38 protein-coding genes and 3 pseudogenes (1 of these 41 running past the window's edge) are annotated in these 57,671 nt (G+C 68.8%); 26 read left to right on the forward strand and 15 right to left on the reverse strand.

What is annotated here, in order from left to right:
- Nucleotides 1-101, reverse strand: a pseudogene (locus tag ACIQGQ_RS32500) (IS5/IS1182 family transposase); the annotation flags it as partial.
- A gap of 139 nt (nucleotides 102-240) precedes the next feature.
- Here ACIQGQ_RS32500 and ACIQGQ_RS32505 point away from each other — a divergent pair.
- Nucleotides 241-1,040 (forward strand): IS5 family transposase gene (locus ACIQGQ_RS32505; protein ID WP_402402783.1). Its coding sequence is split into 2 segments (ribosomal slippage): nucleotides 241-583 and nucleotides 583-1,040, totalling 801 coding nucleotides; the frame shifts between segments, so codons are not numbered across the junction.
- On the opposite strand, the gene ACIQGQ_RS32510 is transcribed toward ACIQGQ_RS32505, so the two are convergent.
- From ACIQGQ_RS32510 to ACIQGQ_RS32520, 3 genes and pseudogenes are all read right to left on the reverse strand, one after another.
- Nucleotides 1,041-1,961: an IS3 family transposase gene (locus ACIQGQ_RS32510; RefSeq protein WP_402402786.1), complete on the reverse strand. Its 921-nt coding sequence runs from the start codon at nucleotides 1,959-1,961 to the stop codon at nucleotides 1,041-1,043.
- On the reverse strand, nucleotides 1,958-2,266 hold the full coding sequence (locus ACIQGQ_RS32515; protein WP_402402789.1) for a transposase: 309 nt from the start codon (nucleotides 2,264-2,266) through the stop codon (nucleotides 1,958-1,960). The genes ACIQGQ_RS32510 and ACIQGQ_RS32515 overlap by 4 nt, the downstream gene beginning before the upstream one ends.
- Nucleotides 2,267-2,328: 62 nt before the next feature.
- Nucleotides 2,329-3,144: pseudogene (locus tag ACIQGQ_RS32520) on the reverse strand (IS630 family transposase); the annotation flags it as partial.
- 733 nt (nucleotides 3,145-3,877) lie between these two features.
- Here ACIQGQ_RS32520 and ACIQGQ_RS32525 point away from each other — a divergent pair.
- The 7 genes from ACIQGQ_RS32525 to ACIQGQ_RS32555 all read left to right on the forward strand — a co-directional run bounded on the left by ACIQGQ_RS32525 (nucleotide 3,878) and on the right by ACIQGQ_RS32555 (nucleotide 15,643).
- On the forward strand, nucleotides 3,878-4,531 hold the full coding sequence (locus ACIQGQ_RS32525) for a VWA domain-containing protein (protein WP_402402928.1): 654 nt from the start codon (nucleotides 3,878-3,880) through the stop codon (nucleotides 4,529-4,531).
- Nucleotides 4,532-4,565: 34 nt separating this feature from the next.
- The gene (locus ACIQGQ_RS32530) at nucleotides 4,566-5,993 is read left to right on the forward strand and encodes a lipopolysaccharide kinase InaA family protein (protein ID WP_402402792.1); all 1,428 of its coding nucleotides are present in this window, start codon (nucleotides 4,566-4,568) and stop codon (nucleotides 5,991-5,993) included.
- 632 nt (nucleotides 5,994-6,625) lie between these two features.
- Nucleotides 6,626-9,400: a DEAD/DEAH box helicase gene (locus ACIQGQ_RS32535; protein WP_402402795.1), complete on the forward strand. Its 2,775-nt coding sequence runs from the start codon at nucleotides 6,626-6,628 to the stop codon at nucleotides 9,398-9,400.
- A 211-nt stretch (nucleotides 9,401-9,611) separates the two neighbouring features.
- Entirely contained in the window at nucleotides 9,612-10,826 is a 1,215-nt protein-coding gene (locus ACIQGQ_RS32540) for a hypothetical protein (RefSeq protein ID WP_402402798.1), read from the forward strand.
- A gap of 9 nt (nucleotides 10,827-10,835) precedes the next feature.
- The gene (locus ACIQGQ_RS32545; protein WP_402402801.1) at nucleotides 10,836-13,199 is read left to right on the forward strand and encodes a hypothetical protein; all 2,364 of its coding nucleotides are present in this window, start codon (nucleotides 10,836-10,838) and stop codon (nucleotides 13,197-13,199) included.
- Nucleotides 13,196-15,118, forward strand: a complete 1,923-nt coding sequence (locus tag ACIQGQ_RS32550; RefSeq protein ID WP_402402804.1) for a DUF2357 domain-containing protein — start codon at nucleotides 13,196-13,198, stop codon at nucleotides 15,116-15,118. The genes ACIQGQ_RS32545 and ACIQGQ_RS32550 overlap by 4 nt, the downstream gene beginning before the upstream one ends.
- A gap of 258 nt (nucleotides 15,119-15,376) precedes the next feature.
- Nucleotides 15,377-15,643: a hypothetical protein gene (locus ACIQGQ_RS32555; RefSeq protein ID WP_402402942.1), complete on the forward strand. Its 267-nt coding sequence runs from the start codon at nucleotides 15,377-15,379 to the stop codon at nucleotides 15,641-15,643.
- Nucleotides 15,644-16,269: 626 nt separating this feature from the next.
- On the opposite strand, the gene ACIQGQ_RS32560 is transcribed toward ACIQGQ_RS32555, so the two are convergent.
- Together ACIQGQ_RS32560 and ACIQGQ_RS32565 are read right to left on the reverse strand one after the other, a co-directional pair.
- Nucleotides 16,270-19,257: a CARDB domain-containing protein gene (locus ACIQGQ_RS32560; RefSeq protein WP_402402806.1), complete on the reverse strand. Its 2,988-nt coding sequence runs from the start codon at nucleotides 19,255-19,257 to the stop codon at nucleotides 16,270-16,272.
- A 36-nt stretch (nucleotides 19,258-19,293) separates the two neighbouring features.
- Nucleotides 19,294-21,513, reverse strand: a complete 2,220-nt coding sequence (locus tag ACIQGQ_RS32565; RefSeq protein WP_402402809.1) for a discoidin domain-containing protein — start codon at nucleotides 21,511-21,513, stop codon at nucleotides 19,294-19,296.
- A 331-nt stretch (nucleotides 21,514-21,844) separates the two neighbouring features.
- Between ACIQGQ_RS32565 and ACIQGQ_RS32570 the strand changes: the two genes are divergently transcribed.
- From ACIQGQ_RS32570 to ACIQGQ_RS32590, 5 genes are all read left to right on the forward strand, one after another.
- Nucleotides 21,845-23,176: an extracellular solute-binding protein gene (locus ACIQGQ_RS32570; RefSeq protein WP_402402811.1), complete on the forward strand. Its 1,332-nt coding sequence runs from the start codon at nucleotides 21,845-21,847 to the stop codon at nucleotides 23,174-23,176.
- A gap of 84 nt (nucleotides 23,177-23,260) precedes the next feature.
- Entirely contained in the window at nucleotides 23,261-24,211 is a 951-nt protein-coding gene (locus ACIQGQ_RS32575; protein WP_402402814.1) for a carbohydrate ABC transporter permease, read from the forward strand.
- Between the two features lie 75 nt (nucleotides 24,212-24,286).
- Nucleotides 24,287-25,204 (forward strand): carbohydrate ABC transporter permease, encoded by a 918-nt coding sequence (locus tag ACIQGQ_RS32580; protein ID WP_402402930.1) that lies wholly within the window; start codon nucleotides 24,287-24,289, stop codon nucleotides 25,202-25,204.
- Between the two features lie 108 nt (nucleotides 25,205-25,312).
- On the forward strand, nucleotides 25,313-26,932 hold the full coding sequence (locus ACIQGQ_RS32585; RefSeq protein WP_402402817.1) for a glycoside hydrolase family 13 protein: 1,620 nt from the start codon (nucleotides 25,313-25,315) through the stop codon (nucleotides 26,930-26,932).
- 43 nt (nucleotides 26,933-26,975) lie between these two features.
- The gene (locus ACIQGQ_RS32590; RefSeq protein WP_402402820.1) at nucleotides 26,976-27,989 is read left to right on the forward strand and encodes a LacI family DNA-binding transcriptional regulator; all 1,014 of its coding nucleotides are present in this window, start codon (nucleotides 26,976-26,978) and stop codon (nucleotides 27,987-27,989) included.
- 274 nt (nucleotides 27,990-28,263) lie between these two features.
- Here ACIQGQ_RS32590 and ACIQGQ_RS32595 read toward each other — a convergent pair whose 3' ends face one another.
- The 4 genes from ACIQGQ_RS32595 to ACIQGQ_RS32610 are packed head-to-tail and all read right to left on the reverse strand — an operon-like array spanning nucleotide 28,264 to nucleotide 33,822.
- On the reverse strand, nucleotides 28,264-30,738 hold the full coding sequence (locus ACIQGQ_RS32595; RefSeq protein WP_402402822.1) for a glycoside hydrolase family 3 N-terminal domain-containing protein: 2,475 nt from the start codon (nucleotides 30,736-30,738) through the stop codon (nucleotides 28,264-28,266).
- On the reverse strand, nucleotides 30,735-31,556 hold the full coding sequence (locus ACIQGQ_RS32600; protein ID WP_402402825.1) for a carbohydrate ABC transporter permease: 822 nt from the start codon (nucleotides 31,554-31,556) through the stop codon (nucleotides 30,735-30,737). The genes ACIQGQ_RS32595 and ACIQGQ_RS32600 overlap by 4 nt, the downstream gene beginning before the upstream one ends.
- Nucleotides 31,553-32,488: a carbohydrate ABC transporter permease gene (locus tag ACIQGQ_RS32605; RefSeq protein ID WP_402402828.1), complete on the reverse strand. Its 936-nt coding sequence runs from the start codon at nucleotides 32,486-32,488 to the stop codon at nucleotides 31,553-31,555. Before ACIQGQ_RS32605 ends, ACIQGQ_RS32600 begins: the two co-directional genes overlap by 4 nt.
- A 32-nt stretch (nucleotides 32,489-32,520) precedes the next feature.
- Nucleotides 32,521-33,822, reverse strand: coding sequence for an ABC transporter substrate-binding protein (locus tag ACIQGQ_RS32610; RefSeq protein WP_402402831.1), 1,302 nt, complete (start codon nucleotides 33,820-33,822; stop codon nucleotides 32,521-32,523).
- 141 nt (nucleotides 33,823-33,963) lie between these two features.
- On the opposite strand from ACIQGQ_RS32610, the gene ACIQGQ_RS32615 reads away from it, so the two are divergent.
- Nucleotides 33,964-34,995, forward strand: a complete 1,032-nt coding sequence (locus tag ACIQGQ_RS32615) for a LacI family DNA-binding transcriptional regulator (protein ID WP_402402833.1) — start codon at nucleotides 33,964-33,966, stop codon at nucleotides 34,993-34,995.
- A 166-nt stretch (nucleotides 34,996-35,161) separates the two neighbouring features.
- Here the strand turns inward: ACIQGQ_RS32615 and ACIQGQ_RS32620 are convergent, their stop codons facing one another.
- Entirely contained in the window at nucleotides 35,162-36,277 is a 1,116-nt protein-coding gene (locus tag ACIQGQ_RS32620) for a glycoside hydrolase family 5 protein (protein ID WP_402402836.1), read from the reverse strand.
- Between the two features lie 47 nt (nucleotides 36,278-36,324).
- Nucleotides 36,325-38,901: a glycoside hydrolase family 9 protein gene (locus ACIQGQ_RS32625; protein ID WP_402402838.1), complete on the reverse strand. Its 2,577-nt coding sequence runs from the start codon at nucleotides 38,899-38,901 to the stop codon at nucleotides 36,325-36,327.
- 829 nt (nucleotides 38,902-39,730) lie between these two features.
- Between ACIQGQ_RS32625 and ACIQGQ_RS32630 the strand changes: the two genes are divergently transcribed.
- The 10 genes from ACIQGQ_RS32630 to ACIQGQ_RS32675 all read left to right on the forward strand — a co-directional run bounded on the left by ACIQGQ_RS32630 (nucleotide 39,731) and on the right by ACIQGQ_RS32675 (nucleotide 54,668).
- Complete coding sequence (locus tag ACIQGQ_RS32630) at nucleotides 39,731-40,807, forward strand: lytic polysaccharide monooxygenase (protein WP_402402840.1); 1,077 nt, start codon at nucleotides 39,731-39,733, stop codon at nucleotides 40,805-40,807.
- 1,003 nt (nucleotides 40,808-41,810) lie between these two features.
- On the forward strand, nucleotides 41,811-43,241 hold the full coding sequence (locus ACIQGQ_RS32635) for an endo-1,4-beta-xylanase (RefSeq protein WP_402402843.1): 1,431 nt from the start codon (nucleotides 41,811-41,813) through the stop codon (nucleotides 43,239-43,241).
- Between the two features lie 596 nt (nucleotides 43,242-43,837).
- A complete protein-coding gene (locus tag ACIQGQ_RS32640; RefSeq protein ID WP_402402845.1) occupies nucleotides 43,838-44,662 on the forward strand; it encodes a serine/threonine protein kinase in 825 nt (274 codons plus the stop codon).
- Between the two features lie 38 nt (nucleotides 44,663-44,700).
- The gene (locus tag ACIQGQ_RS32645) at nucleotides 44,701-46,107 is read left to right on the forward strand and encodes a serine/threonine-protein kinase (protein WP_402402933.1); all 1,407 of its coding nucleotides are present in this window, start codon (nucleotides 44,701-44,703) and stop codon (nucleotides 46,105-46,107) included.
- 114 nt (nucleotides 46,108-46,221) lie between these two features.
- Nucleotides 46,222-46,701: an RICIN domain-containing protein gene (locus ACIQGQ_RS32650; protein WP_402402848.1), complete on the forward strand. Its 480-nt coding sequence runs from the start codon at nucleotides 46,222-46,224 to the stop codon at nucleotides 46,699-46,701.
- A gap of 167 nt (nucleotides 46,702-46,868) precedes the next feature.
- On the forward strand, nucleotides 46,869-47,798 hold the full coding sequence (locus tag ACIQGQ_RS32655) for an LGFP repeat-containing protein (RefSeq protein WP_402402851.1): 930 nt from the start codon (nucleotides 46,869-46,871) through the stop codon (nucleotides 47,796-47,798).
- A gap of 37 nt (nucleotides 47,799-47,835) precedes the next feature.
- Complete coding sequence (locus tag ACIQGQ_RS32660) at nucleotides 47,836-48,825, forward strand: alpha/beta hydrolase (protein WP_402402854.1); 990 nt, start codon at nucleotides 47,836-47,838, stop codon at nucleotides 48,823-48,825.
- A 758-nt stretch (nucleotides 48,826-49,583) separates the two neighbouring features.
- Complete coding sequence (locus ACIQGQ_RS32665; RefSeq protein WP_402402936.1) at nucleotides 49,584-51,446, forward strand: ABC transporter ATP-binding protein; 1,863 nt, start codon at nucleotides 49,584-49,586, stop codon at nucleotides 51,444-51,446.
- A 1,348-nt stretch (nucleotides 51,447-52,794) separates the two neighbouring features.
- Nucleotides 52,795-53,217, forward strand: coding sequence for an endonuclease VII domain-containing protein (locus tag ACIQGQ_RS32670; protein ID WP_402402857.1), 423 nt, complete (start codon nucleotides 52,795-52,797; stop codon nucleotides 53,215-53,217).
- Between the two features lie 470 nt (nucleotides 53,218-53,687).
- Complete coding sequence (locus ACIQGQ_RS32675; RefSeq protein WP_402402938.1) at nucleotides 53,688-54,668, forward strand: phosphotransferase family protein; 981 nt, start codon at nucleotides 53,688-53,690, stop codon at nucleotides 54,666-54,668.
- A 129-nt stretch (nucleotides 54,669-54,797) separates the two neighbouring features.
- Here the strand turns inward: ACIQGQ_RS32675 and ACIQGQ_RS32680 are convergent, their stop codons facing one another.
- Nucleotides 54,798-55,283, reverse strand: coding sequence for a hypothetical protein (locus ACIQGQ_RS32680; protein ID WP_402402860.1), 486 nt, complete (start codon nucleotides 55,281-55,283; stop codon nucleotides 54,798-54,800).
- Between the two features lie 198 nt (nucleotides 55,284-55,481).
- Between ACIQGQ_RS32680 and ACIQGQ_RS32685 the strand changes: the two genes are divergently transcribed.
- Together ACIQGQ_RS32685 and ACIQGQ_RS32690 are read left to right on the forward strand one after the other, a co-directional pair.
- Nucleotides 55,482-56,030 (forward strand): hypothetical protein, encoded by a 549-nt coding sequence (locus tag ACIQGQ_RS32685; RefSeq protein WP_402402863.1) that lies wholly within the window; start codon nucleotides 55,482-55,484, stop codon nucleotides 56,028-56,030.
- 57 nt (nucleotides 56,031-56,087) lie between these two features.
- Nucleotides 56,088-56,938, forward strand: a pseudogene (locus ACIQGQ_RS32690) (IS982 family transposase).
- Between the two features lie 140 nt (nucleotides 56,939-57,078).
- On the opposite strand, the gene ACIQGQ_RS32695 reads toward ACIQGQ_RS32690, so the two are convergent.
- Nucleotides 57,079-57,507 carry a septal ring lytic transglycosylase RlpA family protein gene (locus ACIQGQ_RS32695; protein ID WP_402402865.1) on the reverse strand — a complete coding sequence of 143 codons (429 nt, stop codon included), beginning with the start codon at nucleotides 57,505-57,507 and terminating at the stop codon, nucleotides 57,079-57,081.
- Between the two features lie 44 nt (nucleotides 57,508-57,551).
- Nucleotides 57,552-57,671, reverse strand: partial view of a glycoside hydrolase family protein gene (locus tag ACIQGQ_RS32700; RefSeq protein ID WP_402402868.1) — the 3' end only. Its footprint extends 753 nt past the window's final position; 120 of the gene's 873 nt are visible here — the last part of the coding sequence; the start codon falls outside the window, past its right edge — the gene reads right to left on this strand; it ends in the stop codon at nucleotides 57,552-57,554.

The raw sequence follows: 57,671 nt of genomic DNA on the forward strand, positions 1-57,671 counted from the left end.
GCCGGCAGTCGGCCCGGATACCGCCGACGCCTCGGCGGTCGAGTAGGAAGCAGCGGGGCGACACGCTCCCACAGATCATCAGGCACAAGATCATCCGACACTCGCAAAACTCTGCCGCCCGCCAACCTAACTGCCAAGACCCTGAGCCGAACTCATTCTGAAATGATCAGTTAGAACTCCTAACGAAATGATCTCCAAGGTGGTTGGATCATTCCGGGACCGGTGATCTGGGGGTGCGGGGTGGCTCGGCCGAAGCCGTGGGAAGTCGATGACGCGTTGTGGGCGGTGGTCGAGCCACTGCTGCCCAAGGTCGAGCGTCGGACCCGGCATCCGGGACGCAAGCGGCATCCGGACCGGCTGGTGTTCCAGGGCATCCTGTTCGTCCTGCACACAGGGATTGCCTGGGAACACCTGCCGCAGGAACTCGGCTTCGGCTCAGGCATGACCTGCTGGCGTCGTCTGGCCGAGTGGACCGAGGCCGGGGTGTGGCCCCGGCTGCACGAGGTCCTTCTGGCCAAACTTCGCGGCGCGAACGCTCTGGACTTCTCCCGTGCGGCGGTCGACAGCTCCCACATCCGCGCGTTAAAGGGGGATCCAAGACCGGACGAAGCCCCGTGGACCGGGGCAGGACGGGCAGCAAGCATCACGTGATCACCGACGCCACCGGCATCCCGCTCGCCGCCACCCTGACCGGCGGCAACCGCAACGACGTCACCCAGCTGATCCCGGTTCTCCAGGCCGTGCCGCCCGTGCGCGGCAAGCGCGGCCGGCCTCGACACCGCCCTGACGTGGTGCTGGGCGACCGCGGCTACGACCACGACAAGTACCGCCGCCTGGTCCGGGACCTGGGCGTGAAGCCGCTGATCGCTCGCCGCGGCACCGAGCACGGCTCCGGCCTGGGCACCCAGCGTTGGGTCGTGGAGCGCGCGTTCGCCCATCTGCACTGGTTTCGCCGGCTGCGAATCCGCTGGGAGATACGCGACGACATCCACGAAGCATTCCTCACCCTTGAGGTTCCCCCGCTGTGCGGGAGTGGCTGACTAGTTGGTCAGGGCGGGTTGACGTGGTTTCAGGTTCACCGGTTCGGCCGCTGCCTGGCCGGCGTAGTGCTTCTCTTCGAACTCGATCGGGCTGAGGTAGCCGAGGCGCTTTTGGATGCGTCGGCTGTTGTAGAAGCCGTCGATGTACTCGAAGAGCGCCAGGTTGGCCTCGGCCCTGGTCGCGAAGACACGGCCGCGGATGCACTCGGTCTTGATGATCATCCACAGGTTCTCCGCCAGGGCGTTGTCGAACGAGTCCCCGACGGACCCCATGGACGCTTGGATACCTGCTCTGACCAGGCGCGTTGTCAGCTTGATACTCGTATATTGACAGCCGTGGTCGGCGTGGTGCACTAGCTCGCCGGGGGCGACCTCCCGGCTTGCCAGGGCGTACTCGAGCGAGGACAGGACGAGGTCGGCGTCCGCGCGGGCGGAGGTCTCCCAGGCCACGACGCGTCGGGAGAACGCGTCGCGGATCGCCGACACCCACAAGGGCCCCTCCTGGGTGGAGACCATGGTGAGGTCGGTGACCCACAATCGGTTCGGCGCGTTCGCGGTGAAGTCGCGTTGCACCAGGTCAGGGGCAAGGTCGGCGTCCGGATCGCGGCGGGTGAAGTCCTTGCCCCGGCGGGGGCTGATGCCGGCGATACCGGCCTCCCGCATGAGCCGCTCGACCCGCTTGCGGCCGACGTGGACCCCGTTGCGCTTGAGGACGGCATGGACGCGGGGCGAGCCGTAGATCCCGCCGGAATCCTCATGAACCTGCCGGATCCGCCCCGTCAACTCCGCGTCCTGACGGCGCCGTTCGCAAGGCTCCTTCTCGGCCTGGCGCCAGCGGTAGTAGGTGGAGGTGGGGATGTTCAGCTCCCGGAGTACGGGCTCGACCCCCAGGTGCGGATGCTCGTCGACGAGCGCCGTCACCTGGGCCGGGCCGGGTCGAGCTGAGCGGCGAAAAAAGCCGAGGCCGTCCGCAGGACCTCGTTCGCCCGCCGCAGCTCGCGCACCTCGCGCCGCAGCTGGGCAAGCTCTTCCTTCTCCTCGGTGGTGAGCAGGTCGCCGCGCTCGCCGGCATCGGCCTCGGCCTGGCGGATCCCGCCGCGCAGGGCCTCATGATGCACGCCGAGTTCCTCGGCCATGCGGCGGATCACGGGCTTCGGCCCGGAAGCGCGGTACATCCGCACCGCACGCTCACGCAACTCCAGCGGGTATTTCCTCGGGGCAGGCATCGTCAGGACTCCTCTCATGAGCCCCATCTGACCTGCTGTCACCTCTCCCCGCATCTCGGGGGAACCTCAGGTGTCTTGTGGGTCGCGTAGTTGTCCAGGATCAGGTGAATCTGGAGGTCGGCCGGGACCTCCTTGTCGAGTTTGGCCAGGAACTTCTTGAACTCCGCCGCCCGGTGGCGGCGGTGGAGGGAGCCGATGACCTTGCCGGTGGCGACTTCGAGGGCGGCGAAGAGGGTGGTGGTGCCAGCCCGGACGTAGTAGTGGCTGCGCCGTTCGGGAACACCGGGCATCATCGGCAGGACCGGCTGGGACCGGTCCAGGGCCTGGATCTGCGACTTCTCGTCCACGCACAGGACGAGTGCCTTCTCCGGCGGGTCGAGGTAGAGGCCGACGACGTCGCGGACCTTGTCGATGAACAGCGGGTCGGTCGACAGCTTGAACGTCTGGGCCCGGTGCGGTGCCAGGGCGAACGCCCGCCAGATCCGCGAGACGGTCGACTGCGACATCCCCGTCGCCGCTGCCATCGACCTCGTCGACCAGTGGGTCGCGTTCTTCGGCCTCTCCTCGAGCGTCTTGACGACGACCCGTTCGACATCGGCATCGGTGATCTTCCGCGGGACACCGGGCCTCGGGTCGTCGCACAGGCCGTCCAGGCCGCGTTCGATGAACCGGCGCCGCCAGGTGCGGACCGTGTCCGGGGCGATCCGCAGCCGACGGGACACCTCCATGATCGAGTGGCCTTCGGCGCACTCCAGCACGATCCGCGACCTCTGGGCCAGGGCCTGGGCCGTCGTCCGGCGCCGCACCCAGCCCTCCAGCACCACCCGCTGGGCATCAGTGACCGACAACGGCGGAATCTTCGGACCTGGACGGCTCATGCCCGACTAACGACAAATCTCTGACTCAGGTCACTAGTAGGGCTGCGGGAAGCGGTCGGGGACCGTGAGGGAGCCGAAACCCTCGCCTTCAGAGCAGCTGGCGCCGGAAACGTCTTCGCGCTGCCTCGCCTGGGGTTGCAGCGGGAGCGATCTGGGAACCATGAGGGCGCGGATGCCTTCGCTCGTAAAGTGTCCGCCGCCGGGTACACCATGCTCTTGGCCAGCCTGGCCCAGATGCGAACACAGGCTGGGGACCGCGAAAGCGCCGAAATCCTCGCCCACGAAGCGGCCAGCGCCAGAAACCCAGACGCTCTGGTCCTCCTTGGGGAACTATGCGAGGAAGCGGGTAACCACGAGCGAGCTGAGGCCCTCTTCCGAGCAGCCGCAAACACGAGGGAAGCCAAGTCGCTCAGAGCCTTCGCAAGGTGGCCGCACGGCCTGGAACCGGACGGTTCACCGACGCCGCCCCGGTTTAGGGATCTCCGAGCCGGGCCTCTCGAATGCCGCACACCTCAGGATGAGGCCTGGGCAATGCACGATCCTTCCCAACCACCCCACCAGGCAGGCTAGTTCAGATGCACCCGACCGCACAGCAGACCCGTCACAGGCGCCTTTCGTGGTATCTTGTCTGCTTCAGCGCCAGGAACAAACTCGCCGCAACTGGGTGTGAGACTCACTGCTGTTGTTATGGCAAAAAGGGGTGGGGGACATCGTGGCTAAAGCGCCGCGTTTCATGGCCGCGAAAGCTCGTCCGTTACCGGTTCTCGTACTGGCAGACGTCAGCGGAAGCATGGGGGAGCCTCGCGAGAAGATCGATGTACTCAATGAGTGCATACGCCACATGCTCGACGATTTCGCGAAGGCCGATGTGGGGCGAGGCGCCATCCACGTCGGCGTGATCTCTTTCAGCCAGGGCGGAGCCGAACTGCATCAGAACATGGTGCCCGCGGCCGAGGCCGTCTGGACCGACCTGGAAGCGCGGGGCGGCACCCCGCTGGGCGCGGCCCTCAGCATGGCCGACACGGTACTGCGCGACGAGTCCGCCGTGCCGGCCCGCTCCTTCTCTCCCACCATCGTTCTCGTGTCCGACGGGATGCCCAACGACGAGTGGGAGGAGGCTCTCGACCGGCTGATCGCCTCCCCGAAGGGTTCCCAGGCCAACCGCCTGGCCGTCGCCATCGGTCCCGACATGACCGAGCAGGCCAAGGCCGTGCTGCGGCGGTTCGTCAGCGACGACACCAACGGCGTCTTCGAGGCACAGGACGTCGGGCGCATCCAGCAGTACTTCCGCTGGGTCACGGTCACCGTCACCCAGCAGGCCCGAAGCACTCGCCCGGACCGTGCGCCGGTACTCAGCCCCGACGACCTGTCCGACTTCGGCGCCTGATCCGGCCGGAGAACGCGGCGAGAGGAAAACACCCGTGGCATCGCGCTGGGATCTTGGCGGTCTGCTGCGGCCCGTCGAGGACGAGTACCACCAGTTGTGGCCGCTGTCCCACTCGATCGGAGCCGGCGGTCAAGGCGAGGTGTGGCTGGCCCGAGGCGGACGTACCGCCATCAAGATGATCACCGCGCCGACCCAGGAAGCGGCGGATGCCGTCCATACGCGGTTACGGCGCATTCAGCGTCTGCCGCTGGACGGCGTCCCCTTGGCCGGGGTCCTCGCGCTGCTCGCCCCGCCGAAGCTCGGTTATGTGATGGAACTGGCGGACGAGATGGTCCCGTTGGACCGCCTGTGCGTTCCAGACGAGGATGATCTCGCGGCGTGGTACCTGCGTACCGGGGGCCTGGAGCGCCGACTGCGGTTGCTCGCCAAACTCGCGGACGCCGTCGCCCGGCTGCATTCACGGGCCATCGTGTACCAGGACCTGTCCCCCTCGAACGTTCTGGTCTCCGCCGCACCCGAGCAGCAGGAGATCCGCCTCATCGATGTGGACAACCTCGGTCTGGTCTCGGCGGTCGAGTCCGCGCCGGTGCACACCCCGGGGTACGGGGCGCCGGAGATCGTGTCGGGGCGCAGTGGCGCCACGACGCTGGCCGACGCGCACGCACTCGCCGTCCTGGTCTTCGAGACGCTCACCGCGAGCCACCCGTTCCGTGGCGACGAAGTCCTGGATGCCGATCCCGCCTACCAACAGGAGTACGCGGACTGCTTCCGTCTCCCCTGGATCGACCATCCCACCGACCGCAGCAACGAGTGCAGTTGGGGCATCGCTCCCCGCGAAGAGGTGTTGTCCGGTCAGCTCTGGGACCTGGCCACCCGAACCTTCGTGGACGCCGTGACCGATCCCCTGGCCCGGCCGTCGGCCGCCCGGTGGGCCGCCGCCCTGCATTCCGCGGCGGGACAGACGGTCGAATGCCCGGAATGCCGGTGGAGCTTTCGGGCCATCGCTTCCTTCTGCCTCGCCTGTGGTAGGCCCCGGGGCCGGGTCTGGCTGCTGCGCCACGGCCTGACCGGCCCGGTAGGTGCCGATGGGGAGGGCACGTCGGGGTCAGGGGCCGGTGACGACATACCCCTGGTGGAGCTGTCGGAGGTCCCTCTGCCCGACTTCACCGTGCTGCGCCCCGACGCCGAGACAACACTGACCGCCCGTCACACCTCCCCCGCTCCGGACCGGCCGGACACGGTGGTCGCGCAGTTGCGCTCTCAAGGCCAGGGCGTGACGGTGACCAACCTTTCCCGCGACAGCCTCTGGCTGGACCACACGGACGGTCGGCCCTGGCGGGAGATAGGCCAGGGAGGCCAGGCGACCATACCCGTCGACGGACGTCCCTGGACGCTTCACTTCGGCAGGCAGGGCGTGATCCACCGCTGGGTACGTCTGGTGGCTCTGGAGGCGAGCAAGTGAGCGTGCGACCCAAGCAGCCGGTCATGCCCGCCCGCATGCCGGGGGAACCCGTACTCGTCTCCTTCCTCTGGCATCGGGTACCGCAGGGGTCGGAGGATCGGTCACTGCCCGACGGCAGCGAGGTCCGCCTCTACCGACGGCCCACAGGACAACTGGACCTGGTCACCGACTCCGCCACGTTCGGGATCACACCCGCAACTCCGGAGGACGCACGAAAACTCGACCAGGTCCAGGCAGCCGAGACCACGAGTGTCACCGTCACCGCGCATCCCGTAAGGCCGCAACCGCCTGCCCCGGTTCCCGCGCCTCGACGTCGTCATGGGGCCCCGCCCCCGTCGGCGGCCGACAGTCCGTTCACCTTACGGGTGCACATCTACGCCCCTGCCGTAGGGCTGGCGGTACCGCTCAGCAACGGGCTGTTCCTCGATGTCGATGACGCGGTCCTGGAGGACGCCGCCAAGTACACGGGCCCCGCGGACACCGGCAACATCGGTTCCGTCATGGCATTCCTGGCTCGTGAACTTCTCCTGGAGCCCCGCCCCGGGGCTCCGGCGGATGCCCGGCGCATGGTGGTCTCGGCCGGTCCGACCGGCAGCTTCGAAGCCGGCTTCCGTGTGCATGGACCGGGGCTCATGGCCGACGTCGAGAAACACAGCGGCGGCTACTGCATCGTCCGGCTGCTCAGAGCGGTCCACGATCGGCACTCCACCGTCCAGAAGGCGTTGGCCGTCGGATCCATCGACTTCCGTGACATGACCGCCAGACAGCGGGATCGCGAGCGGATCCAGCAGGGCCTCGACCTGGTGGCCAGCCAGGATGGTTACCTGGCCATGTGGGACAGGTACCAAGAGCTGGAGGCGCGCCACATCAGGAGGCGCCTGCGTGACTTCGGGACCATCCGCTACACCGACGTCAAGGTCGAGCCTGACGGCCGCTGCGCGTTCACAGTGGACCTTCGCCGTGCCCTGCCCCGTACCCGAGCCGCGCTGGAGAACACGGCTGCGGTCGAACGCGTCGAGATCGAGGCCGCCCCAGAGGTTCCGGCCTCCGTGACGGACACCGCGATGAGCGACCGGGAATGGCTTGTGGCGTCCCGTGCGCAGAAGGTGCGGGCGTGGGTCGGTGAACCGCTGGGATACGACAGTGTCACCGAGGTCCTGAGGCTCACGGCGACCCTCAACAACCAGCAGGACCCGCCCCCTCAGGGGTGGCTCTACCTGGCTCACCGCGGTGACCAGCGTCGACTAGACCGGCGCGAAAAGGCCATGCAACAGCTGCGCACGCACGGAACACACATTCCCGCGCTGCCGACGCTGCTGGAGGGGGGTGTCTGGCCGCAGCCGGCCCCACGGCGGATCACCAAGCTGCTGCCGTCCGCCCTCAACTGCTTTGCGCCGCACGGGCCGACACCGGCCCAGCGGGAGGCGGTGCTCGCCGCCCTCAACACGCCGGACGTCGCGATCATCCAGGGACCGCCGGGCACCGGCAAGACCCAGGTGATCGCCGCTCTGGTCAACCAGTTGGGCGATCTCGCCCAGGGGGGAGCCATCGCCGGGAGCACCCTGCTGACGAGCTTCCAGCACGCGGCTGTGGACCATCTCGTCACTCGCGGCTGGGTCTTCGGGCTTCCGCCGCTCAAGGTGGACTCGCGCGGCCGGGGAAGCAAAGTGGCGCTGGACACCTGGCGCATCGAAGCGGCCCGCGCTGCCGACCTGCGGCTGCGTGAACGCCCGGCAGGGCCCCATCTGGCAGCTCGGCGGGCCGCCGCCGAGCTGGCGGCCACCTACCGGGCGGCGCCGGTCCCGCCCGAGTTCCTGCCACACTTCCTCGACCAGGTGATCACCCAGCTCGAACACGTCGCCGAACCGACGTTGGTCGCTGAACTACGCGGTCACCGGGACCGAGCCGAGCAACAGCGCGTGCGAGCCGCCGCCATGGCCGACCGCGATGTGCGCGCGGACCTGCTGCCCTACATTCGGTCGTTGCGTTGCACCGCCACCGGCTTCGACGACGACGGTCCGCGCACGGCCCGGGCGCTCCTGGTACGGCTCGAAATCGCCGACAGCCCACTGTTCGACGGCATCTCGTACCGGGAGCCGCTGCGTGCGGCGGTCGACGCCACCGCACCGCAGACGGCACTGCTCGACGCGCTCACCACGCTGCGCGACACCCTGATCGACCGTCTCACCACGCGCATCCGGCTGCCGGAAGTTACCGTGGCCGATCCCGCGATCGTCGATCTCCTCGACCGGCTCGCGGCCCGACTCGCCGAAGCGGTGACCCGGTCCCCCGACGCCATCGCCGCGGCGCTGCTCGATTACCGGGACGACCTGCGCAGCGATCCGGAAGGCGTCGACGACACCCTGCGCGCCTATACGGTGTCGCTGGCCTCGACCTGCCAGCAGGCCGTGTCCAAGGCCATGGTGGAGAGCGGCGGCCGTCAGGACGGGGTGTTCGAGTCGGTCGTCGTCGACGAAGCGGCTCGGGCCAACCCGCTGGACCTCCTCATCCCCCTCGCCCAGGCCCGGCGCCGCATCGTGCTGGTCGGCGACCACGCCCAGCTTCCCCACATGCTGGAGCCGGACGTGGAGCGCGAGCTGGCTTCGCTCGGTGACGACGTCCGTGACCGGCTGCAGGAGAGCCTGTTCCAACGACTGGGCCGGCGCTGGGAGCACGGTTCGCCCGACGGACACACCCGGTTCGTCCGCCTCGATACCCAGTTCCGTATGCATCCCGTACTCGGCACCTTCGTCAGCGACAACTTCTACGAGGGCAAACTACGCAACGGCCGCGAGGCGGACGATTTCATCCACGAGATCGACCGGTACGGCGAGGTTCCCGCCGTGTGGCTTTCCGTACCGCAGTCCGCTGGTGGCGAGAGCAGGCGGGGTACGAGTCGGGCTCGGCCCGCCGAAGCCGCCGTCATCGCCGCGGAGATAGCCGCGTTGATCGAGCGGCATCCGAGCACGACCTTCGGTGTCATCTCGTTCTACGCCGCCCAGGTCGCCGAGGTGTGGAAGGAACTGAAGAAGGTCGGGCTCGCCGAGTTCACGGAGGCGGGCGGATGGCGTCCCGTACCCCGGCTCAGCCGCGATAAGGACGGCACGCCGCTCGACCGGCTGCGGGTCGGCACCGTCGACGCCTTCCAGGGCATGGAGTTCTCGGTCACCTATCTGTCCACCGTGCGCAGCTGTGTCCCCGACGCGCGCACCGACACCAAGCGCGCCTACGGGCACCTGACCGTCACCAACCGACTGTGCGTCGCGATGAGTCGCCAGCAACGACTGCTGGTCGTGGTGGGGGACGACGACATGTTCGGACCAGCCGGCCCGGACGCGGTCAAGCCCCTCGCCGCGTTCCTTGAGCTGTGCCGGAAGGAGACGAGCGGCCGTGTCGTTCGACCGTGAGACCCCTGTTTTCCAGCTGGCCCTGCCGCCTCGCCGGCGGTACCGGCCTGTCCTGCTGCCCGTATGGGTGCATCAAGTGACGGCTCCGACCGGCTACTCCCGGACCCTGGACGTCTTTCAGAACGTGGTGCTTCGCCTGTGTGCCGCCGGAGTACGAGATGTCGGCGATCTGTCCCGGTTGATCGGACTGGACGCCGCCCTGTGCCGCACGGTGATCGCCCGGCTGGTGGAGGGGCAGCTGATGGGGCCCGGGCTGAAACCGACCGAGGCGGGGCAACGCACCCTGGCCGAGGGGGAAGTCGCGGAGACGGAGCCGCGACTCGCCCGTGTCTTCCAGGACCCCGCCACCGGAGGACTCCTGCCTCGCATTTTGGTCGCAGATCCTGTCCGTGCCGATCTGAGGGCGCACCGCGGTCGCTGGGTCACCATTCAGTTCGGTACTGCCGGCGCTTCCCGGGAGGTCAGCGCGCTGACGCTGCGGGCAGGCGGCTCCTGGTTGCGCCCGTCGGAGCGTGACGTCCTCGACGCCTGCAAGAATCACGATCTGGCAGCACGGGGCCTGCGCGGTACTTCCCGCGAGCCGGTGGACTCTCTGGGGGCGACTCGCCGGGTCGGGTTCCACGGAACGGCGAACCCGGCCCACGTCGTGTGCTATGTCGTCGAGGGCAACGACGGGTCCGGGCGTATGTGGACCGTCGAGGACCCGTTCGCGGTCGGCGACGGGCGTTTCTTCGCGGATCTTCTGGCCGCCCGTGCACAGGCGGACGAGCAACTGGGCCAGCTGATCGACGACATACTCGGAAAGAGCCGCCGCGAGCGGACCACCGCGGCGCGCAAGGTCGACCGGGAGCTCGCCGAGGACGCCCGCGCCGATGTGGTGCGAATGCTCGGCGAGGAGGTCCGCGACCACCCGGCGGTGCTGACCCACCTGGCGGACATCGAACTGGCGCTCCTCAAGGACACCGCTCGGGAACGGGAGAACGCGGCACGCAACGCGATCCGCGTCTTCGAGTGCATCCTTCCCGACCTCAACGAGCGGTTCCCTGCCCAGATTCCACCGTCCAGGGAGCCGGGAGTGCGCGAACGGGCGTTCGTACTGACCGCGCAGCGTCTGGGCGCCGCATCCGTGCCGCCGGAGATGCGCAAGTACTGCACCCGGCCGGCCGGAGGACTGGCCGGAGACATCATCAGAGCCGTGTGGGCGGCCGGGGAGGACGCACAGCATCCGTTCGCCGCGTTCCTCCGCGAGCGCCCCACCCTTCTGGAAGATCTCGACCGATCACGCATCCTGCGCAACAACGCGACGCACGGACCGACCGGCGCACCGGCCCCCGATGAGCTGGAGCACATCCGCACGCTCGCGTACGACGCAGCCCGCCACTTGCTCGGTCTGAGCAGCGGCAGAATCACAACCGGCAAGAGGTGAACCGACGTCATGGGGAAGAGGCAGACGCGACCGCGTCAGAAGGGCAAGGGGAAGGTGTGGCCAGGGCAGCCACCCGCTCCTCAGCGCACCGCGACCGCGCGTGCCCGTCAATCGCCTCCGGCGGCTGCCCCCGAACCGGAGCGTACTGACGACACCGCCACGCTGCTGGCGGAGATCCGGCAGGTCGCGGATGAGGCCCAGGTGGCTGCCGCGGGGGAGGCCGGATCCGACGGCGCGACCTCTGACCTCGTCACTTCCTGGCAGCTGTACCACGCGCTCGCCGAGCGCCAGGCCGACGCGGTGAGCAAACTGACTGCACGGGCAGAAGCGCTCCACGCCGAGCAGGAGAGGCTCACTGCAACGGTCGCCCGAAGAGCCGAGGAAGCCGCTGCCCTGCGGGAGAGCGAGGCCGCGCTGGACGCCCGCACGGAACTCCTCGACCGTAAGGAACGCGAGCTGTCCGACCGCGAGCAAGCGGCTGAAGCACGGGTCACTCAACGCCGCCTGGAGGCAGGCCGAGAGCTGGAGACCTGGCTGACGGAGCAGCGCCGGACGGCGGTTGCCGCCCTGGACACCGAGCGCGAGGACCGGCAGACACGGTGGAACGAGGAGCAGCGTCGCCTGGCCGACACGCAGACGGCTTTGGATCAGCGGGAGAGTGAACTCGCCCGGCGCGAACGGGACCTGCGATCCGCGCGGCTCCGTTTGGAGGACGAACGCGAGGACATCGACCACCTCAAAGCCGCGCTCCAGGAGCAGCAGGCCACCCGTACGGAACGGTTCGAGCGCGACGTGACGAGCCGCACGGGCCAGCTGCTTCAGGAGAGGGAGGAGAACCGGAACAGGCTGGCCGCCGTCACCGAGGGAAACGAACGCCTCAGCGCGCGTCTCAACGAGTACGACGGCGCACTGGCGTCTCTGGGGGGTATGACCCTCGAGCAGGTCGTCGAGCGCCTATCCGAACTTCGGGCCGAGAACACCCGCCTGCTGGAGGAGAACGCCTCCGCGCCCAGGGCCGACGCCCAGCTGCTGGGGCAACTGCGGCAGCAGGTCACGCAACTGGCCGCCGACAACGAGGAGTTGGTCCAGGAGCGTGGAGAACTGGAGTCCGCGCTCCAACGCGACCGCATCGCGGTCAGTGAGCGCCAGAACTACGTGGAGGCCAACAACTGGCTGCGTGCCGCCAACGGTCAACTGCAGCAGCTATTGAACGAGGAAGCGGCCAAGCTCCGCACCACGGCCCAGGCCGGTAAAGAGGGTCACGCGTTCCCGGCGTGCTCGGCGATGGACCAGGAGTATGGCACGCCCCAGCCCTTCGACGCGCGTACGCCGAACATGCCCGAACTCGTAAGCCACATGCAGGCCGTCATCCGCCAAAAGGCCGGTCTCTCCTATCGCCTGTCCGATCTGCGTCTGGTCCTGGGGGGCATGGCGATGAGCCGGCTCCATCTCTTCCAGGGCATCAGCGGTATCGGCAAGACCGGTCTGGCCCGCGCGCTCGCCATCGCCTTCGGCAGTGACAGCAGTGCCGCCGTGGTGCCCGTCCAGGCCGGCTGGCGCGACCCGCAGGATCTGATGGGCTACTACAACAGCTTCGACCGGCTCTTCTACGAATCCGAGTTCACCAAGGTCCTGTATCGCGCGCAGTGCCCTGCCTTCAGGGACCGGCCCTTCTTCATCGTCCTCGACGAGATGAACCTCTCCCACCCCGAGCAGTACTTCAGCGGAGTGCTGTCGGCCCTGGCCATCAAGGATCAGCCCAGGCTGGCGCTGACCACTGCACCGGTCAGGAACCCTGCAAAACTGATCATCGACGGAACACACATAGCTGTCCCGGACAACGTCTGGTTCATCGGAACCGCCAATCACGACGAGACGACCGTCGGCTTCGCCGACAAGACCTACGACCGTTCCTTCGTCCTGGAGTTGCCCTGGCGACACCCGGAGCTGCCGGAGACCGCGCCCGCGTTCTCGGAACCGCTCGGTCTGCAGGGCCTCAGCCAGCTCTTCGACAAGGCGCAGGCCGACTACGGCGCGCAGGCCGACGGCATCATCGAATTCCTCGACACCCACTGGCGCAGCCGTATGGCGGACGAACTGCGCATCGGGTGGGGCAACCGGCTCGAGACGCAGATCAAACAGTTCGCACCCGTCGTGGTCGCCGCCGGGGGCAGCCCGGGAGAAGCGCTCGACCACCTCCTTGCCACCCGCATCCTGCGCTCGGTCCAGGGACGGTACGACATCCATGCCGACACCCTCGACACACTGCGCGACGACCTCGTCGAGAGCCTGACGCGGCTCGACAGCGCTCACGAACCGGAGGCGACGCGACGGCTGCTGGACGACGAGCTCCGCACGCGTGGTCGGCAGTGAAGCGGGAAGCGGTCGAGCCCGAACTCGACTCCCTTCTCGTCCGTCATCTGCTGGCGCTGTCGTCCCTTCTCATGGAAGCCACCACTCTCGACGGCTGGCTGGCCATGCCACCAATCGTCCTCGATGTCACCGAGGAAACCGGGCCCCTGCCGATCGAGGACGTCTTTGAGCGCGAGTCCGGTGCGCTGCGCGCGGTCTGTAACCGCCCGTACACGCGTCTACGGACGGTGGAGGAGGTAGTGCCAACGTCCCGCGTCCGCTCGATCGCGGCCGGCGCCGTCGCGCGCCTGGCCTCCCGTCCCGAGGACTGGGCCGCGCACTCGCTCGCCGGCGTGCGCCCCAGCCGGCTGCTCGCCCGGCGCAGCGAGGAGGACGCCGACATCTACGAGAACCGGGTCGCCGGGGCTGTCCTCACCGCGATGCGCTCGCATCTGCAGCAGCGGATCGCCAAGCTCAGGGACCTGAGCAGAATGGTGAACGATGTGCACGGTCTACTCATGCCCTCGCAGGAGACATCCTGGCGGGCCCGGCGCGATCTGGCCGGTCTGCTGAGAAACATCGAGGATTCCGGGCGGCAACGAGTCGCCGCGGTCGCGCGATTGCGGACACTGGAATCGTCCCTCGCGGTGGTGGAGATCATGCTCGGCTCGCCGTTGGCGCGCGCGGTCGACCGCCGCGCCGCACCGCCCCGCGAACTGCACGCCACGAATCTACTCAGCAGCGACCCGCATTACCGAAGAGTTGCTCTGCTCTGGCAAGCCTGCACCGCCATCGCCACCGTGGGCGCCGGAGATGTGGAGACCGACCGCAGACGCCGAGAAGCGCACATCGCTTTCGAACGGTTCACAGCCCTTCTGCTCGTCCTAGCCTGCAAGTTGGCCCAGGCCATTCCGGATGAGAATCAGTCGTCGCCAGCTCCCGGCCAGACCACCCACTTTCGCCTGCGCGGGGAGCCGTTGACGATCACCTGGACCCGGTCAGGCGACTTCTCCGTTATTTGGCGTGAGCGTCACGTGCTACGTGTAATTCCGTTCGCAGCTGACCTGTGCTCGGCTCCCGAAGCAGCGTCAATCACAAACCTCCGCCGAAACCGGCTGACAGGCGACTTCGACAACGACCTCATCGTCTACCCGGGGCTGCTTCAGGAACGACAGAACGCAAAACCCGATGTCGTCCAGGCTACTTATAGAATCGGACACTTCGACGGCGGTGCAACTGGACAGCAGGTGAGCGTTGCCCCTCTGTCCCCTCTGGATATTTTCAGCGTCAGCCGCCTGGTCCGAGCCATCCAATGGGCCACCTTGGGCACCGACGTTCGCCGCTACCCACTCACCGCAGGAATGCCCGCAAGCTACCGCTCCGCTTTGGCGAACTGTGGCTGGCTCGAGCCCCGTCCCGACGGTGTCGCGGTCTTGCGTACCCCAAGCCCGGACGAGCTGGAACAACTACCCACGCAACTCAAAACAACCCTAAGGTGGAACACCAACGTTAAAGCAGACGAATATGAAGCCCAACGGATGCGCACCACTCTCGAAACGTTGAGAGATGCAGCTGCAAAGACCTCCCTTTTCACGGTGTGCCCCGTGTGTGGCAAGAAAGGCTCTCAACACCAAACGGAGTTTGAACCTCGCGAAGGCGGATTGTTCAGGGCTTCCTGCTCTTCATGCCGTACCCGTTGGGAACTCCGCCGCTGTCGGGCCTGCAACCAGACCTTCCCGTTGATGGACCCTGATGGCACTTCCGCCATCGGCGCTGCCGAGCCGGACATCGATCGCCGCTTCGGTGGCGCCATGTTGGCAATTCCGTGCTGGGCGCCGGAAGGCAAGGGTCAATTCATCTGCCCCGCATGCAGCACCTGCGGTCAGATAACTCGAGAAAATTCCTGCCCACGCAGATGTTCAGTTCAGGCACCGGACTAGAATGGATACAAATCAGGTTGCAGGCGATCGCCACTAGCGTTCCAAGCACTTAATTTATGCCTGATCTGAGCCTGCCCGTAATCGAGTTCGGTGGAATCGAGGATAACTACGTGGCAGCGGCAGCCCCGCGTTTCGGTCCAGATCTGCACTTATACCATGCACTGGGATACGGCAAGCGACCTTCGCCGACGTCTGGACCGATTACGTGGGTATCGAATATTGCGTCGGCGTAGTTCAGTCCGGCTGCAGCAAGCGGGAATGATCACGGCTACCGTCCTGGAACGAAATCTCGGCATGGACCCCATCAAGTTCACTCCCGCGGACCGGGCGTTCCTTGCCGCTCTGCTGATCCCCCTGCCACGCCAGGCCCTGCATCGACTCCGGCTACTGGTCCGGAGCGACACCGTGCTGCGCTGGCACCGCGACCTGACCAAGCGGCGTCACGCCCGCACCTGCCGGCGGCAGCAGATCAGAGCCGCGGCGATGCCGCCGAATGCCAGGAAGTGGTCGGCCTTGTGCTCGTAGCGACGGTGCAGGCGGCGGCACCCCGACAGCCTGTGGGTGCTCGAAACTCGGCTACCTCTGCTGACCTGGCTTTGCGATCCAGCCAGACGTGGCGAGATCCCGGGGCATGGCTCTGCGACTGCGGCAGCGGAAAGCGAAGGTGCCTTCTGAACTGGGGCGACGAAGCTTGATCTGGGCTTCATTTCGTACCGGCAGGAAGGCACTTTTTGCACGCACACGCGGAAACCGACGGCGGCGGCTCACAACGCTGCCAGTCCACACCTACGGGCCGCCTGCACACAGCACAGCCGTTTCGAAGATCCGGACCAGGAGCGGACCAACTCGACTGCACACTAGCTCCTTCCGCCTGTCACCGCAGGTCAGAGGCGAATGATGCCTGTACGACAAGCAGACGAAGAATCTGCTGGTGAGCTACTCGCCGAAGAAGCTCAGCTTCTTCTAGGCACCCGAGGAAAGGCGCCTGACCTGGGCTTTCACCCATCAGGCGCCTTTCGCTCAGCCCGCTTTCGACCGAGCCCGACCTGCGCGCCGACGCAGGCGCGGCCCCGCTCGGGTGTGCGGTGCCGCGCGTCGGGCGTGGCACCCGGTACCGGCGGCGGACGGGCGCCGGTACCGGGTGCCGTCGGTCACAGCCCTTGCCGGGTGCCCGGGACGGCGCGGTCCGCCTGCGGGGAGGCGCCGTTGATCACGAACTGCGAGCCGGGTTCGACCAGCACATTCCCGTCGCGCGAGTCGGTGATCCGCACGTTGCTGAGCGTCGCGCTGCCGCGTGCGCCGCCCATCGCGAGGATGCCGGAGCCGTTGTTGGACTTGGAGATCGTCACGTCGCTGATCCTCACGTCCGGAACGGCGCCGCCGCCTGTCTTGAACTGGATGCCGTCGTACGTCGAGTCCTGGATGTCGGTGTCACGGATCGTCACGCCGGGGATGTCCGGGCCCTGTGCGAACAGGGTGATCGCGCCGAACTCCTGGTCCTCGTTCCAGAACGCCCCGCCGGTCCGGTAGAGCCCGTTGTTCGCGATCAGGGTCTGCCCGGAGAAGGGCAGCGGGTCGTGGTCGGTCGCGAGCATGATGCCCGGATAGTTCATGGTGTCGTAGACCAGGTTGTTCTCGATCCTGTTCCCGTAACCCCCGTACACGGCGATGCCGTTGGCCCGCCAGGGCAACTGCACCGTGTTGTTGCTGAACACGTTGTCGTGGCCGATGTCGGTGGACTGGTCCTTGACGTACTTGTTGGCCCACACCGCCATCGCGTCGTCGCCGGTGTTGCGGAACGAGGAGTTGAAAACCCTGGAGTTGCGGGTGCCGTTGGTGAAATTGACGCCGTCGGCGTAGGTGTTGCGGATGCGCATGCCGCTGAACTCCAGGCCGTCGCCCGGCCCCCACAGTTCGGGGATGTTGCTGTAGTCACGGCCGACCCAGGCGGCGACGTTGGCGTGCTCGATCCACACGTTGGCAATCCTGGTGTTCTTGCCGAAACGGCCGTTGAGACCGACGCCGCCCTCCGCGTTGCCGTCGCCGCCGCGGATGGTGCCCGAGCCGAAGATGGCGATGTCGGAGATCTTGGTGTTGTCGTCGATGTCGAAGCCGAAGTTGCCCTCGTGCGGGTGGTTGATGCCACCCGCGTCCTGCGGCGGAATGAGGGAGTAGAGCTGGGAGTGCCACATCCCGGCGCCGCGGACGGTCACGTTCCGGATGCCGACCTGGTTGTACTGACCCCGGTCCTGCGGGTCGTCGGTAAGGATCTTCTTCTCCTGGCGCCACTGTCCGGCCGGGATCCACACGCAGGCGATCTCACCGTTCTGATTGGCGGTCACGGCCCGCTGGATCGCGTCCGCGTCGTCGATCCCGTCCCCGGGGACCGCGCCGTACTCGGTGATCGAGGTGCACTCGGCGGGCTTGCTCGCCGCCGGGGCCACCTGCTCCAGGTCCATCAGATCGACCACGTAGTAGGCGGCGTCGTCACCGGCGTCGCGCTGCAGCCGGAACGTGGTGCCCGGCGGATAGGTCTGGGCGAGCAGCGCGTGCGACTCGTCGAACAGCCGTCGCGCGTCCCCGCCGGGAGTGTTGGTCAGGCCCTCGGGCTGGTCGGTGTTCCCGTACAGCCAGCTGTGCTTGGAGGACAGCGCCAGCTTCTGCACGAACTTCCCGTTCGCGTACAGGCTCAGGGTCCTCTCCTGGCCGCCGCCGCCCGGCGCGTCGGGGATGGCGTTGCGCACCACGATCGAGTTGGCCGAACTCGTCGAGGTGATCTCCACGTACTGGCCGGTCGAGTCGAGGCGCACCGACTTTCGGTTCGACGACTCGGTCGCGAAGTTGGTGTGTCCGAAGGTGCGCTCCGCATCGGTCTCCAGCAGGGTGCCGTTGTACTTCCCGTCCTCCGCCTCGTACTCGACGTACGGCAGCGCAGCGCCTCGGCCGACGACGATGGACCGGGCGAAGACGTTGTTGTTCTCGTTCGTCTCGGCCACGACGCCGGTGGCGTCGGCGGTCGCGGTGAGGGTGGCGCCGCCGCTGGTGGCGGTCCAGCTGCCGCCGATGGCGACGGTGGCGCTCTCTCCCGCGGCGAGGGCGGGTGTGGTGCCCTCCAGCGTCACGCCGCCCGCGGTCAGGCGAGTCACCGAGCCGGCGGGGACCGCACTGGTGCCGCGGTTGCGGACCTTCACCGAGAACGTGACGGCCGAGCCGACCGCGGGGCTCGCCGGGTTCGAGGTGATCCCGGTGACCTCCAGGTCGGGGCCAGGGCTCTGGCCGACCGTCAGCTTGGTCTCGGCCGTACGGCTGTTGTTGTCGTTGTCCTGCTCGGCGACGGTGTCGTGCGGGTCCACCACCGCGGACACGGTGTAGGCGCCCTGCGCCCGCTTGCCGATGGGGACCGGGACCGTGCTGGACGCACCGGGTTCCAGCGCTCCGACCGCGGCGGTGCCCGCGACCGAGCCGCCCACGCCGACGTCGACGGTGGTGGGGCCCGAGGCCGCCGAACCGGTGTTGCGCACCGTGGCGCGGACGGTGACGGCATCGAGCTCGCTGGGCTGCACGGGCTCCCACGTCAGTGCGGAGACGGTCAGATCGGGGTTCGGGGCGAGGGCGCCGTTGACCTGGAGCTCGGCGATCTGTGCGCCGTACCCGGAGGTGTTGGAGTGGATCCTCAGCTGTATGTCGGAGTACCGACCGGACACCGGGATCGTCACGGTGTTCTGGTTGCCGCCGGGAGTGAAGGTGTAGTCCGTGCGTGCCTTCACGGTGCTGAAGCCGCCGGCCGCCTGCGCGCGCCCCAGCACTTCGATGTTCTGGGTGCGCTGCGCCCAGGCCGGGTCGGGGTTGAGCTTGAGTACGACGGATTCGAGGTCGGCGTCGGTGCCGAGCTTGACGGTGAGCGTCGCCGGAGTGGCGCTCGATTCCCAGTAGGTTCCCGTGCTGCCGTCGTTGGCGTTCGCCGCCACGTAGTTCTGGTTGGTCGAGGACGCCTCGACCGGTTTGTGCAGGGCCAGGTTCGCGGCCGCTTCGACCCTTGCCGGTGCCGCGTGGGCGGCGACGGGCACCAGCCCGGAGGCGGTCAGTGCGGCGCCGAGCCAGACGGCGAGTTGCCGCGGGCTTCGTTGTCTGAGTCTCACTGTGGTCCTCTCGGTGTGCGGGTGGGGAGGGGCGGCTCAGTTCAGATAGGCTTCGAGCTCGCTGATCTGGGCGGCGGGCCAGGCCGTGTTGGCGGTCACGTGAATCCTCAGATAGCGCGTGGCGGAGGCCGTCGCAGGCAGGGCGACGGTCACCGTGTTGCCGCTCGCCGGGTCGAACCGGTAGTCCTTCGGGGCGACGAGCGTGCCGAAGGCGGAGCCGTCCGTGCTGCCCTGCAACGACATGGTCTGGGTCCGTGCCTCCCAGGCGGCGGCCGGCGGCAGCTTCAGGACGACGCGCCGGACGGCCTGCGCCGAGCCCAGGTCCACGGTGATCGCCTGGGGGAAGGCGTTGTTGGCCGATTCCCAGTACGTGCTCGCGTCACCGTCGACCGCCCTGCCCGGAACGTACACGTCGGTGGAGCCGGTCGCCGTGGTGGTCCGGCCCCTGGCGAGGTTGCGGTCCGGGTCGGGATCCGGGTTGCCGCCGCCCGGCCGGGGCCAGGTGGAGCAGTCGCCCCAGGTGCCGTCCCAGCCGGAGTTGCCGCCGCCGTCGGTGAGCGTGAAGGTGCCGGAACCGGCCGGGTAGGGGCAGTTGTAGACACCGGCGGCGCCGACTCCGGTGGCTGTGACGTTCTTCATCGTGACGGCGCCAGGTGTCTCGGCCTGGACCACGACCGTGCCGACGCGGTCGACGGTGGAGCCGTCGACGGTGACGTTCTTGACGGCCTTGCCGGTGCCGCCGCCGGAGACGAACTCGTAGGCGCTGTAGGGGCTGTCCCTGATGGTGGTGTCGGTGATCCGGACGTTCGCCTCGATGGCGCTGTCGTACGCGTCCACACGCAGCGCACCCATCGGGTGACTCCAGTTGGGGTTCATGGCGCCGGTGCGCACCAGCGTGTTTCCGGAGACCGTGATGGTTCCGGCGAGGGGGAGGAAGGGGTCGAGGAACTTCTGGTTGGAGATGGCGATGCCGCTGCCCAGCGCGTTGGTGTCCTGGATCAGGTTGTCCTTGACGGTGATGTCACGGCCGCCGTAGATCGCGATGCCGTTGGCCAGGTTGGGCTGCGAGATCGTGTTGTTCTCGAAGGTGTCGCCGCTGTTGGTGGTGTTGAGCGACCACATGGCCAGCGAGTCGTCGCCCTGGTTGCGCAGGAAGTTGTTGCGTACGGTGACCCCCCTGGCGGTGCCGTTGAGGTTGAGGCCGTCGGCGGTGGTGTCGAGGATGCGGTTGTTCTCCACGACGAGGTTGTCGTTGTCGCCGGTCAGCCACAGGCCGACCTTGAGGTGCTGGATCCACATTCCCGAGACGCTGGAGTCGGGGCCGAGCGAGCCGTTGACGAAGTTGTCCGGGCTGCTGTCGACGCGTTCGGTGACCTCTCCGATGACCGCGAAGTCCTTGAGGTGCGCCCTGCCCGCGGAGTTCGATTGGTTGACGAACCGTGAGGAGCGCACCACCGAGTGCCAGCCGCCCGCACCCTGGATCGTCACGTTCTCGACGCCGCTCAGCTCGGAGCCCAGCCTGAATTCGCCCGGCGGGATCCAGACCGTTCCGCCGCCCGCCTTCGCCGCGGCGATGGCGTCGCGGAAGTTCTGTGCGGAGTCCCGCGCGCCAGTGGGATCGGCGCCCTTGTCGACGACGGAGACGGAACCGGACGGGGCCGTGGTGGGGGCGGCGACCTGCTCGAAGTCGGCGACGTCGACGGTGACCTGGGACGAGGCGGCTTCCAGCTTCACCTTGTCGCCGGCCTGCAGATTGCGGCCGAGAAGCAGTCGGGCGTTGTCGAAGAAGTGGTGCGTCCTGACACCGGCGATCCAGGGGGTGTCGACGTAGCTGTACTTGGAGGTGAGCGCCAGGGACGCCGTGAGCCTGGTGCCGTTCACGTAGACCGCGAGCGAGCCGGTCTGCCCGTCGGGCACGTTGTAGGAGACGTTCACGGCGTTGGCCGCCGAGGTCAGGGTGAACTCGACGCTCTGGCCGGTGTCCAGACGTACGGCCTGGCGGCCCGATGCCTCGGAGGCCAGGGTGCCCTGGGTGTGGTCGGGGCCGATCCTCTGGCCCGTGGTGGCGGCGGATTCCGCTTCGGTGGAGGTGAAGGGGAGCGCGGCGCCGACGGCAGCCGCCCTGGGCGAGAGGGCACGCTGGGCGAAGGCCGGGCCGGTGGCACCCAGGACGCTGCCCACGAGCGCCACGGCTACCGCGAGGACGGCCGGGCCGCGCACAGGGCCGCAGCCCGGTAGATCATTTGACGTGTTCATGGCATGTTCATTCATCTCCTGTACACCTCTCTGGTGGGGGTCCGGGGGGCGGGAGCGGCGCTCACTCAAGCATTGCCGCCATGTGAGCACAAGATGTCGTGCATGCATTGCAAATAATTGACAGCATCGCGAAGCAACTGACCAAGTCGTCGTGCAGCGTGCGGTTTGACGGTCCCACCAGGCGGAAACCGCCCTTCCACCGCCGCCGCACTCTCGCAATGCAGTCGTAATCTTGCGACATCGGATCAAAATCTTGCGTACATCTGTCCATCGTCCTATCGTGACGGCACCCATCACAGCTGCGCCCGGGCGTCACCCCAGAGGAGCCGTAATGAAGCCCCGTAACCTCGCGATCCTTCTGACGACAGGTCTCGCGTTCACCACCACGGCCTGCGGCGGTGGCTCAGGTTCCGACGCCGGAGGTGACACCACGATCACCGTGGCGTGCCAGCCGGCGAAGACCGCGCCGAAGCAGCGCGAGGCCTGGAACGAGGACGTCGCCACGTTCGAGAAGGCGCACCCGGGAGTGAAGGTCAGGAGCACCGACCAGCAGCCCTGCTTCGACCCGAAGACCTTCGCCGCGAAACTGGCCGGCGGGCAGATGGAGACGGTCTTCATGGTGCCGGTGACCAACTACGCCGACGTGATAGCCAAGAAGCAGGCGAAGGACATCACGGGCTCGGCCGACGTGGTGAAGAACTACAAGGACATCAGGCAGGACGTCCGGGACATGGTGACCGAGGACGGCAAGGTGTACGGCATCCCCAACGTCAGCTACACCGTCGGCCTCGTCTACAACCGCGCCCTGTTCACCAAGGCCGGTCTCGACCCCGACTCCCCGCCCAGAACCTGGGACGAGGTGCGGACCGCCGCGAAGAAGATCGCCGCTCTCGGCAACGGCTACGTCGGGTACGGCGAGTACGGCGGCGGCAACACCGGCGGATGGCACTTCGCGCAGGCCCTGTTCAGCCGAGGCGGAGAGATGGTCCAGGGCGGCAAGGCCGCGTTCAACAGCCCCGAGGGCAAGGCCGTGCTGCAGACCCTGCACGACATGCGCTGGAAGGACCACAGCACGGGCAGCAGGGTGCTGATCGGCTGGGAGTCACTGATGCAGCAGATGGCGGCCGGCAGGACGGGCATGATGCTCGGCGCGCCGGACGTCGTCACCGACGTGATCCAGAAGTTCCAGGGCAAGGTCGAGGACTACGGCATCACCGGCATACCCGACGGCAAGGCGTCGCTGACCGGCGGTGAGGCCTACATGGTCAACCCGAAGGCGACCGCGGCGCAGACCGAGGCGGCACTGCAGTGGATCGACTTCCAGTTCAACACCCCGGGCAAGGGCCGCTTCGATTTCGCCCGCGGTAAGGCCAACGGCGAAGCGGTCGGTGTGCCGAACAACGACTACATGGGCGATTCCGCGACCGGCAAGGCCCTCGCCGAGCAGCGCAAGGTGAACGCGGCCCTCCCGGTGGCCAACTACGAGCCCTACGTGACAGGGTCCGCCGGCGTCGAGCCCAGGCTGGAGCCGGTCAAGGCCCAGGAGCTGTACGCGGTGCTGGACGTGGCCATGTCCGCGGTGCTGACCCGGGAGAACGCCGACGTCGACAAGCTGCTCGCGGACGCCGAGTCCAAGGCGAACTCGATTCTGGCCAGGAGCTGACGGTGAAGGACGGGGGGTGCCGCGACGCCGCGGCACCCCCCGTCGGCCCCGCGTCAACGCCCTGGACCGGAACGGGAGATCACAATGGAAACAGTCACGATGGAGCCGCCGCCGTCACGGCAGCACCGCCCTGCCGTGCCGCGGCGCGGCAGGCCGCCGTCGAAGCGCCGCCGGGCGGCACGGCGGAATCTGACGGCGTACGGATTCCTGTGCGCCGCGCTGTTCTGCTTCGCGATGTTCGCGTGGTGGCCGATCGTCAAGGAAGTCCTGCTGAGCTTCCAGCAGACCAATCTCGTCGACGAGCCCTCGTGGGTGGGATGGGATAACTTCCGTACGGTCGTGGACGATCCGGCGTTCGGCCAGGCCTGGCGCAACACCCTCGTGTTCACGCTGCTGGCCCTGGTCTGCGGCTACGTGGTGCCGTTCGCCGTCGCGATCGTGCTGAACGAGCTGCGGCACGCCCGGGCGTACCTGCGGTTCGTGGTCTACCTGCCCGTGATGCTGCCGCCGATCGTCTCGGTGCTGCTGTTCCGCTGGTTCTACGATCCGGGGCCGGGCCTCTTCAACCAGATGCTGGACTCCGTGGGTCTGCCGCCCCTGGCATGGCTGGATTCCACCAGCACCGCGCTGATCTCCCTGGTGATCGTCTCCACCTGGATGAACCTCGGGTCCGGTGTGCTGATCTACCTGGCGGCGCTGCAGAACATCCCGGGTGACCTGTACGAGGCCGCGGAGCTGGACGGCGCCGGCATCGTCAAGCGGATCCGGCACGTCACGATTCCTCAGACACGGCTGATCCTGCTGCTGATGCTCATGCTCCAGCTGGTCGCCACCATGCAGGTGTTCATCGAGCCGTACATGCTCACCGGCGGAGGTCCGGAGAACGCCACGGTCACCGTCGTCTACCTCATGTACCAGTACGCCTTCGTCTACGGCGGCAACTACGGGGCCGGCAGCGCGCTCGGCCTGATGCTCATGGTCGTCCTGCTGGCGGTCGCCGCGTTCCAGCTCCGCCTGACCCGAGAGGAGAAGTAGGCCATGCTGAACGCAGCCACCCGCCCCGGCAGGGCGACGGGAAGCACGAAGCCGGTACCGCCCCCGCGGCGCGGGATGCCGGAGAAGCCGCGCAAGCGCCGGGGCTCCTGGGCCGACGGCCACGAACGGACCATCGTCTCACCGCTGGAGCTGAAGTCCCCGTGGGGCCGGAGGCTCTACTGGACGCTGCTCACGGCCGTCGTGGTCGTGTTCACCCTGGTGTTCGTCTTCCCCCTGTACTGGATGGTCACCGGGGCGATGAAGACGGGCGAGGAAATCGCCCGGATGCCGCCCAGCCTGTTCCCCGAAGCACCCGACTTCTCCGTCTTCGCCGACGCCTGGGAGCTCTTCGACATCGGGACGCTGCTGAAGAACACACTGTTCTACGCCGTCGGGGCCTGGCTGTTCGCGCTCGCGGTGGACGTCTTCGCCGCCTACGCGCTGTCCAAACTGCGCCCCGTTTTCGGCAACGTCATCCTGGCGGGCATGCTGGCCACGCTGATGATCCCGCCGATCGTCGTGATGATCCCGGCGTACATCACCGTCACCGACGTTCCGCTCCTCGGCTGGCATCTTCTCAACACGCCCTGGGCGATCTGGTTCCCGGTGGCCGCCAACGGATTCAACGTCTTCCTGCTGAAGCGCTTCTTCGACTCGATCCCGAACGAACTGCTGGAAGCGGCGGAGATCGACGGCGTGCCGCCCTGGCGCGTCCTCGTGTCGATCATCCTGCCGATCTCCCGGCCCATCCTCGGGGTGGTTTCCATTTTCACCGTCGTCGCGGTCTTCAAGGACTTCGTCTGGCCGCTGCTCGTCCTTCCCGACAGCGAGAAGATGACCATCAGCGTGGGCCTGTCCCAGACCGCGGGAGCCGTGACACAGAACCAGATCATGGCCGGGCTCGTGATAGCGAGCGTCCCGATGATCATCGTGTTCTTCTTCTTCCAGCGCAGCATCATGGCGGGCCTGACCGCCGGAAGCCTCAAGGGCTGACCGGGCCCGCACCCGCCACCACCACGAAGCACTCCGCCGCCGGTCCTCCTCCCCGTGCCCCGCACCGGCCGGCGCCGGAGTCCCCTCTGCCCGCGAAAGGACCACCCCGTGGCAGCTGTTCCCTCGTCTCCCTCGTTCCGTGCCGATGACTGGTGGCGCGACGCCGTCATCTACCAGGTGTACCCCCGGAGCTTCGCAGACGGGGACGGAGACGGTGCCGGGGACCTGGCAGGCGTCCGCGCCCGCCTGCCGTACCTCGCCGAACTCGGTGTCGACGCGGTGTGGTTCACGCCCTGGTACCTCTCCCCACTGGTGGACGGCGGCTACGACGTGGCCGACTACCGGACCATCGACCCGGCCTTCGGCACCATCGAGGAGGCCGAGAAACTGATCTCGGAGGCCGCCGACCTCGGCATCCGGACCATCGTCGACATCGTCCCGAACCATGTCTCCGACCAGCACACGTGGTTCCGGGCCGCGCTGGCCGCCGGACCCGGCAGCCCCGAGCGGGAGCTCTTCCACTTCCGGCCCGGCCGCGGCGAGCACGGAGAGATCCCGCCGAACACCTGGCCGTCGCAGTTCTCCGGGATCCCCTGGACCCGGGTTCCGGACGGCGAGTGGTACCTCCACCTGTTCACCCCGGAACAGCCGGACCTCAACTGGGCCCACCCCGCAGTCCACCGCGAGCACGAGGACATCCTGCGGTTCTGGTTCGAGCGCGGTGTGGCCGGGGTGCGCATCGACTCCGCGGCCCTGCCCGCCAAACACCCGGACCTGCCCGACTTCGTCGAGGGCACCGACCCGCACCCCTACATCGACCAGGACGAACTCCACGACATCTACCGCTCCTGGCGCGCGATCGCCGACGAGTACGGCGGTGTGTTCGTCGGCGAGGTGTGGCTCCCCGACGCCGAACGCTTCGCCCGCTACCTGCGCCCCGACGAGCTGCACACCGCGTTCAACTTCAATTTCCTGGCCTGCCCGTGGGACGCCGACCGGCTGCGCCGGACCATCGACGACACCCTCGCCGAACACGCCCCGGTGGGAGCCCCGGCCACCTGGGTCCTGTGCAACCACGACGTGACCCGCACGGTCACCCGCTACGGCCGCGCCGACACCGGGTTCGACTTCGCGGCCAAGGCCTACGGCACCCCCACCGACCTCGCCCTGGGCACCCGGCGGGCCCGCGCCGCCGCCCTGCTCACCCTCGCCCTGCCCGGCTCGGTCTACCTCTACCAGGGCGAGGAGCTCGGCCTCCCCGAGGCCGAGATACCGCTCGACCGCGTCCAGGACCCGATGCACTTCCGCTCGGGCGGCACCGACCCCGGCCGCGACGGGTGCCGGGTGCCACTGCCGTGGGACGCGAGTGCCCCGGCGTACGGCTTCGGCTCGCGCGGCGAACCCTGGCTGCCGCAGCCCGCCGCATGGGCGCGCTACGCCGTCGACCGCCAGGAGGACGACCAGGATTCGATGCTCGCCCTGTACCGCAGGGCGCTGCTGCTGCGCCGGACCCTCCCGGGCTTCGGCGACGGACCGATGACCTGGCTGCCGTCGCCGGACGGGGTGCTGGCCTTCGCGCGCACGGACGGCCTGGTCTGCGTGGTGAACCTTGCCGATCGGCCCACGGATCTCCCGCCCCACGAGCGGCTGGTCCTGGCCAGCGGGCCGCTCGACGAGCAGGGGCGGCTGCCGGGCGACACCTCGGCGTGGCTGCGGATCCAGTCATGACCGAACGCAAAATATGTACAGCATTTGCGCTATTCTTGCGCTCATGACACGACGACTTGCTCAAGTTGCCAAGAAGGTGGGAGTCAGCGAGGCGACGGTCAGCCGTGTCCTCAACGGGAGGCCCGGTGTCTCCCAGGCAACACGGCAGTCCGTCCTCACCGCGCTGGACGTCCTCGGCTACGAACGGCCGACGCAGTTGCGCGGTGAGCGTGCCCGTCTCGTCGGCCTCGTCATACCCGAGCTGCAGAACCCGATCTTCCCCGCGCTCGCGGAGGTGATCGGGGGCGCGCTGGCACAGCGCGGGCTCACCCCCGTGCTGTGCACGCAGACCAAAGGCGGGGCCGCCGAGGCGGACTACGTGGACCTACTGCTCCAGCAGCAGGTCTCCGGAGTGGTCTTCGCCGGCGGCTTCTTCGCGCAGGGCGACGCGCCGCACGGCCACTACCAGTTGCTCGCCGAGCGGAAGATCCCGGTCGTCCTCATCAACGCGATGGCCGAAGGCCTCGACTTCCCGTGCGTCGCGTGCGACGACACCGTCGCCGTCGAGCAGGCATGGCGCCACCTCGCCTCGCTCGGGCACCGGCGCATCGGTCTCGTGCTCGGCCCGCGCGACCACGCCCCGTCGCGCCGCAAGCTGGACGCGGCCCGTGCTCTGGCGCGGGCCGCGGGTACGGAGTTGGCCGACGAGTTCGTCGAGCGGTCGATCTTCTCGCTGGAGGGCGGCCAGGCGGCGGGTACGCGCCTGCTGGAACGCGGGGTGACCGGCGTCGTGTGCGGCAGCGACCCGCTCGCCCTGGGCGTCATCCGGGCAGCGCGCCGGCGCGGGCTCGCCGTCCCCCACGACCTGTCGGTCGTCGGCTTCGACGACTCCTTGTTCATGAACTGCACGGATCCGCCCCTGTCGACGGTGCGGCAGCCCATCGAGGCGATGGGGCGGGCAGCGGTCGACCTGCTGTGCGCCCAGATCCAGGGCGGCGTCCACAATCACCCGGGCGAGCTCCTCTTCGAGCCGGAACTCGTCGTGCGCGGCTCGACCGCCCAGCCGGCCGACGGCTGACGCGAACGGCACCGCCTGGTGCGGACACACGGCGGTGCGCGGAATCGCGGGTGGGCAAGGCTGAAGTCCTGGCGGAGCTTCGGCCGAGCCCACTGCAGCCCCAACCGCACGACCGTCATCGCCGCTGCAATCCTCGCCCAGAGTCACCGTTGGGGAATCCTCAGTGCCGAGGCTGGAGTTGATGTGTCCTGGAGACCGCTGACACGGCGTCGCCCGCCGTCAGCGCCTGCTCCTCATCCTGAGCGTAGCGCCCTGCCGGCCTGTGCGCGCCGCACTACGGCGCCTCCATGAGGACCTCCGTCGCGGTGCTCATGTGCAGCCGACGGGTGTGGTCGACCGTCCGCACCGGCCCGGTGAGCGTGACCCGGGCCGTGAGGCGCGGGTCGGTGCTCGACGCACTCAGCCGTAGTTCGAGATCGCCCGGCTCGACGATCCGGTGGCCGTCGCGGCCCGTGAAGGACGCGAGGTCCGCCGGGACCGTCATCCGCACCCTGGCCGCCCGTCCCGGACCCAGGTCGAGGCGTGCATATCCGATGAGGCGCTGAACGGGCTGGACCACGGAGGCGACGGGGTCGTGCAGATACACCTGGATCACTTCGGTCCCCTCCCGGGCACCGGTGTTGCGGATGGTGCAGGAGAGCGTGAACTCCCCGTCCGTCGAAGCCTGCCCGTGCTCCACGACGAGGTCGCCCCATTCGAAGGCGGTGTACGTCAGACCGTGGCCGAACCCGAACGCCGGGGTCGGGTCGACACTGGAAACGTCGCTGGAGTGGCCCAGCCGGGCCGCCAGGTACGTGGAGGGCTGGGAGCCCGGGTGGCGCGGCACGCTGACGGGCAGCCGGCCGGAGGGTTCGGTGCGGCCGCTGAGCACCGAGGCGATGGCCCTCGTTCCCTCCTCGCCGAGGAAGAACGACTGCACGATCGCGGCTGCCTCGTCCGCCGCCCGTCCGAGGGCGTAGGGACGTCCGGCGAGCAGGGTGACGACGACGGGGGTGCCCGTGTCGAGGAGGGTGTCGAGCAGATGCTGCTGGACGCCGGGGAGCGCCAGGTCCTCCGCGTCGCAGCCCTCCCCGCTCGTGCCGCGCCCGAAGAGACCGGCCCGGTCGCCGAGTGCGACGATCACGAGGTCGGCGCTCCTGGCCAGTTCGGCGGCCTCGCCGAACCCGCCGGTGTCCGGGCCGTCGATGTCCGCGCCCCGCGTGGTGACGATCTCGCTGTGGGGGAACTCGGCCGCGCACGCCTCGCGCAGGGTGGGCAGTTCGATGCCGAGCGGGGTCCCGGGGTGCTGGCCCCCGACGTGGACGGGAAAGGCGTAGCAGCCGAGGACGGCCGTCGGGGTGTCGGCGTTGGGCCCGATGAGTGCGATCCGGGCAGGGGCTCCGGCGGCCGCGTCCGCCGCCAGGGGCAGGGTGCCGTCGTTGCGCAGGAGCACGACGGCCTGTTCGGCGACGCGGCGGGCGAGTGCGCGGTTCCCGTCGGTGTCGAGACGGACGGTCCCGCGCAGCGCCTCCGAGTTCCCGTCCGCCGAGCGGTCCGTGCCGGAGGCCGCGGCGAGCACCGGCGGCACCGGCCTCCAGTCCGCGTCCAGCAGCCCCAACTGGGCTTTCTGGACGAGGACTCGGCGTACCGCGCGATCCACCAGCGCCTCCGGTACGGCGCCCTCGGCGATCGCGTCGGTCAGCGGGGCGCCGAACGTCCTGACGGTCGGCAGCTCCACGTCCACACCGGCCCCGAGTGCGGTGCCGGCCGCATCCCCGAAGGTCCCCGCCACACCGTGCAGCGTCTTCAGGAACGCGATGCCGAAGTAGTCCGCGACAACGGTCCCGCCGAAGCCCCAGGTGTCGCGGAGCAGACCGGTGAGCAGCGGCCGGTCGGCCGCGGAGGGGATGCCGTCCGTGTCGGTGTAGGCGTGCATGACGGACCGTACGCCGCTCTCGCGTACGGCCATCTCGAACGGGGGCAGGATGATGTCGGCCCTCTCCCTCGCCCCCATGCCGACGGGGGCGAGGTTGCGGCCGGCCCGTGAGGCGGAGTACCCGGCGAAATGCTTGAGTGTGGCGACGACCCCGGCCGACTCCAGTCCTCGCACGTAGGCGGTGGCGACTGTCCCCACCAGGTACGGGTCCTCGCCGATCGTCTCCTCGACGCGGCCCCAGCGCGCGTCGCGTACCACGTCGAGGACGGGGGCGAGCCCTTGGTGCACGCCGACGGAGCGCATGTCACGGCCGATCGCGGCGGCCATCTCACGAATCAGCTCCGGATGGAAGGTGGCGCCCCAGGACAGCGGCACCGGGTAAGCGGTCGCGCCCCAGGTGGCGAAGCCCGCGAGGCACTCCTCGTGGGCGATCGCCGGTATGCCGAACCGGTTCGCCCCGGCGATGCGCTCCTGGGTGCGCGACAACGAGAGGGCGCCCACGGCCGGGTCGACCGGGGCCGTTCCGAACGGGCGGGTCAGCTGGCCGAGGCCGTGCGGGAGAAGGTCGTCGAGGGCGACGGCCTCCTCCATGTCGTGCTGGAACGGCGCGACTTCGGCACCTTCGTCGGACGCGCCCACCCAGACGCCGAAGAGCTGGGCGACCTTCTCCCGGAGGGTCATGGCGGCGATCAGGGCGTCGGCCCTGGCCTCGGGAGCGAGGGCGGCATCGCGCCAGGGCCCGGTGAGGTGGTTCGGGGCGCCGGTCACCGGCGCCCCGGTTCCGGTGGTCCCGGCGGGTGTCCGCGCGCCGGCGTTGTCGATGTTGGCGGTCACTTTCCTCCCACTCCCATCAGCCCTTGCACCAGGGCACGACGTGCGAACAGATAGACGATCAGGATGGGGAGCATGGACAGGACGACGGCGGCGAGCAGCCCCGGGGTGTCGACTCCGTGTTCCGTCTGGAAGTCGTAGAGTCCCAAGGTGATCACCTTGGTCTGCGCCGACTGCGTCAGTACGAGGGGGAAGAGGAAGCCGTTCCACGCCTGGAGCGCGGAGAAGACGACGATCGTCGAGATCCCGCTCCTGGACAGCGGCAGCACCAGCTGGAAGAAGACCCGCCGGGACGAGGCGCCGTCCATGGTCATCGCCTCGTACAGATCGGGGGTGATGTCCCGCATCACGCCTGTCAGGATCAACGCGCACACCGGCATGGCGAAGGCTGCCGTCGGCAGGATGACGCCGATCAGGTTGTCGTAGAGACCGGCCTCGCTGATGACGAAGAACATCGGGACGATGACCGCCTGCGAGGGGATCGCCAGGCCCAGGAGGAACAGCCGGAAGACCGTGGTGGTTGCGCGGCCCTGGCTCCTGACGATGGTGTACGCCAGCGGCGGGACGAGGAGCAGGACGATGCCCACCACGCACACGGTGACGATGACGGTGTTGAGGAAGTACTGCGCGAAGCCGCTGTTGAGGTCGTCGACGTAGTTGTCGAGCGTGAAGTGCCCGGGGAAGGACAGCGGGCCGTTCGCCGCGTAGTCGGGGCGTGTCTGGAACGTGGCGACGAGCATCACGTACAGCGGGAGCCCCACCACGAGGAGCCAGACCAGCGAGCCGAAGCCGGCGGAGTAGTTGGGACGGTTCTTCCTCACAGTCCCTCCATGGTGCTGCGCATCCTGTCGTAACCCGAGAGCCGCACCATGATCAGCGAGATGACCGTGGAGACGAGGACCAGCAGGAGAGCCATGGTGGACGCCGCTCCGTAGTCGAAGCTCTTGAACGCCTTCTGGTACATGTAGTACGCACTGATGGTGGTGTCGCTCCCCGGTCCGCCCTGGGTCAGGATGAGCACGGTGTCGAAGGTCGTGAGTCCGCCGACCACCATCAGGATCACCGAGGTGATGATCGAGTTGCGCAGCTGCGGCAGCGTGATGTGGAAGAACTGCCGTACCGTGCCCGCGCCGTCGATCTGCGCCGCCTGGTAGAGGACCGGCGGCACCGCACGTGCCGCGCCCTGGTAGATCAGCGTGTGCAGTGGGGTGAACTGCCAGGTGCTGACGAAGACCAGGACGCCGATCGCGGTGGCCTGCTTCCCGAACAGGTTGCCGTCGCCGAACAGCCATGTGGCTTGAGCGGGCACACCGAGGTTGGGGTCCAGGACGGCGCGCCACAGCACGGACACCGCCGCGACGGACAGCAGCATCGGGACGAAGTAGATGGCGGACAGGAAGGCCCGGTTGCGCTGGTGCCCCGCCGCCCAGACCCCGAGCAGGATGCTCAGCGGGGTCTGGACGGCGGCCCCGAGCACGGTGAGCAGGACGCTCAGCCACAGGCTCTTGATCACGACGGGGTCGTCGAGAAGCGTCTTCCAGTTGTCGAGACCCACGAACTCCGGGTCGCTCAGACCGTCCCAGCCGGCGAAGGAGAGTACGGCGACCATGAGGAGCGGGACGATGGCGAAGAAGCCGAAGAAGACGGCGGCGGGGACCGCCCAGAGGAATCCCGGGCGGCTCGCTCCGCTCCCGGAAGAGCGGGCTCTCCTGCCCGTGTCGCCGTCAGCGGGGGGAGGTGCGGTTCGGGTCATGTCATCTGTTCCGGGTCCGGATCTCGGTGGGCTCACGAGGTCGGCAGCGCCTGCATGGCCTTGATGAACGCGTTCTCGTCCATCGAGCCGTTGAAGAACTGCTGGAGGGACTGGTACATCGTGGTGGCCGCCGACTGGGGGTACGCCTGGTCCCAGGAGAGCTGGAACGCCGGGGCCGCCTTGACCAGGTCGTACTGGAACTTCGCGAACCCGGGGCTGGCGGCGGCGTCCAGGAAGCCTTCGGTGTTGGTCGTGGTCGGCAGGTTGCCGACGGCGAGCTGCGCCTTGACGAACTGTTCCGAGTACATGAGCTTCAGGAACGCGGCGACCGCCTGCGGGTGCTTCGTCTTCTTCAGCACGGAGTAGAAGTTGTTGGTGTTGCCGACGACGTTCGCCCGGTCGCCCTTGCCGCCTTCGACGGAGGGGAAGGCGCTGTATCCGAGGTCGCTCTTCGCGAACTCGGGGTATGTGTCCTGCTGCGTCGAGTACTCCCACGAGCCCATCAGCTCGAAGCCGGCCCTGCCGGTCGCCAGGAGTGTGGCGGAACCCTGGTCGGTGAACTTCACCGAATCGAAGTTGGTGCCGAAGGCTCCGGCGTCCACCAGTTCCTTGATCCTGCTCAGGGCCTTCCGGCTGTCCGGGCTCGCCCAGGCGTCCCGGTCGCCGCCCAGGGCCTTCCGGATGAGCTCCGGGCCGGCGATGCGGTCGTACAGGTACTCGAACCACATCAGCGTCGGCCACCGGTCGCCTCCGCCCAGGGCGATCGGGGTGACACCTACGGCCTTCAGCGCCTTGACCGCCGCCAGCAGGTCGTCCCAGGTCTTCGGGGGTTCGAGGCCCGCCTTCCTGAGGACCTTGCCGTTGTTGAACAGCAGCACGGGCTGCGTACCGCGCATGGGTATTCCGTAGGACGTGCCGTCGACCACGGTGCTGTCGAACACGGACGGCAGGAACTTCGCCTTGAGGTCGGGATCCTTGGCGATGAAGGGGTCCAGCGGGAGCAGCAGGCCGGCGTCGACGAACGGCCTGATGCTGCCGCCTCCCCAGTTGAAGAAGACGTCCGGCGCCTGCTTGCTGTTGATGATCGTCTGCAGCTTGGCCTGGTAGTCGGCGCCCGGCACCGTGTCCAGGACCGCCTTCACCTTCGACGTCTTGTTGAAGGTGGCGACGATCTCCTTCTCCACCTTGTTCGCCGCATCGCCGTAGACCAGGACGTGGATGGTGTCGTCGCCGGCCGCATCGGAGTCTCCTCCGCATCCGGAAAGGGACAACGCCAGGGAAAGCACGGCACCGCCGACGGCAACGGTCCGCGAGAACCGTGCACGTTGCTTCATCGATACACCTCTCGAAACTATTTCGGAACAGCGATCGAAACTTCCTGGGTCGGGACGCTAGAACTCCCCGTCTCAAGGGGTCAACCCTCAGTCATCGCGTTATCAAAGCGTTACGCCTGGGCGGCAGTTGCCTTGTGCCCTATGCTCCTCGCCATGCGCGATGACGAGAAAATGGGCCGCATCACCCTGGCTCAAGTGGCCGAGCGGGCCGGCGTCTCCATTTCGACAGTTTCGAAGGTCCTCAACGGACGTCAGGACGTGGCGACCCCCACGAGGGTCAAGGTGGAGCGTCTCCTGGAGGCCCACGCGTACCGACGCACCACCCGGTCGGCCAGCGAGGCGCCGCTCATCGAGATCGTCTTCCACGAGCTGGAGAGCATCTGGGCGATGGAGCTGATCCGGGGAGTGGAGAACGTCGCCAAGGCCCACGGCGCCGGCGTCGTCCTCACCGAAAGCGGAACCCGTCACTCGCCCAGCCCCGATTGGATGGAGGCGATGCTCCAGCGGCGGCCGCTCGGTGTCGTCCTTGTCTTCTCCGCCCTGCCCGGCGAAGTGAAACAGAAGCTCAGGGCTCGTTCGATCCCGTTCGTCATCATCGACCCGGCAGGCGACCCCGACCCCGACGTCCCCTCGGTCGGCTCCGCCAACTGGAACGGCGGACTGGCCGCCACCCGCCACCTCATCGAGTGCGGGCACCAGCGCATCGGGGTCATCACCGGACCCGAGGACATGCTCTGCTCCCGCGCCCGGCTCGACGGCTACCGGTCGGCGATGACCATGGCAGGGCTGGAGGTGGACCCCGGACTCATCCTGTTCGGCGACTTCCATGTGGAGGGCGGATACGACCGCGCCACCGAGATGCTGTCCCGCCCCCAGCCGCCCACCGCGATCTTCGCGGGCAGCGATCTCCAGGCGCTCGGCGTACTGGAAGCCGCCCGGGTGCACGGCCTGCGCGTCCCCCACGACCTCTCGGTGGTCGGCTATGACGACGTGTCCATCGCCCGCTGGGCCAGCCCGGCCCTGACCACGGTCCACCAGCCGCTGCGCCAGATGGCGGAGGAGGCCGCGCAGATGCTGATGCGGCTACGGGCCCAGGAACCGGTGTCCACGCGGCTGGAGCTGGCCACGAGCCTGGTCGTACGCAAGAGCACGGCGCCACCGCCCGGGAGCTGAGCACTGCGCGGGGCCATGGCCCGTGCCGGTGAAGCGCCGCAGTCCGCGGGCGGGTGGGGGCAGCGTTCCACGGCTCGTGCCGCCCGGAGCGACGGGCAGCTCATCGGCTGCCCGTCCGCACGCGGATGTGCCGGGTCCGTGCACCCGTCCCGCCCTGGCCGGCAGGTCAGCCGGTGGGGAACGAATCGGGGGTGCTGATGCGGTTCTTGAGCAGCGCCCCCGACTCGGTCAGCACCCCGCTGCCGCTGTAGTCGCCGCCGTTGCAGGTGCCCGGCCTGAAGGCCGCGCTGCTCTCGTCCGCGTCGGAGTAGGTCCAGTTCGCGTAGCCGATCCTCAGCTGATCCAGCAGGTCCAGCCAGGCCGTCGTGCTCGCCTGGTCCATCGCTCCCCCACCGGTGGCGCTCACCGTGCCGAACTCGGTCACGAACAGTGGCAGTTGGGAGGCCGCGCGGCTCAGCGTGGCGCGGTAGGGGTCCTTGTGACTGGCGGCGTAGAAGTGGAAGGCGTACATGATGTTGTCCGCTCGGACGGGGTTGTCGACGACCTCGTTCTCGTTGGAGCCGTCCGAGGTGCCCAGTGAGGACCAGCCGCGGGTGCCGACGACGATGACGGCATCCGGGTCCGCGGCCCGGATCACCGGGATGACCTGCTCGGCGTAGTCCTTGATGGCCGTCCAGCCCACTCCGTTGGGCTCGTTGGCGATCTCGTAGATCACGTTCTTCTTGTCGGCGTTGCGGGCCGCGACGGATGCGAAGAACGTCTTGGCCCGGTCGAGGTTGTAGTTCGGATCGCCCGGCGTCAGGATGTGGAAGTCGACCATGGCGTACATGCCGCGCGCCTCGGCCATGTCGACGAGGCCGTTCACCCGGCCGGTGAAGCCCGCCGGGTCGGTCTCGTAGCCGCCTTCCTGGACGTACATGGCCACACGCAGCAGGTCCGCTTTCCAGTCCTGTGCCAGGGCGTCCAGGGATGCGGCGTTGTAGCACTTGCCGAACCACTGAATGCCGTGGGTGCTCATGCCCCGCAGCTGGACGGGGCGGTCGTACTGGTTGCACAGGTGCACGCCGCAGACGTGGAGCTTCCCGTTGATGTCCACGGGGGTTCCGGTGCCCGGTGCGGGCGGGTCGACGGGCGGGGGCTCCTCCACGGAGCCCGTACAGGCGACACCGTTGGCCATGTGGTCGGCCCTGCATCCGGCGACGGCCACCGCCTGGGGGCCGAACAGGGCCGTCAGGCCCAGGACCATCGCGCAGGTGGTCAGTAGGGTCAGAAACCGGTTCACAGCGATTCTCCTCGTGTGCGGTAGGACGGGCCGGCCACTCATCGTCGTCATGCCGTCCCGCAGGCCCTGCCGTTCAGCCTGAAGACCTGGGGGTCGTGCACGAGACCGGTGGACCGGCCGCTGAAGCCGAACCGCACCGTGTCGCCGGGCGCGAGGGCGGCGTTCCGGCTCAGGGCCTCGGCGGTGACCCGCGGGCCGGTCCGTCCGATGTCGGCGCCCCAGGCGTCGGTCACCTGCTGCTGGTCGGCGAACGTCCAGTCGAGCCGCCAGGGCCGGACCGTGCGGTCGCCGGTGTTCTTCAGCGCGACATGGGTGGTGAAGCCGTTGCTCCAGCGCTGCGAGGTGTAGGTCACCTCGCACTGTCCCTTCGCGGGCCCGCCATCGCCCAGATCGTCCACGAAGGACGCGACCCAGGCGAGCGGGGCGTTCCAGTTGACGGTGATCTCGTTCGTGGCCCAGGACTCGATGTCGTCGATGTAACACATCGCCGGTGCACAGCCCTTCAGCTTGGCCTGCGCGACCGGGTCCTCGATGGATGCGTTCGGACCGCCGGCCAGGGATCCCGGTGCCGGATGCGGCAGGGCGGGGTCGAGCTGGTTGGCCCAGAACCGGTGGTGCTGATTGCGCGAGTCCCGCTCTCCGTACCCGGTGACATAGGACTGGTTCAGCGCGTTGCGGCCCAGAAGGTAGTCGAGTCCGCGCAGTGCGGCGTCACGGTAGGCCGTCCTGCCGGTCAGGTCGTACGCCGAGCCCAGGACGACCATGTTGTTGGCGACCTGGCTGTTCGATCCCCATACGTAGTGCCCGTCGTCGGGGGCATACGGAAGGCCGTACGCGGCCCTGTCCGAGTCGGCCGCGTATCCGTCGGCGGCTTCGGTCACCATGCGGCGTACCGTGGCGAGCTCTTCGGCGGGCAGCTTGCCGGGCACGCTCGCGAGGTTCAGGGCGCCGAGCCCGGCGACCGATCCCCAGGACATGCCGCCGCGCGGGAAGACCGCGCCGGTGTCGCCGTGCAGCGGGGAGCGGAGGAGTTCCTGGCGGTAACCGTCCTCGCCGGTGGTGAGAAAGAGCTCCGCCGCCGCCCAGTAGAACTCGTCCCGTACGTCGTCGTCGTTGTAGGCGCCGCCGCCCGTGGCGTCCTGCGGATCGGCGAGGACGTCCGGATGGGCCTTGGCCGCTGTCCACGCGGAGCGCGCGGCCGCCCGGCACCGCGCGGCGAAGTCCGCGTCGTAGACCTGGAAGAGGCGGGCGCACTGGGCCGCGGTGGCCGCCAGGTTGAGGGTGGCCGCCGTGGTCGGCGGATGCAGTTCCCGGGGCTGGGGGTCACGGTCCGGCCTGAGCGGCAGTCCGGTCCACGCCCTGTCGTGCAGTTTGTGGTGGGCCATGCCCGCGAGCGGCTCTCCTGCGGGCACCTGCATCCGCATGAGGAAGTCCAGCTCCCAGCGTGCCTCGTCCAGGATGTCGGGGATGGCGTTCCCGTGTTCGGGCAGCCGGAGTTCGCCGTCACCGAGCGGCTCGGCGTCGGCGCTCTCCTCGTACAGGGTCCGCTCGAAGACGGACATCAACTGGGCGACCGATATACCGCCGTTGACCACGTACTTGCCGTGGTCACCGGCGTCGTACCAGCCCCCCGAGGCGTCAAGGCGGTAGTCGCACACGCCCGGTTGGCACGGTACGTCGCTGTCGCCCTGGTTGGGGCTCACACCGAGATGGCCGGCCGGCCGCGCGTACCGCTCGCCCACGATGTCCGCGTCGATCTCGATGCCGCTGCGGTTGTGGTAGAAGTACGCGAGCGCGTCGGTGCGCAGCGGCGCGTAGAGATCGTCGCCGATGGCGAACGGCTCGCTCTTCTCCCCCGCGACCGTGACGGTGTAGCCCTCCCCCGGGGTCGTCACCGCGCTGAAGTCGAAGGTGTGTACGTTCTGCCGTGAGCTGGTGTCCACGCCCGCCGGAGCGGTGGTGCCCTCGGCCACCCGTGTCCCGGCGGCCGAGTCGAGTGTCCAGGGCAGCGGGTCGGTCCGGTCGGTGACGACGGTGCCGGACTTGGGGCCGTGCGTGAGGTATCCGACCTGGTTGATCCGGACCGGGGATCCGGTGTCCGGTTCGTACGGTGGCGGCGCGGTCCCGCCGCGCAGCGATACGTCGTCGACGCAGAAGGTGAATGCCTCGGCGCTGCCCCCGATCTGGAAGACGAGTTGCGCCGCGTCGTGGTCGGCTCCGGCCTTGAAGGTCTCCGTGACGCGTTCGGCGGTCGCCCCGACCGGCTGTGCGGTGGCGAGTTCCGTGGTCCATGGTTCGGTCTCCATCTGCACGTTGGTGCGGATGGTGACCGGCACGGTGGACGTCGCCGTATAACTCAGGGTGTATCCCTCGCCGGCTGTGAGGGCGAGCCGGTTCTGCCCGACGATGACGTCCCACGCGTTGGCCGTGCCCCCGGGGACGTCGGCACAGAGGCGTCCGTCCGAGACGGTGACGGGGCTGTTGGCCGTCGACCACCAGGGGGCGGTACCCGCGGAGAAGTCCCCGTTGACGATGAGCTCGGGTGCCTCGTCGGGGGGCTGGGCCGCACCGACGGGTGCCGTGAGGATGCCCGCCAGCAGCCCCGCGGTGGCTGCGGCACCCATCAACACGCTGACGCGTCTGGGGCGGTCCGGTCGGCGGAACGTACGGGACGGGCGGGGGGCGATTGACTGATGTCTCGGCACGCCGAAGTCCTTACGGGAGGGGCCGGAGCAAGCGGCGACTGGGGCAGCGGCTCGCGTCCGGCGGGGTACGGACAGGAGTGGGAGCGCTCCCACCAACTTCGGGGGCGCAGGACGTGACGTCAAGCGGTTGGACAGAATCCGCGACTGCACCGGACTCGCGGTCGACCGATGAACGAGAGCGGCCGGATCACGGTGCACCCGCCGCCAGAGCAGCCGGTGCGACCGGGCGGCGGGCGACCTCGGGAACGCGGCCGGTGACACGGGTCGGCGTGACGCGCCCGCGTGCCCCGCATCGGACCGGCACCCCCATCCGGCGCCGCACACGGCCACAGCCTCCGGAACCCGATGACCGCGGCGACCGCGCCCCGCACCCTCGCCGCCCGCTCGACGCATCTCCCGCGATGGGTTGTCAGGAGCACGGCAACACTTCTACAGTCCGTCATACTAACGGGTGGGAGCGCTCCCATAGTTGAACCGTCGGGCGCTGCGCCGCACCGCGCAGCGCCGCACGCCCCGGTCCGCGGATCGTCGACTCCTGCGGTACGACATCCGGCCCCTCCTCTGCGAACCGGCCGGGCTCCGGCCGGTTCGCCTCCGGTGGGACCGACGGCCACGGCGATCCCACCCGCCGCGCTCACCCGGACCAGCCCGCTCCTCGCCCCCATCACCCCAGGCTCCTCGCCCGGCAGCGACCGCAGGAGAGAAAGCACACCCGGAAGTCCATCCCCACACAGGCACAGGAGACCTCATGGCCCGACGCAAGAAACTGTTCGCCTCCCTGGCGACGGCGCTCGCCACACTGCTCGGCGGAATCGGACTGACACTGATGGGCCAGGGCAACGCGCAGGCGCACGGCGTCACGATGACCCCGGGATCGCGCACCTACCTCTGCATGCTGGACGCCAGGACCGACACCGGCGCTCTGGACCCGACGAACCCGGCGTGCAGGGCCGCGCTCGACGAGAGCGGCGCGACGGCGCTGTACAACTGGTTCGCCGTGCTCGACTCCAACGCGGGCGGACGAGGGGCGGGTTACGTCCCGGACGGAAAGCTGTGCAGTGCCGGTGACCGGTCACCGTACAACTTCACCGCTTACAACGCCCCGCGCTCCGACTGGCCCCGGACACACCTGACGTCCGGGAAGACGATCCAGGTCAAGCACAGCAACTGGGCGGCGCACCCGGGCTCCTTCCGGGTGTACCTGTCCAAGCCCGGTTACTCGCCCAGCAGCGAGCTGGGCTGGGACGACCTGGAACTGATCCAGACCGTCACCGACCCGCCGCAGGCAGGCGGGCCCGGGACGGAGGGCGGCCACTACTACTGGGACATGAACCTGCCCTCGGGTCGCTCGGGTGACGCGGTCATGTTCATACAGTGGGTGCGCTCGGACAGCCAGGAGAACTTCTTCTCCTGCTCCGACATCGTCTTCGACGGCGGCAACGGCGAGGTGACCGGCATCCGCGGCTCGGGCGGCACTCCGAATCCGACGCCCACCCCGACGCCCACCGACCCGCACACCGGGTGCATGGCCTCCTACAGCGTGACCAGCTCCTGGAGCGGCGGTTTCCAGGGTTCCGTCGAGGTCATGAACCATGGCACAACGGCACGTGAGGGCTGGGCCGTGCAATGGAAACCCGGCGTGGGCACCCAGGTCAGCAGCGTGTGGAACGGTGCGCCGACCACAGCACCCGATGGCACGCTCACGGTCAGGAACCTCGACCACAACCGCACCATCGAACCGGAAGGCAGCGTCACCTTCGGGTTCACGGCGACATCGACCGGCAACGACTTCCCGGTCGGCTCGATCGGCTGCGTCGCCCCGTAGCCGCCGATGAGCGCGGCGCCGGTTCCCGCGGTGCGCGGGAACCGGCCTCCGCCGTGCGTGAGACGCACGTAAACCCTCGTCGCCCATCGGGCCTTCACCGACGTGTACCGAGCCTGTTGTGGATCGGGAAGAAGGTCGGCGGCGCGGGGCGAGGGCCCCGGCCGCCACAGGAGTCGGTCGTATGCGCCACCCGCGTCGGGATCCCCACACTGATGGAGGAACCGCAGGTCGCAGGGGTCGATGGCCATGGTCCGGTCGGGGCGGTCCCGGGTTGTCCCGGGTACGCGGACGCAGCGACTCGGCGCGTTCGCCGCATCGATCAAGGGGCGAAGTGACAAGCGGCTCCAACGATCGGCGCGCCGGTGAACGGCGTGAACGCGTCTCGCGCGTGTCCCTGCCCGCTCCGAAACATTTTCGGGAACCGAGCCCGAAACGCCACACGCCACACCGACCGATGACCGACGACCGATTCGCATCACGCTTGACGCCGGAGCGGAGCCCGCACGCGCACGCCCGAGAAATCGGCTACCGCACCGGGGTTCACCATGCGACACAGCCCGGTTTCGAAACTTTCGAACCAAGGTCAGAAAGTTTTTCTAACGAGAGTATTGACGATGTGCTGTCAGCCCCTCAATCATTCCTGTCTGGGCAGCCGACCGCACCGACACTCCGATCGCACCGGTCTCGGGGAGTCCGTGCCGCACGACAGATCCGCGCACCAGAGCACCCGCGCCACCTGTTTCGTCCGTCCCGGTGAGGTTCACACCAGCGCATCCTGACTCTTCGCACAGTTGGAGAGGTACGCGACGCCGCTTGGTGCTCCCCGGCTGAGCCTCGATGGAGTACCCCGTGCCCACGTCGAGAACCGTCCGCTCCCATGCCATGACCGCGGTGTTCGGTGATGCGGTGCTGCCCGGGACCCGGCCCGCCCCGTCCGCCGACCGGGCGCGAACGGGGCAACCCCTGCCGGCCCTTCAGTGATTTCTACCTCGGAGGCACAGTCATGGGCTCGTATCCCCTCCCCAGACCCCCTGTCCGCCTGACGATCCGCAGCCTGCTGCTGACACTGGTCGTCGGCGTCCTCGGTGTGGTCACCACCTTGGCGGCCCCGTCGGCCTCGCACGCCGCCGAGAGCACGCTCGGCGCCGCGGCGGCACAGAGCGGACGGTACTTCGGCGCTGCCATCGCGTCGGGCAAGCTGGGCGACTCGGCGTACACGACGATCGCCGGCCGTGAGTTCAACTCGGTGACGGCCGAGAACGAGATGAAGATCGACGCCACCGAACCGCAGCAGGGCCGGTTCGACTTCACCGCCGCCGACCGCGTCTACAACTGGGCGGTGCAGAACGGCAAGCAGGTGCGCGGCCACACCCTGGCCTGGCACTCCCAGCAGCCCGGCTGGATGCAGAACCTCAGCGGCAGCGCACTGCGCCAGGCGATGAATGACCACATCAACGGCGTGATGGCCCATTACAAGGGCAAGATGGCCCAGTGGGACGTAGTGAACGAGGCATTCGCCGACGGCAGCTCGGGGGCCCGACGGGACTCCAACCTCCAGCGCTCCGGAAACGACTGGATCGAGGTGGCCTTCCGCACCGCGCGCGCCGCCGACCCGGCGGCCAAGCTCTGCTACAACGACTACAACGTCGAGGACTGGACCTGGGCCAAGACCCAGGCCGTGTACGCCATGGTCCGGGACTTCAAGCAGCGCGGTGTGCCGATCGACTGCGTCGGCTTCCAGTCGCACTTCAACAGCGGCAGTCCCTACAACAGCAACTTCCGCACCACCCTTCAGAACTTCGCCGCCCTCGGCGTCGACGTGGCCATCACCGAACTCGACGTCCAGGGCGCCCCCGCCTCGACCTACGCCGGCGTGACCAACGACTGCCTGGCCGTCCCGCGCTGCCTCGGCATCACCGTCTGGGGCGTGCGCGACAGCGACTCCTGGCGATCGGAACAGACGCCGCTGCTGTTCAACAACGACGGCAGCAAGAAACCCGCCTACGCCTCCGTCCTCAGCGCACTCAACGGCGGCTCGTCCACACCCCCGTCCGGTTCCGGAGAGATCAGGGGCGTCGGTTCGGGCCGGTGCCTGGACGTGCCGAACTCCGGAACCACCGACGGCACGCAGTTGCAGCTGTGGAGCTGCAACGGCAACACCAACCAACAGTGGGTTTCCACTGCCGGAGGCGAGCTCCAGGTCTACGGCAACAAGTGCCTGGATGCCGCCGGTACCGGCAACGGGGCCAAGGTCCAGATCTACAGCTGCTGGGGCGGCGACAACCAGAAGTGGCGCCTCGCCTCGGACGGCTCCATCGTCGGCGTCCAGTCCGGCCTCTGCCTCGACGCCGTCGGCAACGGCACCGGCGATGGCACCCTGATCCAGCTCTACTCCTGCTCGAACAGCAGCAACCAACGCTGGACCCGCACCTGACGGGACCTGCCACCAGCGAAAGGGCGGCACCGTGAGAGCCGGCAGTGCGGCTTCTTCCGCCCCTCCAGGAAGGCAACGCTGATGGCCCCGGGTCGCCGCCGTGGTGGCGGCGGCCCGGGCGACCCGGACCGGGTACGGACCAACTCGGCTCCGCAGTAGTACTGGAAGAGCACTCGGATGCTCTGGCCGGCCCGGCGCGCCACCGTACGGGTCCGCAAGGCGAGCGTGAGCGAGCCGCCGACGGGTCGTACCAGCTCACACGTTCGGAAACACATAAGCCACCCACGTACAAGCGCGGCCGCAAAATCGGGCCAGTTCGCCGGAGCGGGCCACGCCCTGCCCGAGGCCGGGTGAATCCTGCCGGGCGCCGGATTCTCCCCGGCCGGCGCCGTCACGCGCTTCCCCTGACGGGCAGGAACCTGAGGCCGGGCCGTATTCGGAGCGGCGGACTCCTGGGCTCGTGCCGGCTTCCGCCCATCTGTGGCGGACGGCGCGGCGACGGTTGGAGAACGGCCAGAACCCGGACGGGGCCACGGTCCGGGATGAGTAACGTTCGCCTGAAGCGGAGTCGTTGCCACGGGGGCGAGGTGAGGGCGGTGAGCGGCATTGTTGTCCATCTGCCGCATACGGACGGTGCCGGCGGAGGAACATCACGGGATGCCCCGGTGACCCTGCGGCTCGGCCCAGGAGAAGTGGCCCGGTTCGGGCGGGGGTCGGCGGCGGTCCCGGTGGAGCTGCGCCTCGATGACGCGGCGGTCTCCCGGCTGGCGGGTGAGATCCGGGTGGCCGACGACCACTGGCTGCTCAGCAACCACAGCACGACGCAGAGCTATCTGGTGGAGAACCCGGAGGGGGCCGGTGAGTATTTGCGTGTGCCGCCGCGCCGACTCGGCGCCCCCATCCCCTTCGAGTTCTCCCGGGTCGTGCTGCCCACCCGGCGCGGCGCTGTCGTCTCCTTCCAAGTGTTCGCCCCCGACCATGTCTATCTGGACCCCGATGGTCCGCACCCCGGCAGCGCCGCGGACCCCTGGGGCAGCCGTACGGTCATGGCGTACTCGCTGGACGAGACGGCCCTCTACTTCCTGGTGCTGGTCGCACTCTGCGAACCGCGGCTGCGTGACGAGTCGCCGGTCGCCGTGCCGACGACCCCGCAGATCGTCGAGCGGCTCGGCAGCCACCCCGCGGCGGGCGGCCGGTTAACGGCGCGGGCGGTCAGCGCGCACATCGACTACCTCGCCGAGGAGAAGATGCGGATCGAGGCCCCGCCCGACCGCACTGGGTCGGGCGCCCGCCGCAATGGGAAGCGGGAGGCCCTGGTCGGGGTGGCGCTGCGGTTCGGGATGGTGCGGGAGGAGCACTTGGCGCTGCTGCCTTCCCGTACGCCGGCACCCGCGCATCCGGCCGAAGGCGGCAGACGTTGAGGCACGAGTACGAGTACCGGTACGACGGAGGCAGGCAACTGGCGGCGGGACGCGGCCGTGGCGATGCCTCGGGAAGCGACCACCGTACCGAGCTTCTGCCGCGCGGCTACCGCATCGGTCCGTACGAGGTCGCCGAACCGATCGGGACCGGCGGCTGGTCGACCGTGTACGCGGGCCGCCTCCCGGACCGCCTTCCTGGAGACGGGGCGGGGACGGGAGGCGTCGCGCTGAAAGTGCTGCCGACCGCCGGGCTGGCCCCGCGCCAGGCCCGCGGGGTCGCGGACGCCGCCCGCCGGGAGGTCGAGCTCGGCCGCCGGGTCGGCCACCCCCGGCTGGTCCGCCTTCTCGATTCCGTGGTGATCGCCGACCCGGACCTGCGGTTCCTGGACGGTGCGATCGTGCTGGTGATGGAACGTGCCGAGTGCAGTCTGCGGGACCTGTTCCGCGAGAGGGTCACGGAGGGGGACGCGGTCCGGCTGCTCACCGGGATCTGCGAGGGCCTGGCCCATCTGCACGGCAGCGGCTGGGTGCACAGCGACCTCAAACCGGAGAACATCCTGCTGGACTCCGACGGCTCGCCGAAGCTCTCGGACTTCGGTCTCGCCACCGAACTGACCGGCACCGCCGGGACCCACGGCTATGCGCCCCCGATGGGCACCCTGGACTACCTCCCGCCCGAACGCTGGCAGGCGCCGCTCGGCGATCACGGGGTGAAGGTCCGGCCCAGCTCCGACATCTGGGCCCTGGGCATCCTGGTGCACGAGATGTTCGCGTCCGGCGCCTCGCCGTTTCACGGTGCGACGCCGATGGCGCGCGGCGCGGCGGTGCAGGAGTACGCGAGCGGGCGCGCGCGGCTGCGGATCGACGGTGCGCTGCCGCCGTTCTGGCGGGACCTGGTCGCCGACTGTCTGGCCCCCACCCACACGGACCGCGCCGGACACACCGCCGAGAGTCTGCTGGAGCGGATCGCCGCGCGGTCGCCCTCTCCTCGACCGGTGCGCCGCTTTCGGGGGCCCCGCGCGCTGCTGGTGACCGCCGCGGTGTGCGCGATGGCCACGACCGTCTGGTCCCACACCGTGGGTGCCGTTCCCGGAGCCGGCGGTGAACCACCCGGCAGAATAAGGGTGTTCAACGCCGACAGCGACTGCCAGGACCTCGCGAGCCGCAGCCGGCAGTGCAGTCTCGGTCTGGCGATCAACCCCCTTCTGCCCTACACCGCCGACAACGTCGTCCCTACCCGGGTGTGGCAGGGCGCCGTCCTCGGCGTCGAATGCCGTCTGGCCCAAGGCATCCCCATCATCGACGAGTCGGACGCGCGCTCCACCGAGTGGTACCGGGTCCGGCTGCCCGTCGGCTCCTCCCGTTCCTCGGCCTGGCTGCCGGCCGTACGTACGGTGGACCGGCCCCGGGTTCCCGACTGCCCGCACCCCGAGCCTGTCCGCTGAGTGTCGCCGCTCGTGCCGCGGCCTGTCACTCCGGAGTGTTCCGGATGTCCCGCCCGGCGGCCCGGCGGCTAGCTTGCGGACTCACCACCACCGCGAGGGAAGAAGGAACAGCTCATGTACGGCACGCGTTCGCTCCTGTTCGCCGGGGCCCTCGTCCTCATCTCCGCGACCGCGCCGTCCATGGCCCTGGCCGCCGGGAACGGTTCTGGTTCCGCGTCCTTTGCCCGGACCACCGACGCCACCCAGAGCTTCCGCAACCAGGCCACGGACCGTTGCATGGACGACACCGACAACGGCTTCCGTACCTGGAGCTGCAATGGAAGCGCGCCCCAGCTGTGGGATGTGAAGGTGTGGAACGACGGCACCCGCCAACTGCGCAACGTCAACACCAACCGTTGCGTCGAGGACAGCGACAACGGGTTCCGCACCGTCGGCACATGCAGCTCAAGCCCGGAGCAGAGCTGGCTGGTCAAGGTCTGGAACGACGGCACGGTCCGCTTCCAGAACCAGGCGACCCTGCGGTGCATCGACGACAGCTCTCTGGGATTCCGTACCTGGCCCTGCAATGACACCCCGTACCAGAGCTGGTTCTGATCCGGGCGCTCACGGTTCCCCGCCGCAAGGCTCTTCCGACACGAAGGAGCAGTCAGGTGCACCGCTCGACCGCACGACGACGCGCGATACGGAGATCATCGGTTCTGCTGGTCCTTCTGGCCATGACCGGCCTCGGCACCCCGGCTTCCGCCCGGGGAGCGGCTGATGTGCCGGGCCCTCTCGGCCACCCCGCCCCCGCCACGCTGTTCTGCGACATCCCGTCGGACCGGGACATCGCCGTCACACGCAAGGTGTACGAGGTCGGGCAGCGGCGCGGGGTGTCGGACAAGGTGATGCTCGCCGGGTTCGAGACGGGCTGGGTCGAATCCCGGATGAACAACCTGGCCTGCGGGGACCGCGATTCGCTCGGCGTCTTCCAGCAGCGCCCCTCGATGGGGTGGTGCGAACCCGCCCAGTGCCTCGACGTCGACTACGCCGCCAACAAGTTCTTCGAGGTGGCCCAGCAGATGGAGCCCGACTGGGCCACCGCGGGCGAACTCGCCCAGGCCGTCCAGCGCTCGGCGTACCCGGAGCGCTACGGCCAGGCGGAGGGATACGCACGGGAGCTGATGGCGGAGGCGTTCCAGCCGTACGGCACGATCGGCGCGAAGTACGCCGCGACAGGCGGCCCCTCGGGCCCGCTCGGCCCGCCGCTGCGCGCCGAGGAGGACTCCTCGCTCGGCGGCCGCTTCCAGCAGTTCCGGAACGGGATCATCCTCTGGCACCCGGATGTGGCCCACGCGGTCTACGGAGACATCCTCACCAAGTTCTGGGACACCGACGCCGAACGCCGCTGGGGCTTCCCCACCACCGACGAGACCGACGCCGCCCCCGCCCCCGACGGCACCCGGGGCCGCTACCAGTTCTTCGAACACGGCCTCTTCCTCTGGTCCTCGAAGACCGGGGCCCACACCGTCCACGGCGCCATCTACGACGCCTTCCACGCCGCCGGCCACGAAGCCGCCCTCGGCTACCCCCTCACCGACGAAACCGATGAGGCGGCCACCCCCGGCAACCCCGCCGGAAAGGCACAGAGATTCCAGAACGCCACCATCCACTGGAACCCCGACCGGGGCACCTGGATCACCGACAACTGACCACCGTACCGACCCCGACAGCCGACCGGAGGCCGCGTTGAGCGAGCACCGCCCCACCCGTAGGAATGTCCTGAAGACCGCAGGAGGGCTTTCCGCCGCCCTCGCCCTGGGCGCAGGCGGCGTCCTCGCGACCGCCACCGCCGCGAACGCGGCCGGTGACCGCTTCGGGCTCCGCATCGTGGACCGCAACGAGAACGACCCACGGATGAAGTACTACCGCTTCCAGACCGACGCGATCGGCTGGAACCCCGGCGTCAACGTCCTCCTCCCCGACGACTACGCCACCAGCGGGCGCACCTACCCGGTCCTCTACGTCTTCCACGGCGGCGGCACCGACCAGGATTTCATCACCTTCGACGTACTCGGCATCCGCCCCTGGACGGCCGGAAAGCCTCTCATCGTCGTCATGCCCGATGGTGGTCACGCCGGCTGGTACTCCAACCCGGTCAGTTCCAACACCGGCCCCCGGAACTGGGAGACCTTCCACATCAACCAGCTGATCCCGTGGGTCGACGCGAACTTCCGCACCTACGCCGAGTACGACGGCCGGGCCGTCGCCGGGTTCTCGATGGGCGGCTTCGGGGCGCTGAAGTACGCGGCGAAGTACTACGGCCACTTCGCCTCGGTGAGCGCCCACTCCGGCCCTGCCAGTCTGCGCCGCGACTTCGGGCTGGTCGCCCACTGGGCCAACGCGTCGTCCGCGGCCCTGGACCTCGCCGGCGGCACGGTCTACGGGGTGCCTCTGTGGGACGAGGCACGGGTGAGCGCCGACAACCCGGTCGAGCGGATCGAGAGCTACCGCAACAAGCGGGTCTTCCTCGTCGCCGGCACCAGCCCCGATCCGGTCAACTGGTTCGACACGGTGAACGAGACCCAGGTCCTGGCGGGACAGCGGGAGTTCCGCTCCCTGCTCGACCAGGCGGGCATCCCGCACGAATCGCACGAGGTACCCGGCGGCCACTTCGTGCGCCCCGACCTCTTCCAGCGCGACCTCGACGGAATCATCTCCCGGCTCCGCAAGGCATGACGCGACACCGTCGACACCCCTGCCCCATGCACCTGGAGCCGTCATGGCCCCAGGTGCATGGGGCAGTTCGTTCAGCGGCACGGACGGCCCTGGCCGCGGACACGGCCGCCGCGAGCTTCGTCGAGTGCGCGGGCCAACGGCGGACCCCTCAGTAGCGACGGCCGCCGGCACCACCTCTGCGGATTCTGCGCTCCCCCGGCCTGGCCCCTCCCTCGCCCCACGGCTCGACGGCCACCGCGCGCCCGCCCGGGCACCTGGCCCTCCCCGCTCCGCCCGGTTCGTTCAGCCGCCCCCGGGCCGCCGCCATCGCGCGTCGCGGCCGGATCCGCGCTGTCCGCAACCCCCCACTCCCCTGATCGAACGAGTTTGAACGGCGACGGTCCAGAGCCCGCACACCCCACCTGCGGCATGCGAACTGACATTCGCCAAATGCCTTCCGATCGGGCCGTGACGAGACCGGATCCACCGCGTTTTTAGAGCATCAGTGCCACATCGACGCTCAAACGGAGGAACGCCGTGCACCCCACCCCCGCCCCTTCTCAGCAGCCTCCCGGAATCGAACGGCGGCCCGGCGTGATCACGCGCAACGCTGACGACACGTTCACCACGAAACGTCCGGATGCGGGGTGGGCGGCATGAGCGAGCCCACCGATGCACCAGCCGGCCGTGTTCCGGGACCGCGCACCACCCCCGAAACATCCGCGACGCCCACCTCCGCCCCCTCGTCGGCGTCCGACACGCCCGCCGCGGAGCCGCAGATGCGGTACGTCGACCTGACCGGCAGCCGTGAGGCGGCCGGCCGCTCGATCCGGATGCGCGACATGGCCCACCGCCTGCCACGTCTGGTGCGCCGCTCGCTGGCGCTCGCCTGGCGCGTCGACCGGCGGGCGACCGCCGGCCTCCTGCTGTGCCAGACGATCACCGGGGTGATGCAGGCATTGGGCCTGGTCGCCGTCTCCGGGACCCTGACCGCCCTGCTGCGCGACGGAGACGTGTACCACCGGCTCCTCCAGGCATGGCCGTCCGTCGCCCTGCTCGCCGGGACCGCCGGCGTGCGCGCGCTCCTCGGCATCACCGTCAGCTGGCTCTCCTCCCGGCTGAGCCCGCTGATGTCCCGCGAGGCCGAGCAGATGCTGCTCACCGGCTGCGCCGAGGTCGAGCTGTGCGCCTACGACGACCCCGGCTTCAACCGCGACCGCGAGGCCGCCGACCGCGGCGCCCAGGTCACCGGCGACCTGATCAACGAGGGCCAGGACCTGATCGCCTCGGCCGCCTCGTTCCTCGCCGGGGCGATCGTCCTGGCCGGCGTGCACCCGGTGCTCCTCCCTCTCCTCGTCGCAGCCAGCCTGCCGCAGGCCCTGGCCCAGGTCAGCGCCGCACGCGTCCGCTACCTGGCCAACCTCCGCAGCAACGGCGACAACCGCATGCTGTCGGTACTGCGCTGGCACATCTACACCAAGGACGCCGCCGACCAGATCCGCGCCGGCACCATGGCCGACTTCCTGTCCGGCCGGTACCGGGACACCGTTTCCCGGATCAACCGCGAGGACCGGGCCGCGGCCGACCGGGGCGCCCGGATGTCCCTGGCCGGCGCGGTGTGCGGAGGCATGGGATCGACGGTGGTGTGGGCGGCGGTCGTGTGGCTGCTGGCGACCGGCCGGATCACCGTCGGGCATGCCGGAACAGCCGTCTTCGCCCTGCAGACCGTCGGCACGTCGGTCCGCGGCCTGGTCTCCGTCGGCGCACGCGCCGTACGGACCGGCCTGTACATGGACGACTGGACCGGCTTCCTCGACAAGGCCGGCGGCTTCCGTATGCGCCGCGGCCCGCACCACCCCGAGCCGCCGGAGACGATCGAGATCAAGTCGGTCACCCACCGCTACGCGGGCAAGGACCGCGACGCCCTGTCCGACGTCTCCCTCACCTTGCGCCGGGGCGAGGTCACGGCACTGGTGGGCTTCAACGGCTCGGGCAAGTCGACGCTGTCGAAGTTGGTCAGCGGCCTCTACCTGCCCACCGACGGGGAGGTGCTCTGGGACGGCGTCCCCACCACCGAGGCCGATCCGCAGGCCCTGTGGCAGCAGGTCGCCCTCGTGCCGCAGGACTACGCACGCTGGCCGCTGACCGTGCGCGAGAACGTGACCCAGGGCCAGCCCACCGCGCGCGGCGACGCGGCGGTCCGCGAAGCGTGCGAGAAGGCCGACGCCGACGAGGTCATCGACAAGCTCGGCACCGGCCTGGACACCCTCCTGGCCCGCGAGTGGCTCAACGGGGAGGAACTCAGCGGCGGCCAGTGGCAGCGCATCGCCCTGGCCAGGGCGTTCTTCCGCCCGGCCGGTCTACTGGTCCTCGACGAGCCCACCGCCAATCTCGATCCCCGTGCCGAGTACCGGATCTTCCAACGGCTGCGGGCCCTCGCCCAGGACAGGGCGGTGCTGCTGGTGACCCACCGCATCACCAACGTCGCCGTCGCCGACCGCATCGTGGTCCTCGACGAAGGCCGCATCGTCCAGGAGGGCACCTACGCCCGGCTCTCCCAACAGGCCGGACCGTTCCAGAAACTGCTCTCCTACCAGATCACGTCCGAGGCGGACGGCGACAAGCACGAGGCCCCCGCCTGAAGCCCGACCGGTACGGGGAACGGCGGCTCTGGAACCCGAAGGATCTCCCGGACGCCGTCGGGCCCCACACCCGTCGGACGATCGACGTGGTACTCGCCGGGCATCTGTACTCACACACGAGGTGGAGCAGGCGATGACGACTCAGGACGCGGGCACGGCCACGTTCCCGCGCGGGGACTCGCCGTGATCGTGGTCACGCACAACGCCGCGGACATCACCCCGGCCCGGCGGGAGCAACCTGCCGAAGGAGCCGGGCCGGTGGTTCCGCTGGAGTCCGGCGCCCGCACTCGCTCCCCCGCTCTCGTCCGGCGGGGCGAGATGCCGCACTGCGGGCACTGGGCGCACCGCGGTCCGCGCGGGACCGCGGCGCAGGAGTCGGCATGGCCCCGGAAGCCCACTCCGGCTCCAGGGCGCTGACGCAGCCATGTGACCGGGGTACCGGCGTGCCATGCCGGAAGCAGACCGAGCGCGGCCTGCGGGGCCCGCGGTCGACGAGCAGGGTCCCGTACCGGTGCCCGCGGCGGGTCGCGAGACGATCGGCCCCGGGCACCTCGGGCACTCCCCGGAAAGGGTCGGGAACCGCTCACCGCGTCCGCGTCGTTCCGCTGACCGTGCTGTGCGGCAATCACGGCTACGGGAGGACCAGGATGCGGCCCAATTGCGCACGGCTCCTCAGCACCCGGCGCGCCTCTCCGGCCACGGTCAGAGGCAGCCGGGCATGGACGCCGTGCGCAACAGCCCCCGGGCCGCGTACTCGGTGAGTTCGGCCCGGTCCTTGAGAAACCGATGACGGACCTCAGGGCGAACAGATCGGCCACGGGGGCGCTACCGGGGCCGCCGCTCGCGGCTCCGTACGCCACCAGCCGTCCGTACGGGGCCAGTACGTCCAGGCTCTGGCGCAGGATCTCGCCGCCGACCGCGTCGAGTACGACGCCCACACCGTCGTACACGGCCGTGCGGACCTGCTCCGGCTTCCGAAGTGATCACTGACCAGTGGTCAGAGGTGACCAGCGAGCAGGTGGCTGACGCACCGGACTCGTGGTGCTGGATGTCCACGGCCATGCGGGATCCATCGGACCGGCTTTCATGAATCAGGTCTCCATCGTGCGTGCGGCGCGCCGCCGCTGCCGGGTCGGACGGCTCGGAGCAGTGGGCTGCGACCGGCCGCGGAATCAATGGCCCGTAGGTGATCACTCGTGACCGCTTCGCCCACAACAATTTCCGAGGTCGGGCTCCTCGCCAGCCGATACTGAAAGGATCAGCAGGAGGGCGGAAAGCCTGGCTGCTCTCCTGTCACAGTGGTTGCGACACGTGGACAATTGAGGGGAACGGGGCGGGGGCGGAGATCTTGAGGGTCAAGGGGACGGCGAAATGCGCCTGCTGCGGCGGGAAGAACGAACGCAGGTTCGTGTCCAGTGGAAACGAGACCGTATGGGCCTACACCTGCGACAGCGTCAAGTGCAACGAGGACCAGCAGGACATAGCCAGGAGAGTCCGCAGGTACGGCCTCTCCTACGAGCAGTACGCAGAGATACACCAGTATCAGCGGGGGAAGTGCCCCATCTGCGATGAGCCGATCGGCAAGTTCCGACAGGGGATCGTGATCGACCATGACCACTCGTGCTGTCTCCCCGGACGTACGGCCTGCGGTAACTGCGTCAGAGGGATTCTTCATCGTGAATGCAACTCGGCTCTCGGATTCCTACGCGACGACGCGGACCGCGCCGAGAGGGCTGCTGACTATCTCAGGGAAGAGTTCCCCTGGCGGTAGCCAACCCAGAGGAACAAAGCCCCTGGGCAACCCTCCTTCCGAAGTCGCACCGGCCGGTCCCCCGGTGCGACTTCATGACGCACCCGGTTTGAGTGGCTGGCAAGCTGCGGGCCAGTATTGGCTGCGCCAGGTCGACCGTGCGGGACGCCTACGTGGGCATGTGCTCGTCGGTTCCGGAAATATTGCGTGCAGGTGGCGGATCTCACGGGAAAACACCTCACCCGCCTTCATGCTTGCCCGGCCCTCCATTGCACAGCCCCGAAGACCTGACTCCACGTAATCCGCCCGCGGAATGGGAGTCGGAATCCGGGACATGGCGTCAGTGCAGGGGAATGGCAAGCCGCCCGGTGCCTGTTCACGGATCTCCCACGACAGCTTTGGGCCAGATCGTTCGGTGCCCCACGACGACTCGCGTATGGTGCCCCGGTCATCGAGGCGGAAGGCAGGTTGCGGGCGTGGCACCGAGGAAAGTGACGCGGGACCAGTTGGCGGGTGCGGCGCGGGCCGCGCTGGGCGGGCGACGACGGCTGGAGGCGGTCGAGCGGCTGGCGGGCGGCACCACGAAGGGCGTCTACCGACTGACGATGGACGACGCCATGACGGCGGTCGCCTATCTGTGGGAGGACTCCGAGAACTACTGGCCGTCCACCGAGCACGACGGCGACCTCGCCGACCCGTTCTCGCCCGGCATCGGGCTCGACCTGTTCGAGGCCGCGCACGCACGGCTGGGGGCACTGGGCCTCCGGGTCCTCGAGATCCACCTGGTCGACCGTGACCGCACCCACTACCCGGCCGACCTCGCGATCGTCGAGGACGTGCCCGGCGAGAAGCTGATGGACCTGCGCAACCGCGACCCGCGTGCCGCGGAGCCGACCATGACGCGCCTCGCCGAGAGCCTGGAAACGATGCGTGCCCACCGGGCACCGTCCTTCGGCAAGGTGGGCCTGGTCGACGCGGGTGGCACGTCACGGTCGGCCTCGTGCGAGCAGGCGGCACTCGCATTCGCGCTGCGCTGCCTCGCCGAGGCGGCCGCGCGCGACCACAGGATCGCCGACGCCCGCGTTCGGTTGGAGGATCGGCTGCGTCGGCTGACCTCGGTGGTGCGGCCTCGTGCCGAGTACTCCGTCGTCCACGGCGAGCTGGGCCTGGACCACGTCATGGTTGACCGGGACGGCAGCCCTGTCGTGATCGACATCGAGAACCTGCTGTACTTCGACGTCGAGTGGGAGCACGTGTTCCTGCGCCTCCGTCATTCCGCCGGCCAGTACCGGCAACTGGCGGTGGACGGCCTCGACGAGGACCGCCTCGCGCTCTACAAACTCACCCAGCATCTGTCGCTGACAGCCGGCCCGCTGCGGCTGCTCGACGGGGACTTCCCCGACCGGGAGTTCATGCAGGGAATCGCAGAGCACCACCTGAACGAGGCGCTGGCGATGGCCCCGGCGAGGTGAGGACGCGGCCTGTGTGTCCCTCCGGGGCCGTATGATCCGCGGGATCGTCGACTGCGAGAAGTCGGACGGAACCGGCCGAAGTGACGTCGGCACACTGGACGGCCCGCCGCCCGCAGGGGCGGGGGCCGTCTAGGTTCTGTCTCGTTGACCGTCTGCAGGCTGGGGCGCTTGCGGGTGGTCCATGGTGGTGCCGTCAGGATTCCGCCCGAAGGCGGCCTCAAGAACGTCGGGCAGGTCTTCTTCGGAGACCGTGGTGCGCACGTCCGCCAGAACCTGGGGAAAATCGGCATCGTTGATGACGCCCATGTGCTCCTGACGGAGTTGGTAGATGATCTCGACGAGCTCCGGTCTCAGCCGCATCCAGGCACGGGAAGTACGGATCTCTTCATCGACCTGGTGCATGAACCAGCGCATGACCTGGTACGGGACGTCCACGTGCCCCGCGTGCGGGTTGAAGCACACCGTGGGTTCCCGTGCTGGATCCTCGTCGGGGACGATTGCGGTCACGAGTGTCCGTTGCCCGGCCACCAGGTCCAGTTCCAGATACCAGGCGTCATCGGGAACGGAGTACATCGCGGTGATCGCGTAGTCGCCGTCGGGGTGTTGAATGACCATCTCCGCATGCTGCCACGCCGGACTGAGAAGGTCGTATCCAAATTATGCGGCCCGACGCCCCTGTGCCCGGGCCCAGATGAGGTGGGCATCGACGCAGAGCGCCGCCCGGTGGGCGATGGTGAGCTTATCCGTTCGCACGGCTGAGAAAGTGTCCGGCAACTGCTGCTCCGGTTCTGTGCGATCGCTAGCATCCCCGACATGATCAGTGATGCAATGACCGAGCTGCGTCTTCGGGATTCACCGACGATCGAGCACATCGACTTCGATTCCCTCGATGGATTCCGCTTCGCCGATGGTGAGGGATTCCCCGCTTCCTATCGTGCGTTCGTTCGCCACGCGGGGTGGGGGCGCGCCTTCGGGCTGTGGTTGGTCTACCCGCCGGTCCGCCCGGGATACGCCGACGGGTTGCGCGGTCGGGGCGCCCAGCTCACGAGGCGTTTCCGCGCGAGCTGCCGAGATGGAGAGAGTGAAGCATTCGACTGGATGGTGGAACCGGACGGCAGCTGGTCCCTGGCTACCGCCTTGGAGGTCTTCGCGTGGAGCGAGAACGGTGATGCCCTGTTGTGGAACTGTGCGGCACGCGACACGGACGGGGAGTTCCCCATCTGGGAGTCACGCGGTTTCAACTCCTTGCACTACCTCGGCGCAGACCTCCGCGCGGCGCTACCGCTGGTGCGCGATCGGTCCGTCGGCTCTTTCGGGCCCCGCCCGTTCGATGTGGAACCGCTTCCCGCCACCCGCCTCTGAACGGGCTTCTGCTGATGGTGTGTCCGGGAACGCGGACGGGGCGTCCATGATCGTCGTGTGACGAACAACCTGGACGCCCTGCCGGCCGCACTGTACGGGAGATCGACGACGGGATCGGAGGTACCCGATGGCTTGGCCGACCGCCGCAGCTGACGGATTCCGAGCCGGTCACCCTTGCCGTGGCGCAGGCTCTGCCGGGCTTCACCTCGGAGTCGCGCTGGCTGAGGTTCGTGGACTCCCGGCTGGGAGCGGTGTTCCCGTACGTGCTCGAGCAGCCGGGCTGGAACAAGCGGCTGCGGGCAGCGTTGCCACTGGTCAGGAGGGCGATACGGCTACTGGCCGTCGATACGGATCTCTGGTTCGGCAATCACTGGATCATCGGCTCCACGCCGGTCGAGTGTGGCCGCTCACGTCCGACGGTGAAGCGGTCGGACATGGCCGGCCGGGCCGGATACGGGTACCGCGCCTCGCACTCCCGGTTCTTCCGAGGCCTGCGCCTGTTCCTGGTGTGCGCCCCGACCGGGATGTGCATGCTGTGGGCACTGGCGAACCCGAAGTCGGACGAGCTGACCACTAACCGGCCGAGCCTGCTGGTGATCGCGGACAAGGACTTCGCCTCAAAGGAGCAGGCCGATCTGGCCTTCCGAGGACCGGAGTTGCTGCGTCCTTCCTTCAATCGCGAGAAGAAGCGCAGGGGCGAGAGCCTCCTGAAGCCGGTGCGGCAGCTGATCGAGCCGGTCAACGACACCCTCGAAGGCCAACTCGACCTGGAACAGCATGGTGGCCCGACCTCCGAAGGGGTCGCCGTCCGCGTTACCCAACGCGTCCTCGCGATGGCCGCCGCGATCTGGCACAACCACAGGACCGGCCAGCCCGTTATACGATCCTTGACCGCTCATCACCACTGATCACATCGGAATGGCTCGTCCAGGCGCGGGTCTACGCGGAATCAGGGCGCCTGAGCCGGGCTCCCACCCCGCTCGGGCGCCCCTTACTCACCCCCGGTGAGGGGCAGGGGCTCCGGTCGCTCCGGTGCCGGTGACGGTCTCTACTGCAGGACTTCCTCCGTCACCTCGATGTGGCCCTGGTCCGGGTCGATGACGCCGCCGAGGCGTTGGAAGGCGCCGTCGGTGAGGTCGAGGCACTTGGGTTCCTGCGGGGTCTGGGCGAAGGTACCGCGGTCGTTGACGCGGACGACGAGGGACGCGCCGTTCGCGGTGTTGGTGACCTTCACCAGCGTGTTGAAGGGGAGTTGCGGGTTGCGGGAGAGGGAGGTCGCCGCGGTGTCGGCGTTGTTGTCGAAGATCTCGCCGCTGGCGGTGTAGGAGCCGGGCGGGATGGGGCCGTAGTGCGTCGCCCAGCAGGTGTCGGCGAGCGGGACGGCGGGCGCGGCGGAGCCGGCCGGTGCGGCGGCGACCGCCCCGGCGAGGACCGTGGCGCCGACGGCCAGACGGGCGAGAGCGAGAGGACGGAGCATGGCTGCTGCCTTTCCGTAGCGGTGATGCGGGACGGGGCTGCGGCTCACCCCGCCGCGCGGTAGGCGGCGCCCACCTGCGTGGCGGTCGTGCCGTCGTACAGTCCGGTGCCGTCGCCGCGGCTGGTGGAGAGCGTGAACCAGGCGTACCGCTCGACGAACGGCAG

It is taken from the genome of Streptomyces sp. NPDC092952 (genome assembly GCF_044754785.1).
In the GTDB taxonomy this organism is placed as follows: Bacteria; Actinomycetota; Actinomycetes; order Streptomycetales; family Streptomycetaceae; genus Streptomyces.

Excerpts from the sequence above, each read along its gene's own strand:
- ACIQGQ_RS32515 (WP_402402789.1), bottom strand. The coding sequence starts at position 2,266 with ATGCCTGCCCCGAGGAAATACCCGCTGGAGTTGCGTGAGCGTGCGGTG.
- ACIQGQ_RS32525 (WP_402402928.1), top strand. The coding sequence starts at position 3,878 with ATGGCCGCGAAAGCTCGTCCGTTACCGGTTCTCGTACTGGCAGACGTC.
- ACIQGQ_RS32535 (WP_402402795.1), top strand. The coding sequence starts at position 6,626 with ATGGCCGACGTCGAGAAACACAGCGGCGGCTACTGCATCGTCCGGCTG.
- ACIQGQ_RS32545 (WP_402402801.1), top strand. The coding sequence starts at position 10,836 with ATGGGGAAGAGGCAGACGCGACCGCGTCAGAAGGGCAAGGGGAAGGTG.
- ACIQGQ_RS32555 (WP_402402942.1), top strand. The coding sequence starts at position 15,377 with ATGATCACGGCTACCGTCCTGGAACGAAATCTCGGCATGGACCCCATC.
- ACIQGQ_RS32565 (WP_402402809.1), bottom strand. The coding sequence starts at position 21,513 with ATGAACACGTCAAATGATCTACCGGGCTGCGGCCCTGTGCGCGGCCCG.
- ACIQGQ_RS32570 (WP_402402811.1), top strand. The coding sequence starts at position 21,845 with ATGAAGCCCCGTAACCTCGCGATCCTTCTGACGACAGGTCTCGCGTTC.
- ACIQGQ_RS32575 (WP_402402814.1), top strand. The coding sequence starts at position 23,261 with ATGGAAACAGTCACGATGGAGCCGCCGCCGTCACGGCAGCACCGCCCT.
- ACIQGQ_RS32580 (WP_402402930.1), top strand. The coding sequence starts at position 24,287 with ATGCCGGAGAAGCCGCGCAAGCGCCGGGGCTCCTGGGCCGACGGCCAC.
- ACIQGQ_RS32590 (WP_402402820.1), top strand. The coding sequence starts at position 26,976 with ATGACACGACGACTTGCTCAAGTTGCCAAGAAGGTGGGAGTCAGCGAG.
- ACIQGQ_RS32605 (WP_402402828.1), bottom strand. The coding sequence starts at position 32,488 with ATGACCCGAACCGCACCTCCCCCCGCTGACGGCGACACGGGCAGGAGA.
- ACIQGQ_RS32610 (WP_402402831.1), bottom strand. The coding sequence starts at position 33,822 with ATGAAGCAACGTGCACGGTTCTCGCGGACCGTTGCCGTCGGCGGTGCC.
- ACIQGQ_RS32615 (WP_402402833.1), top strand. The coding sequence starts at position 33,964 with ATGCTCCTCGCCATGCGCGATGACGAGAAAATGGGCCGCATCACCCTG.
- ACIQGQ_RS32625 (WP_402402838.1), bottom strand. The coding sequence starts at position 38,901 with ATGGGTGCCGCAGCCACCGCGGGGCTGCTGGCGGGCATCCTCACGGCA.
- ACIQGQ_RS32630 (WP_402402840.1), top strand. The coding sequence starts at position 39,731 with ATGGCCCGACGCAAGAAACTGTTCGCCTCCCTGGCGACGGCGCTCGCC.
- ACIQGQ_RS32635 (WP_402402843.1), top strand. The coding sequence starts at position 41,811 with ATGGGCTCGTATCCCCTCCCCAGACCCCCTGTCCGCCTGACGATCCGC.
- ACIQGQ_RS32650 (WP_402402848.1), top strand. The coding sequence starts at position 46,222 with ATGTACGGCACGCGTTCGCTCCTGTTCGCCGGGGCCCTCGTCCTCATC.
- ACIQGQ_RS32665 (WP_402402936.1), top strand. The coding sequence starts at position 49,584 with ATGCGGTACGTCGACCTGACCGGCAGCCGTGAGGCGGCCGGCCGCTCG.
- ACIQGQ_RS32680 (WP_402402860.1), bottom strand. The coding sequence starts at position 55,283 with ATGGTCATTCAACACCCCGACGGCGACTACGCGATCACCGCGATGTAC.
- ACIQGQ_RS32685 (WP_402402863.1), top strand. The coding sequence starts at position 55,482 with ATGATCAGTGATGCAATGACCGAGCTGCGTCTTCGGGATTCACCGACG.
- ACIQGQ_RS32695 (WP_402402865.1), bottom strand. The coding sequence starts at position 57,507 with ATGCTCCGTCCTCTCGCTCTCGCCCGTCTGGCCGTCGGCGCCACGGTC.